The organism is Streptomyces sp. NPDC002520, assembly GCF_053595235.1.
Map to the genome: position 1 here is coordinate 1 of NZ_JBSFXG010000045.1, position 56,195 is coordinate 56,195.

Consider the following 56,195-nt stretch of genomic DNA (forward strand, 5'->3'; position numbering starts at 1 on the left):
CAACGAGCTTCGCTACTCGGAGAGTTGCGCGATGGCCGCCCCATGACCAGGGGCTATGCGTTGATCGCTGTTACACCACTCGGCGGGACACCATCGGAGTCCGCACGGGCGAGCGCGGTGTCGAGGATTGCCTGGGTGTCCGGCCGGGGCTGGGTTTCGGTGCCGAGGCTCTCCCACTTGGCGACCGTGCGCAGCGCGACACCGAGGTGCTCGGCGAAGGCGCGCGTGCTCATGCGCAGCGCTGCGCGCAGGGCGCTCGCTTCCCGGCCGGTCCATTGCTGCACGCTGACCACGAGTAACCTCCCTCCGTCACGTATGTAAGCACTCTCGGTGACGAGGTGGGGCGGGAAGTGCAACGTAAGTGCAACAGCAGGTCATTTCGAGGCCGTTCACGGAGGCCGACGCTGTGGGCATGGACGACGAACTCATCACCGAACGCCGCTCCGTGGCCTTCCCCCAGGTCTTCGGCTACCTGCGCCACGTCACCGGTGGCCTGACCCGCCACGCAGCGCTCATCGACTGCCTCACCGAGTACTGCCGGCAGCATGAGCTGACCCTGGGCGGCGTATTCACAGACCGCGACCCAGCGGTGGCCGTCCACTCCCCCGCCTTCGTCGGTCTCCTGGACGCGCTCGAACTGCCCGGCAGCTATGGCGCCGTGGTTCCCGCCCTCAGCCATCTGGGTCCGCAGCGCGTTGTGGCCGAGCGGAAGCGACAGATAACGGCAACGAGCGCCCGTCTGATCGTGGTGCGCACCGTCGGGCCGGCACAAGCCCCCGTTCCTTCTCCCGACGCTGGCTCCGACCACCAGTGCAAAGGAGTGCGTGATGTCCGTTCGTGAGGCGCTGCGAAGCGCACCCGTGGTCAACGACGCGCCCGGCCTGCGTCTGCTCCGGGTCGGCGAAGGCTGGGACCTTGTGCGAACCACCGCGGAGATCGGTCTCCTGGCCCTGGCCCACCTGCGCGTCACTGGTGCGGCGATCGGTCCAGTGTTGTACGACAGCCCCAACGGGCGTCTCTACTACGCCATCGAGACCGGCACCGCCGAAAGCTGGGACGACCTGCCGGTACGACACCTCTCCACCAACTCGTGGCTCGTCGCCCCCAGCCTGGAGCTGATCGACGACTGGTTCGGTGGCTGGTACGAGCTGCCCGACGACGACACCCTCACCGACGCCGGCACCCTGCACGCCGCCCTCCAGCACCCATACGTCAGTACCGCTCTGGAAGGGGCTGGCCGGTGAGCAGCCGAGCGGTCGTCTGCCACAAGGAATGGATGCTCCAGCCGGACAGGGAACCGGATGCCGAGCCCACCACCTATGCGATGCAGTGCGCAGTCTGTGGCGAGAGCTCGCCGACCAGCTCCGACTTCGCCGAACCGCAGGACTGGGTGTTCGAGCACGGCGGCCGCAACCCCACGCACCACACGTACCGAGAGATCATCTCCCGGCCGTGGCGCGCCTGGTGGAAGCAGTGATGGGCCGCGCAGTGAGCCGACTGGCCCGCTACACGGGGCCGCTTCTGATCATGCTGATCTCCGCCTCATGCGGATTCGTGATCGGCTTCGCAGTCGCCGCCGCCCCGAACGGCCCCTGAGCCCCCGTCCCTGCCGGAATCCCGCCACCCCGACAGCCGTAACACCAGGTCAGGCCCGGTGCTGAGAGATCAGCACCGGGCCTGATCTGCTGTATGCCTCCGCTTTGGGAGCAACCTCTTGCCCCCACCTGACTCGCCTGGGTGCCGAGTTCCACGAATTCTCCCCCACCAAGTGCCGCTTCACCGGCCCACAGCAGCTGGCCGGCGCAGGGGTGGAGGCCACCGACATCCGCACAGGGTCCGCCCTGCTCATCGCCGGCCTCACCGCCCGCGGCGTCAGCGGGAGTGTCCTGGCGCGCCCTCGGCGCAGCCGCTTCCGGTTGCGGCCGACGTACGGTTGAAGTACCGAGGGCATCACGCACTCCGGCCGCCACGCCGGGTCGTCCTCGGCGAGAGACGAGTCCGGGCCGCCCCAATCGTCGGCGCGGAGACGGGTCGGCATCATGTCCGCCGCGGTCGAAGCAACTCCGCGCGAGCTCATCATGGCTGGGGCCGCGCTGAGCACCCGCGCGGGTCCGCGCCCCCACCAAGGGGAGGCGTGATGACCCTTTCCCGGCTGGACATTCATAGGCGGAACCGAGGGGAGCGGACGTTCGTCACGCTTGCTGGTGACATCGGGCCGGCCACGACGCCGCTGCTGCGGGCCGCGTTGGAGCAGTGTCTGCTGGACGGTGTCACCGTGATCGACATCGACCTGACCACGGTCGGCTCCTGCGACGCGGGGGGCCTGGACGTCCTCCGGTCGGCATCACGGCGCGCCGGCCGGGTCCACGCCTGCCTGAGGCTGCAGCACCCGTGCGCGCAGATCACCCGGCTCCTCGATGTCACCGGATCCACTTCGCTGCTCCTTACCGGCCAGGTGAGTCCCGTGCCGCCCACCGCATCCGGCAACCTTCTGAGTACCGCGCCGCGGGCGCCCGGGGACCCCGCTCGTCGGCTGGATCAGCCGGTCCTCAAGGACGGGATCCGGCTTCGCCGGCTGACCCGCTGGCAGGCCGAAGACATGCGCGAGGACATCGCGGACCTGGCTGCGGAGTCCGTCGCGGGCACCCCCGGCGAGGCGTACCACGACCGTGGAGACTTCCTGCACCGCCTGGCGGTCACTGCCCACCGCCCCGGCTTCGCCCTGCTGGTCGCAGAGACGACGGTGCTGGTCGGTTGCGCCTTCGGTTTTCCGGTGGGTGCTGACGGTTCCGGCCGGCGGGGGTTCGACGGAACGCTCCAGGGGATCATCCATCGGCTCACCTCCCGCGCACGGTTCGTCGTCCTCACCCAGGTGGTGGCCCATCCGCACGCTCAGCACCGCGATATCGCCCGCCGCCTGCAGCAGCGTCTGCTCACAGACCTGCACTCCTGCCTCGGGGTCACCCTGCTGCATCCTGCCGACCAGGCAGGACAAGCCGCCTTCTCGTCCTGGGGTTGGCAGAACATGGGTGAGGTCGTCGGGCTGCCCGGCGCCGTCGCCCCCTGTGTGCTGACCCTGTCCGTCGAAGGGCTGGCCTTGGCACGCCGATGATTTGGCAGAGGGGCGATGAGCCGGCGGTCGTACCGGCCGGCTGTCTGCCTCTCCGCGATGGCTGCGCACCAGGCCGCCCGCCACGGCCGGGAGTAGCCTGACACGTACCGAGAGCTTTCGGGCGCACGACCACGGCGGCGCCGTTCCCGGCGAGTGGCAGACACGGGCGGCCGGAAGCCGCCCGGAACGGGATCGCACGATGAACGCCATCACAGAGCCCGCCGAAGGTACGGCACCAGATGAAGGCCGCTCCTACCGGATGCCCTTGCCCCGGCTGCGCCTCACGGCGGGCGTCAGCCATGGCCCGCTGGACGGCGCGTGGTGGCCGCGCTGCTACGCACTGGAACTGGAGCTGCCCGCGCTGGTCGGCTCCTTGGATCCGAGCGTCGGCACCGTCACCCGCGTCACCGTGGGGACCGCCACCTGGCCCGATGCCCCGCAGGAGGTGATGGCGCCCGGCCATGTGATCGAGGTGGTCCTGACCGATCTTGCCGCCGAGGTGCATGCCATCACCGTGGACTGCGGCACCGTGGGACGCTGGGAACTGCTGGTGATCCCCCCGGACGAGCCGGCCGGAGCCGCCACCCGGCTGCTGACCGCTGCCGCCGACCCCGGGAACCCACTGTCGGCTCCGCGCCTGCTGGCACTCGTCGAGAGCGGCCTCGACGGACAAGACACATGGGAGTCGGAAGGAGGGTCCGGACTCAGGTGAGAGGCCCGATCCATCCGGACGGACCCGGGTGACGGGGCCAGTCCCGGGGCATCTACGACCCGTCGATGGAGCGATGACACTGGCAGACCCTGCGTCGTCCCAGCCCGCCGCTCCGATCGGCTCGGATCATGGCGGGTGAGGGGATGACGGCCGGACAGCGTGCAGACCGCTACGAGAGCTTCGGGGAAGCTCTGCTGGGAGAGGTCCTCGACCGCGCGCATGAGCTGCCGCCCCATCTCATCGGGCCCTTGGTCGCTGACGTGGTGGAGCGGCTCGGGGGTCGCCGGCCGCAGGTGCTGCTGCAGGACTACGGCCAACTGCTGCTCGTCCCCCTGCCCGGCGACGGCCTCACGGACGGGGAACCGCAGGTGATCGACGACTCCGAGGCGGGCCGCTGCTTTCTCGACGCTCACCCCGTCGAGCTGCCCGAGGACGACGGCGTGCGAATCCTGCTGCCGCTGCTGGACGGCGGCGATCAGGTCGGAGTCATGGCAGTGACGTTGGACAGCGTCGATGAACACGACCGCCGCATGCTGCGCAGGCTCGCCGGCCTGGTGGCCGACCTACTGGTGACCAAGCACGGCTACTCCGACCTCTTCTTCGGTGTCCGACGCAGCGAACCGATGAGCGTCGCCGCCGAGATCCAGTGGGCCCTGCTGCCACCGCTGGCGATGATCATGCCTCGGGTCGCCGTGGCCGGGATCCTTGAACCCGCCTATGACGTGGCGGGTGACAGCTTCGACTACGCCCTCAACGGAGACGTCCTCCACGTGGCCATGATCGACGCGATGGGACACGGCCTGGACGCGGCCACGATGGCGACCGTGGCCATCGGCGCCTACCGCCACGCCCGCCGCGCCGGCACCGGACTGCCGGAGATCTACGCCTTCATGGACCGCGCAGTGGCGGACCAGTTCGGCCCCGAGCACTTCGTCACGGCGCAGATGCTGCAGCTGGACACCACGACGGGGCATCTTCTGTGGGTCAACGCCGGGCACCCGTCACCGATGCTCGTCCGTGATCACCGCGTCACACTCCGGCTGACCGGTCCGACGACCCTCCCTGTCGGCTTCGGGGGTCCGCAGCCGCAGACGAGCGAGATGAAGCTGGAGCCGGGGGACCGCCTCCTCTGCTTCACGGACGGACTGATCGAGGAGCACAAGACCGGGGAGGACGAGTTCGGGGAGGACCTGATGATCGACTGGGTGAACCAGTTGGAGAGAACCGGCCGCGGAATCCGGGCGGTGGCGCGGTCCCTGTCCCACACGCTCAAGCGGGCGCGGGGCGGACACACCACGGATGACGCGACGCTGCTCCTGGTGGAGTGGCGCGGCTGACCTCACTCCGGCGGCACCTGCGCGCTTCGGGTGTCGATGAGTATCTGATTCGCCTGGGTGACGTTGTCGGCCCGGACGGCCTGGGCCATCGCGGCGCGGGCGGCCTCGGGTGCTGTGTCCGGCGGAACCACCAGCAGCGAGAAGATGTCCTGGTCGCCTCGGGTGATCAGCACGGTGTCGTCGCCCAGCGGAAAGGAGTCGATGTGCACCACCTGGTCGTCGACGACGATCCGCGTCGGAAGCCCTTCCCAGGCCGTGGTGTCCAGCCCGACGCGCGTGAGGGGGCCGAGATGGCCGGTGAGGGCGCTGAGCAGCGCGGGCAGCTCGGCGGCGATGTCGCGCGACCGCGGCCACCACGCACCGTCGAGGACACCTTCGCGCGACTCCGTGGTCTCCAGCCGGAGCAACGCACACCCCGGCTGCACGGCCTCGTGAACACCGCTGGGCAGATGCCGGGAAACAGACCGTGCATCGGAGCCGGTCATGAGGATCACCCGTCTTCGGGAATCGGGGCGATCACAGGACTCGCCTCGCCTTTTACACGCTACTCCTCGTGCACGGGCGCCGAATTTCCGGATGTCGAGTTGGAGGAAGCCATCGTCGCCGACACCGAGGCGATGACAGGCGCGTGTCCGCCATGGCTACTTGACGACGAGGCTGCGGTGGAAGAGGCATTCCCTCGCGCTATCCGGAGCCCCGAGGATGTGGCGAGGGTCAAAGCCCAGCGCCGCGCGGAGGACGCGCGACGTAAGCGTCAGAAGCAAGCCAAGGCGTCTCGCCGACGAAACCGCTGAGTACAAGAGCCGGGGTCGACAACGTGCCCCCGTTCCGTCGTCATAACGGTCGGGGCAAGAACACCAGTCCCGCCCGGGCGCTATCCCTGGGAGCCATCTGGGAGCCGACCCGCTCTCTCGGCTCCTTCGAGACCACCCGAGACCACCGCACCCCAACGCCCTGACCAGGCAAAACAGCAAACCACCTGATGGCGATCCCGACCGAACCTCATTCGGGACGAAGAGGTCGTGGGTTCAAATCCCGCCACCCCGACAGCCAAGTAGCAGGCCAGAGGGCCCTTACCGATTCGGTGAGGGCCCTCTGGCTTTGCTGCCTGTCTATCTGCGTGACTATCGATTTCTGAGTGTCTACGAGCATCGCGGGTCGGCGCCGAAGATCCCGTCCATGCCCACCGCGCCGGTCTGGATCACGGGCCGGATCTGCTTCCGGTAGACCTCCTCGGTCACGGCCGTCCCGGAGTGCCCGACGAGCCGGGAGATTTCCTCCAGCGGCACGCCCCGGTCGGACAGCAGGGACACGAAGCTGTGCCGCAGCTCCCTCGGAGTCCACTCGTCGGCATTGATCCCGTCGATGCCCTTGAGTGCCTGGGTTCCACCGCCCGCGCTGATACCCTCCCGATCACTGCGCATGGCGCCCTCAGGGGGAAGGGCAGCTTCAGCCCAGAGGATGCAACCTGAAGCTACGACCGCCCGCATCACTGAGCAGGGAAGATCGTCATGGCCGGACTGGCAGGGGTGCGGCGCCGTTGGTATTTCCGTGAGGCGGGTAGTCCTCCGGATGTGTACGTGCATCGTTGACAAGGCGCCAGATCTCCCTCATCTCATGCGTCCAAACCACCCTGTCGGGATCGCTTTGCGGAATAGGCCCAGATCCTATCGGTCCAGGACGGAGAGGGCTGCCATTGCGAGTCTCCTTCCATCCGGTGAACAGGCATACCGCGACCAGGTTTACTGATTGACGGCTCAACCGCATCCCGGGATCACATCATCAGTGGTTGAATTTGAGAAGTGAAGCTTTGCGGCGCCTGCGATGCTCTGCGGTTTGGTAGTCGCCTGCACCTCTCCATACCCCGGTTGCTTCCAATACCTTTGCAAGTATCGGAAGGTTGCCACATAGTCGAGGCCCGATACCTCCGCGTCATCGCTCTTGGTTAGCTCGTAGCTGTCCTTCTCGCAGGGGGTCATAAGATCAACAGTTTCCGCGAAGACAGGATGGCCGAACGCATCCAGGAAGACGAACCGCACGTCGATCAACGTCGCGACCTCGTGGTTCTCTATGACGAGCCAGTCCGGCTCCCCCTCCTTTTCTCCCTGCGCCATGTAAGCAACGAACTTGGGAATTTGCTGCTGAATCGAAAGTTCCTGCTGCTTGAGTGCAATATCCTCTAGTGCGTGAAACGTCCACGCCGAGAGTATCAACGCGAGAAGCGCCATTAGAGTCGCTGCGACCTGTGAGTAGGTGCCGATAGCTGCAGCCCTGCTCTGTAGGGAGCGACGCTTCTCCGGATTAGGGGGAACGCCATTCATGTTGGGCTCGCGACACACAGTGTCCTAGTGCTCTGACTATTCCAGACTGCGACTGAAGGGCGCTATCCGCATCTGGAGACAGAAGTCCCCGTTCGTCCCGGGGCGGGGACTTCTACTGCTCCCGTCCACGCTGCTTCCTTGACGACCGCCTTCTCTTGCAGGATGGGGTCTGGCCCGCGTCCTCAGAGGCCCGGAGGACCTCGCCGACTCCGCCGTGAGGGTGGGCACGCTCATCGTCGCCGTGGCGGTGGTTGAGAGGGCGCGCCAGTGGCCGAATCGCCACCGATCCAAGTAAGCGCTCTATACAGCAACAACCACAGCGACCCGCACCAGGTCCCTGACATCCAAGCCTGCATCAACGACACCAGACGCGGGCGTACACGAGCGTCTCTATCCAGTCGCGAAGACGGCGAGTATCACCAAGCACACGGCTGCTGGATCGAACTCCTAAAGCGGTGTTCAGAACCGCGAGGCGCCACGCGTCAGTCTTCTCCGACTTGGAGCAGGGCCACGACAAACCCGTTGCCCGTGCCTGCGACCACTCCCGCCGATACGGCCCCGTCCGAGGCCTCCAGGACCACCACCACAGTTGGAAAGCGTGCACATCCAAGACATGCGCCGGATGTACTGACCGCGTGCGCGTGGGGCCCCGGGTGCCGCCTGCCATGCGCCCTCCCCTGCGTCTGCACAGTCACGCACGCTGGTTGTCGACAGGTGAGCTGGACTGCCGGGGGGTAGACGGTGGGCGAGTGGAAGCAAGGGAAGTGCGGTTGGCCAACGGCGGGCGGCGGTCGCTGCCAGAACAAGACAGTCAAGGGCACATCGCGCTGCTACCTCCACCAAGGTGACTGGACGAAGCGCGGCCAAGCCGAACTGAAGAAGAGGGCGAGCAAGCGCCGCAAGAAGTGAGCCGGAGCCGCGGTGAGTATCTAACTGCGTGACAACGCCGACGAACATCGGCGGACGAGCGCGAACGTCAGTGGACCATCGGCGCAGGTGAGGTGCGCAGCAGCCCAAGACAGCACCCCCGTCCCAGTTGCTTCGGGACGAAGAGGTCGTGGGTTCAAATCCCGCCACCCCGACATCAACCGGAGGGCCTTTACCGTGAGGTAAGGGCCCTCCGGCGTTTCTAGGTGTCCTCCGACTGCGCGGCTACCGCTCCGGATTCCGGCCGGCGCAGAGCGAGTGTCCGACGGGCGGCCTTCGGTCTCAGGCCGTGGCGCGTTCCGTCGAAAACGGACTGTGCCTGTGCTCGCTGCACCACAAGCTCTTCGACAAGGGCGTCCTCGGTATCGGATGGGAGTCCCCCCACTCGCGCGAAGCCGAGAGCGGGGGAGGCCACCGCATCCTGGTCTCGCAGTGCTTCGTCGGCCGCAGTCCGGCCGCCCGGGAGCACGTCATAGCGCTCGCCGGCCGCCCGCTCATCGGTCCCCAACCGGGTGCCCACCCCGTCGCGGCGATCCACCGCTCCTGGCACACCAGCCAGGTCTTCCACGGCAGCCCACGCCCCGCCACGGCCGCCTGATCGCCGAGCGTCGATCACGTGGCCGACTGGTAAGGAGTGCCATACCAAGAGTATGGTCTCTTGTATGGCGACAAAGAAGGTAACGGTGACGATTCCCGAGGAGCTCCTGGACGAGATCCGCGCGGACGCGGCCGAGCGGGGCCTGTCGGCATACGTCGCCGAGGCTCTGCGCTTCAAGCGTGACCGGGATCGGCTCCGGGAACTGGTCGACTGGCTGCAGGAAGAACACGGCCCCGTCACCGAGGACGAGCATGCGGCAGCGCTCGACGAGCTGGAGGACCTCGACGCCGAACACGAGCGGCGTCGAACCACCGGAAAGCACAACGCCGGAGAGGCTGCGTGAAGAAGCGAGCCGGTGAACACGGACAGCGGCCCCTCCGTGTCTTCGTACTGGACTGTGAAGCCCTGTCCCTTGCGGTACGCGGCGACCGGAAGATGGTCGCCTGGCTCGACCTCGCGGCGCGTGGGGAAGCCGAGGTGGTGACGTCCCCGATGACACTGGTCGAGGCGTACGACGGCAGAACCACCGAGCAGCGCTGGGACTGGGTACTGTCCCGGCTCCAGGTCGTTGACATCGGGAAGGACGAGGCCCGCCAGGCACGCCGACTCCTGGCCGACGCCGAATTGCACGGTCACAAGTACGCGATCGACGCCGTACTCGCCGTCATCGCGCGACAGCAGAAGGGGCAGGTCACCGTCTTCACCTCGGACGTCGACGACCTGGAGAAGCTGGTCCCGGACACGATCGTCGTCAAGAAGGTGTGACCCGACCCGCTCCGGTCTCAGTGGAACGCTGGAACCGCTCGGTCGATCTGGTCGCCAGCAGTTCGATCTGACTGAGATCGCGCTGTGGCTGTGGGGCAGCCATGCTGTCCTCCTGGGAGCCGTCCGGGAGCCAACCCGCTCCCCGAACGCCCGCGACACCACGCCGGACCGATCCAAGCAGAGCTACGACTCAGAAGGTCTCTGACATCCATTGCTGACATCAACGTCATCGGACGGTGGCGGATCCAACGGACCTCCAGCGGATCAAAGGGCCGCCGCCACTCATTGTTCCGGCAGCTCGCTGGGAACCGAGATCTTTCAGCGCGTGCCTGTCGTCGCGGTGCTGTAGGCGTACAGGGCGACGACGCCGACCACACAGGCGAGGATCGTCCAGGAGGCGAGGCTCATCCGTCTCCCTTTTCGCCCGGGCCGTTTCGGCTTCTCGGACTGCTTGGTCCGGCCGGGAGTCGCCGGAGCGGGCGGTGCGGCATCGGCGGCGGTCTCGGAGAGCAGGCGGCGGCAGGCCGTGGCGAGCTCGCCGGTGCCGGCACAGAGCGATACGACGGTCTCCGAACGCGCCGGAGCGGTGGTGCCGCCGTCGAGAATGCGGCCCGCACGGAGCAGGATTTCGTCCTTGCGACCCGAGGGGGCGAGACTGATCCAGCGCTGCACATGCTCTCCCCTGATGACCACACCCCCGGCCCGGTCCCGGTACACGGTGTGCCGACGCCAGAGCATGTCTGCTAACTGCGCTGCGGTTTCTCTCAGTTGGGCGCTCAAGGCCCGTCCTCCCGGACCCGTACGATCAATGGAACGGGAATCGTACAGCGGCGCCGGGGCCGCGTCGGACTGGCAGGGCCCCGGACGGGTGGCCGTGTCCGCGGCCGCAGGCGGTCAGGGCGAAAACCTCGTGCCCGAAGCCCAGGATGGCCGCCGCCGCCACGGCGACTTTCGGACAGCTGGCAGAAAATTCAAATTCCCGTACAACCACCCCCACCGGTGAGGGATCTGATCAGGTGAGTCAACCAGACTCCACAATCATTGGGCCCCGCGCCGAGACGAACCGCGAGGAACGACCGGCGCCGGACCCCTTTTCTCCATCTGGGAAACGCATGCGTATACGAGCCACCGTGGCCGCCGTCTCCGGAGCCCTGGCCCTCTCCGCCCTCGCCATGCCCGCCGCGCACGCCACCGCTCCCGGTGACAACGGCACGGTGAAGATCCACGACGCAAAGACCGGCGAGGAGCTGCGCCGCAACGAGCCGCACGTCTGCACGTTCTACCTCGACGCCTTCGGCTTCGACGCGGTCCAGCAGGTCGACTGGCACATCGAAGCCTGGGCGCCGACCGCCGCCACCAAGGGCGAGACCGTGAAGTCCGGAGACATCACCCTGGATGCCGAGGGCCACGGCCGTACAGAGGACCTGTCGCTGCCCGACGGGCACTACAAGCTGTTCTGGAACTTCGACGGCGAGAAGGGCGCCGCCAAGCACAAGGTGTTCTGGACCGACTGCGAGGACTCGCAGGGCGGTGGTGACGGTACGACGCTGTCCTCCTCCGCGTCTCCCTCGCCGTCGGCCTCGCCCTCGTCGTCGGCGTCTCCCTCGACTTCGGGCTCGGCCGGTGCGACGGCCTCGCCGAGTGCGTCGTCCGGCGAGGGCGGGGCGGCCCCGTCGGCCGCCGCGTCCTCGTCCGCGCAGGGCGGCAGCGGTGATCTGGCCGAGACCGGCAGCAGCGCCCCTGTGGGCCTGCTGTCGGGCGCCGCGGCGGCACTGGTGGCCGCAGGCGGTTACCTGGTGCTGCGGCGTCGCAGGGCCTCCCGGGGCTGACGTCTGCAGTGAGTGGCGTCCTGGCCGTCCTCTGGCCAGGACGCCACTCACAAGGCAGACGCATCGGGAAAAGCCGCAGCGCCAGAGGGGTGCCCTGGACACAGGGGCACCCCTCTGACATTCACCGCACCCTGTCCGGCGCAGCAGCGCGGTCGGCCTCGTCAGGCCTGCGCTCCCGGTGGAGGCGCAGGCCTGGAGGCTGTTGTTCCGGACCGTCAGTACAGCGCCTTGTAGACGCCCCAGCCGCTGCCGATCTTCACGCGTGCGCCGAAGCCGCCCTTGCCGTTGCCCGCCCAGCGGTACAGGTTGCCCGCGGTATCGCGGGTGAGGAGGTCGTTGCGCCCGTCCTGGGTCAGGTCGCCGACACCGACCAGGGCGTTGTACGCGTTGAAGCCCGAGGCGATCTTCACGCGCCCCCCGAAGCCGCCCTTGCCGTTGCCGTACCAGCGATAGAGGTACCCGGCCTTGTCCCGGCCGAGAAGGTCTCCGGTTCCGTCGCCATTGAGGTCGCCCACGCCCACCAGCGCCGTATAACCGGACAGCCCGGTGCCGATGCGCACCCGGGACTTGAACGTGCCCTTGCCGGTGCCGGCGTGGAACCACAGGGCTCCGGACCGGTCACGGGTCAGCAGGTCGGACCGGCCGTCACGGTTGAGGTCCCCGGACGATGTCAGCAGGTTGTACGTGTTCCAGCCCGTGCCGATGACAGTGGACTTGTTGGTTCCCCGGGCGAAGTACACCTGCCCGAAGCCCCAGTACGCACGCAGTTCGCCGGTGGAGTTGCGGACCAGCATGTCCGCGAACCCGTCGCCGTTGAGGTCGCCGGCCGGCACCAGGGTGGAGGAGGTCGGCCAGTCCGCGGTGTAGCTGCCGTTGTAGAAGTACCCCTTGGGATGCCCCTCCCATGAGTAGGTCCGGCCGTCCTTCCGGACCGCCACCATGTCCGGAAACCCGTCGCAGTCGTAGACGTGGGTCGGCAAGGCGCCGCACATCACGTCCAGGCCGCCGCTTCCCACCCGCACCGGCACGGTTCCACCGTTGAACCTCGCGGTCAGCTGCCAGGTGTAGAGACCGCTCGGGGCGGGAGCACCGTTCGACTCCCGGCCGTTCCACGAGGCCGAGATGCCGTCGAGACCGCGTTCGGCCCCACCGCGCACCACGGCCACCCGGCGCCCGGTCGTCTTCTGGAAGATGCCCAGTTCCCAGGAGTCCACCGGGCGGCTCAGCAGAAACGAGGCCGTCCAGGTCGAGTAGTACGACGAAGTGGTCCTCGGCGCGACGCTCCCGGAGGTGTACGCCTCCCCTATCACCGGAGCGGAGTCCGGTACCCCGTCCGCGCTCACATGCACGCGGCGATCGGCGTCCACGTAGGCGATATGGCCGCTGTACTTGTCCACGGTCCACGTGATCCTGCGGTCGTCCGCGAGCGTTCCGGCCGGGAGGGCGGCGAAGGAGCGCTCCGTAAGCGGGCTGCCGGTGTGGAAGTCCGTCAGCTTGAGCTCGCCCGCGTCCCGGTCGTGCCGGACCACGTAGCCGTCGCCGAGCATGGCGGGGCCCGACGGCACAGCGAAACCGCGGTTGTTCGTCAGGTCGTACACCCCGGCCTGCTTGTCGGCACCGCAGGACCAGTAGAGCCAACGCGCTGTCGCCTGGAGCTCGGTGGGCACGCAGGCGGCACCGGTCCGCACGGTGCGGACGGGCTTGCCGGGAGTGGCGGCGTCCTCGTTCAGCCGCTCCGCGGTCAGTGTGCCGGGGCTGCCGGGGGTCGCGCTCCACAGGGTGGAGTACCAGAGCGCCGCGGCCTGCACCGGGCGGCTGCGCACCACCTTGTTGTAGCCCGGGGCGATCAGGTACTGGGTTTTCGGGGACCCGCCGTCCACCACCACGTACGAGGAGGACGCGTCCCTGACCTCGCCGCCGCTGCCGGGCAACTGCACCTGCACGTGCGACGTGTAGGCGTCCACGCGGGTCTCCAGGTACGTCCGCCCGCCTGTCTCGGACAGGAAGGACAGCCCGTACCAGTTGCCCTCCACGATCCGCACGCAGTCCTCACCCGTCGCACAGCGCACGGTGGAAGAGGGCATGCCCGCGGGCAGGGGCTTGGCCGCTCCCGCGACGGGGACCGGCCCGGTGCCGACGTCCTGCTGGCGGAGGGAGAGCCTGCCCTCGGTGCTGTCCACCCGATTGAGGGTGCCCCGGTACAGGTTCAGTCCCAGGACCTTGGCAATCACCGGGGGCAGCGGCTGGACGACCTCGTGCGCCGGCGTCCCGTCGGGGCCTGTGGCGAAGCGGTGCACCGCCCAGTCGCCGGTGCCGGAGCCGCCGACGAGCAGGGCGCTCCCGTCCGCCGTCTGCGGTGGATAGTCCGACACGAGCGCGATGTGGTCGAGTGCGGTGCTCGGCTCCCCGCCGTCGAGCGGCCGGGCCGTCAGCCGCCGGCCGAGCGTGGTGCCCGAGGTGGGGTCCGGGCCCGAGGTCAGGAGGGTGCCGCCGAGGAGGGCCACGGGGGCCGCGTCGTCGGGGAGCGGGAACTCCTGCGTCCCGGAGGAGACGTCACCGCGGGGCAGCCAGCGCAGCCCGGTGAAGCCGTGACCCCACCAGGCGATGCGGTCGGCGCTCAGCAGGATGCGCAGGCCCTCGCCGCTCATCGCCTCGGGGAGAGGGGTGATCACGGCGGTCTCGGGGTCCAGCAGGCCGTAGCGGTACGCGCCGTCCTGCCGGAAGGAGATCACCGCGCCGCGGTCGTCCGTGGCGCCCTGCTGCAGGGAGAGGCTGCTCAGCTGGGCGCCCGCGGGCAGGCCGGTGACGCGCAGCGGTTGCGCGGGATCGGTGCCGGTGTCGAGGAGCACGCCGTCGGAGCTGGTGGTGCTGGTCGCGGACTCCAGGGCCAGCACCTTGCCCGCGACGGTCCCCCGGAACGTGTAGCCGGCCGGGAGCTGCGCCTCCCGGCGCTCACCGGTGTGCGGATCGAGCAGGGTGTACCAGGCGGTGCCCCGGGCCGGGCTCGGTGAGACGGCGAGCAGGTCTCCGTCGGCACCGACGGGGCGTACGAGCGCGTCGGCCGGGAGGGTCTGCAGGCCGGGCACCTGCGTCGAGGTGCCGCTCGCGAAGTCGGTCCAGGTGTAGCCGTTCCGGCCCTCCTGCTGGTGCAGGAAACCGGTGCTGCCCACCGCCAGCGGGGTGTCCACACGGGGTGTGGCCCGGTCGGCGGGCGGGATCACGACCTCCTTGGACGAGTCCGCCGCGGTCGCCACCTGGGCGGCCCATGCGGGCGGCGCGTCCACGGCGAGCGGGATGGCCGTTGCCGCGACCGCCAGAATCGTGGCAGCCGCACCGGCCGTGAGGCCCGCACCACCTCTGCGGCGGCGGCCTCCCTGCAGTGCTTCAGTCGACGTCCGGGTCAATGCCCCCACGTCTCCCCCCTCATTGACGCGATGATCTGCCGCCGCACGGCGCCCCGCCGTGGCCGGGCGCGCTGCCGCGTCCCCCGGGTGGCTGCGGTGGAGCTTGCCGGCCGCTTGTGCGATAGACGCTAGCCGATCAGCGAGGTCCCAGTCCGCCCTGACGGGATTACGATCAGACAACCCGACGACGCCCTGGCGGGGCGGCCAGGGAGCGACCATGCGGGGCCGGTGGAAACCGAAGGCGGTGCCGCCCGTCAACGCCAACGGACGCTGACCGGTACGCACATGTCGACCCCGGCGAATGCACTCGCCGGGGTCTTCGTATGTCGGCTCGGTCGCCAAGGGAACCAGACGGGGAGCCGTTTACTCCGGCACGCAACGGACGGTCGCGACCGGGGGGCGCAGGTCAACGACGGCGAGCCAGGATGCCAGTTCCCCGTCGTATTCGTCGCTCGACGCAAAGACTGCCAAATGTTCAGGTAGTTGTTGTTCGGTGGGTGGCTATTGAGTTCGTTGGTGCGGCGAGCCCAGTCCACCCCCTGCGAGGGTCGGCGGTGGCGAATCTCCCGCGCCCCGGGCCCCGAGGTTGCGGCGGGCGCCTATTACGAATGCTGTCCGGGCTGGCCGCCGAGCAGCTGCGACGGCTTGTTCTCTTCGGCCCATCGCCGCTCGTCCGGGGAGTCCGTGGGTGGCGGGAAGAACCCGTCGATGGTCCAGAATTCCCGCGGTGTCTCATCGATGTGGATCTCCCAGTGAAGCCCGCGGTGCCGCAGGAACGGGGCCAGTCGCTCGTTGATGACGTCCATCCACTTCCGGCGCCGCTCCGGGTCGGGGGTCAGGCGGGCGATGTGGTCGATCGTGATGCGCACGAACTGGGTCGCGGGCTCGGCGCCGACGAAGAAATCCTGCGGCGCGAATTCGTGAAATGCCACGGAGACGTAGAACTTGGGCAGCTTGATCAGTTCGGTGTACGCCACGGTGACCTGCGTGGCGAACTGCTGCTTGTCCTCGGCGCTGTAGAGGCTCTCCGGGTGATAAACGTGCCAGATCGGCATGACTGGCCCCTTTTGTGCGAATTAAATCGTTTGGTGACGGTTGCCTGCTATGAGGGCATCTTCGATCCTTGCATCTGCCGACCGGCGCGACCCGCATCGCCAGGCCGACGCCGCCGCCGTCCTCGGCCACGCATCAGGGGAAAGTCGGTTGCGCGGCGGTGGTGGTCAGGGGGCTGCGTCCGTGCCGGGATGGCGGGGTGCCGGCCGGGGAGGGACGGGGAGCTGGTCCGGCCAGGGGAAGGCGTAGCGGGGGTTGCCTCCGCGGGAAAGCCGTACGAAGCGGAGCAGTTCGCGGACGATGCCCGCGTTGCCCGAGGCCCAGCCGGTGGAGGGTTCGAGGGCGCTCGGGGTGGCTCGGTGCTCGACGTTGGACCAGCGGGCGCCGTCGCCGCCCCGGATCGCGCGGGCGGTGAGGTCCGCGACGAGGATGTGGGCGAAGTCGTGCGGGTCCTGTTGTTCGGCGATCCAGTCGCAGGCCAGGGCGAGGACGCCCGCGGTGCCGCAGCAGCGGCCGTTGTTGTCCCAGAAGCCGGGGCGAAGGCGCCGGGGCAGGCCGGAGTGGGTGACCGTGTGCCAGCAGCGGTCGGCGAGGGCGGACCAGGCGGGGTCGGCCGTGACGTCCCGCAGCAGCCGGAAGACCTGGGCGTCGCCCGCCGGGCCGTGACACCAGCCGTAGCTGACGGGGTCGATCACGTCGGGGCGGAACTGAGGGGTGGAGTGCAGCACCAGGAAGCCTTCCGGCCCCGCTTCGTCCCGGGCCACGACGTCCGCGGTACCGGCCAGCGCCAGTTCGACCAGGTCCGCACGGCCGGTGGCCGCGCCGACCCGGGCAAGCGCCAGGACGATGCCGAGCGTGCCGTGCGAGACGTGATGCAGGCGGGAATCGACACCCGGCCGATGGGCCCACTGGACGCCCGCCGGAGTCTGCTCCGCCGTCCGCGCATACGGCTCCAGGGCGAGGACGGCCAGTTCGGCGTCGCCGGCCAGGAGTGCCCCGAGGCCGATTCCCGCGTTGCCGCCCATCAGCTCGAACAGTTCGCCCCAACGGGTGCCGTCGAAGCGTGAGCGCACGAGTTGCAACGCGCGGTCGGCGGCGGCGCCGGCTGCCTTGTCGCCGAGTTCTTCCTGAACGGCCCGCAGGACGACGGCCATTCCGGTGCGGCCGAAGTAGAGGGAGTCGTCGTCGATGCCGTCGACAAAGTCCGCGAGGCCGCGGGCCGCGCGCAGGGCGGTGTCGGCGTAGGAGTCGTCGCCGAAGTGCCGCCATGCCTCGAGGAGTACGGGGATGTGGCCGGCCGTACCGCTGTAGAGCATGGGGGTGACCTCGTCGTCCGACGGCCTGGCCGCCCAGACGAGGCCTCCTCCGGAGGTTTCGCGTGCCGCCGCGGTCAGCCACCGCAGCCCGTCCACCGCGAGTTCCTCGACCTCGTCGACCGCCACGACCTTGGTTTCCGGTGCCGTCATGGGCCCACCCTCGCGTGATCTTCCGGGCCCGTCCAGAGGGCGGAGGGGCGGAGGGGCGGAGGGGCGGGGTGGGGCCGGGGGGCTCTCACTCGATCGGGGCTGCTCCGGATGCCGTAGCGCCTGAGGGGGCGTGCACTGGGATCGCGGCGCCGTTGTCGGTATGAGTGCGAGGCAGAACCCATGGTGCATGAGGATTCCGTTCCGTCCCGGCGTCCGTCCGGGTCCGGACGTTCGTCCGCTTCCGAGCGTTCGTCCGCTTCCGGGCGTTCGTCCACGTCCGGGCGTTCGCCTGTGTCCCGGCGTCCCTCTCCGTCGCGGCGTTCGCTGCTGCGGGGTACGGCGGCCGCCGGGCTGTTCGCCTCCGTGCCCGGGATGGCCCTGTCGGGCTGTTCCGCGCCGACGAGGACGGAGACCGCGGAAGCGAGGCCCAGGACGGACCGGTCGGCCTCGGGTGCTGGGCTCACGTCCAACGCGTACGGGCACACCGACGCCGACTTCGTCCGGGTCGGGCTGCGACGCGACAGCGTCGAGGCCTGGGAGGACGGGTTCCGCACCGCCGCCGAGAACGACGATCCGAACGTCTTCGAGTGGTGGTACGCCGACTTCACGGGGGGCGACGGCACGGTCGTCTCCTTCACCCTGAGCACCCGGGTGAACGACGGCTTCGTGCCGGCGCCGGGCGAGAAGGGGCGCAAGCCCTCGGCGTCGGTCACCGTGACCGACCCCGACGGCACCAGCCACGGAGGCGCCCACACCTACGGCTGGAGCGAGTTCACCGCCTCGATGGAACGCTGCGACGTGCGGGTGGGGCCCTTCACCATGGCCGGCGACCTGAAGACCTACCGGCTGCGGGGGCAGTCGGGCGGCGTGGGCGTCGATCTGACGCTGACCAGCCGGGTGCAGCCGTTCCGTCCGGGCACCGGTGTCCTCTACGTCGGTGACACGAACGCCTTCCTGGGCTGGCTGTGCGCGGTGCCGTCCGGGGCGGTCACCGGCACCGTCACCGTGAACGGCAAGCGGCGCTCGTTCTCCGGGCACGGCTACCACGACCACAACTGGGGCAACGAGCCGTTCCCCTCCTACGTCGAGCACTGGCGCTGGGGCCGCGGCAGCGTCGGCGCGTACGCGGTGATCGGCACCGACCTGCACCTGCGCGAGGAGTACGATTCCGCGATCGTCCCCGTCCTCCTCGTCGACGACACCCGCACCGGCACCCGCCTGGTCGGCGCCTACGACCCGCGCACGGTCACCGCCCGCGAGTCCGACCCCGTGCCGCACAGCGACCCGGCCTACCCCAGGGACTACTACAGCAAGGTCCGCTGGTCCTACCGGAGCGGCGGCGACAACGCTGACTGCACCTTCACGGACTCCGACCGGCTGATCGTCACCAAGCGGTACGCCGCCGCTCCCACCCCGAACCAGCGGGCCGCCCTCGACGAGCTCGACATAGACCAGATCCGGTACACCCGGTACGCCACCACGAACAGCCTCACCCTCGACGTCGGCGGCGCCCACGCCTCGGGCACCGGGACGGGCACCCTCGAAGCCGCCCAGTTCGGCCTCGGCACCGCCCCGCCGAAGACCACCCGCTGAGAACACCCGCCGCTGACGCCTCTGAAGCAGCGTGCGGCCCCGGGCGGCCGGTCGGTGGCGTGGGTGAGGGAGACCGGCCCGCCCGGGGGTCAGGGGGTGGGGTGGAGCGAGGTGCGAGGCAGGTGGCGACGCCGCCGGGTGGCGGGCGGGCGGCACCCGCCGCCGGCGGGTGGGGGGTGCGTGGCAGGTGCCGGCGCCTGGGGGTGGGGGTGCGTGGCAGGTGCCGGCGCCTGCGGGTGGGGGTGCGTGGCAGGTGCCGGCGCCTGCGGGTGGGGGTGCGTGGCAGGTGCCGGCGCCTGCGGGCGGATTACAGGCCCACGTCGCGGCTGCGGAAGTCGGCCAGGGACTCCCGGCGGACCAGCAGGCGGGCGAGGCCGTCGCGTACGGCGACCACCGGCGGGCGGCCGACCATGTTGTAGGTGGAGGCCATGGACAGGTGGTACGCGCCGGCGACGGGTACGGCGAGCAGGTCGCCGGGGCGGATGTCGGCGGGGAGTTCCACGTCGGCGGCCAGTACGTCGCCGGCCTCGCAGTGCCGGCCCACGACGGTCACCCGGGCCGGGGCCTCGGTGCTGTGCCGGCCGACCAGCCGGGGCTGGTACCGGACGCCGTACAAGGCCGGGCGCGGGTTGTCGCTCATGCCGCCGTCCACGGCCACGAACACGTTCTCGCCCGTGTGCTTCACGGACAGGACGTGGTACAGGGCGACGCCCGCGGGGCCCGCGATCGCCCGGCCCGGCTCGATGATCAGGCGTGGCACGGGCAGCCCGGCGGTGGCGCACGCGTCGGCGAGTTCGGCGCGGACCTTGCGGGCCAGTGCCGTCAGGTCCAGGGCCTCCTCGCCGGGGCGGTAGGCGATGCCGTGGCCGCCGCCGAGGTCGAGCTCGGGCAGGACCAGACCGTGCTGCTCGTACAGCCGGGTCATCAGGCCGACCATGCGGCGTACGGCGACCAGGTACGGCTTGACGCTGGTGATCTGGGAGCCCAAGTGGCAGTGCAGGCCCGTGAGTTCGAGCTGCGGCTGGTCGAGTATGCGGGCGATGGCGTGCTGGGCGTAGCCGTCGATGGGGGCACCTCCCGCTCGAGCGAAGCCGAGAGTGGCGGTACCCCGCTCGATACGGCGGTGCGCCTCGGACAGCATCGCGTAGGTCTTGCCGACGCCGGGTGCCGCGCCGAGGTAGATCCGGAGCTTGCCGCGTGCCATGTCATCCCTCGAAGCGGTAGCCCATGCCGGGCTCGGTGATCAGGTAGCGGGGGTGTGACGGGTCCGTCTCCAGCTTGCGGCGCAGCTGCGCCATGTACACCCGCAGGTAGTTGGTCTTGTTGCTCTGGGAGACGCCCCAGACCTCCTGGAGGAGGTGCTTCTGGGTGACCAGGCGGCCGGGGTTGGTCACCAGGATCTCCAGCAGATGCCATTCGGTCGGGGTCAGCCGGACGTCCCGGCCGGCGCGGACGGCCTTCTTGGCGAGCAGGTCGATGCTGAAGTCGTCCGTCTCGACCCGGGTCGTCTCGGGGACGAGCGGGGTGTCCTCGGTGCGGCGGACGGCGGCCCGCAGCCGGGCCAGCAGCTCGTCCATGCTGAACGGTTTGGTGATGTAGTCGTCGGCGCCCGCGTCGAGCGCGGCCACCTTCTCGTCGGACGCCTGCCGCGCGGAGAGGACCATGATCGGCACGCGGGTCCAGCCGCGCAGCGCGTTGATGACCTCGACGCCGTCCATGTCGGGCAGGCCGAGGTCCAGCAGCACCACGTCGGGCTGGCGCGCGGCGGCGATGCGCAGGGCCGTGGCCCCGTCGGGGGCGGCGTCGACACCGTAGTGACGTGCCTGCAAGTTGATGACGAGGGCCCGTACGAGTTGCGGGTCGTCCTCCACCACGAGCACCCGGGTCATGGGTGTGTGCCTCTCCTGTCATGCCTGCGGGAGCCGACGGCACCGGGATGCCCCGGGGCGCCGGCTCCCGTCGCGGATCGCGTCAGGCCGTCACTTCCCGGCCACGAGGTCCTTGAGCGCGATGTTGAGTTTCAGGACGTTCACCTGCGGCTCACCGATGAAGCCGAGGGCGCGGCCCTGGGTCTGGTCCTCTACGAGCTTCTCCACCTGCGCGACCGGCAGGCCGTTCTTCGCGGCGACCCGGTGGACCTGGAGTTCGGCGTACTGCGGGGAGATGGCCGGGTCGAGTCCGGAGCCGGAGGAGGTGACGGCGTCGGCGGGGACGTCGGACGCCTGGACCGTGTAGCCGGGGACCGAGTTGTCCTTGACGACGGCGGCCTTGGCGGAGAGCACCTGGGCGCAGAGCGTGCCGTCCTCGGGCTTGGCGGGGCACTTGCCGTCGACCGCGCCGCTGTCGGCGGCGAGGTTGGTGGCGCCCGAGAGGATCAGCTTGTACTGCGTGTTGACGCTGTTGCTGCCGAGGCCGTTGGCCGGGCGGCCCTGGAACCACTTCAGGTCCGGGTCCGGGGTCTCCTGACCCTTCTTCAGCGGCAGGTTGTACGACTGCCCGATCAGGGACGAGCCGACGACCTTGCCGTCCGCCTTGATCTCGGAGCCGTTCGCCTTGTCGTTGAACAGTGCCTGCGCGATGCCGGTGACGACCAGCGGGTAGATGACGCCCGTCACCAGGGTGAGCACGAGGAGGGCGCGCAGGCCCGCCCCGAGCAACCGGGCGGTGTTGGTAACCGAGTTGTTCATGGTGATCAGCACGCCTTTGGAGAGTTACAGCCCGGGGATGAGGGAGATGAGCAGGTCGATGATCTTGATGCCGATGAAGGGCGCGATCAGGCCGCCGATGCCGTAGATCCCGAGGTTGCGGCGGAGCATCCTGTCGGCGCTGAGCGGCCGGTACTGCACGCCCTTCAGGGACAGCGGCACCAGCGCGATGATGATCAGTGCGTTGAAGATGACGGCCGACAGGATCGCGGAGTTCGGCGAGGACAGCTGCATGACGTTCAGCTTGTCCAGGCCCGGGTAGACCGCCGCGAACAGCGCCGGGATGATCGCGAAGTACTTCGCGACGTCGTTGGCGATGGAGAACGTGGTCAGCGCACCGCGCGTGATCAGCAGCTGCTTGCCGATCTCGACGATCTCGATCAGCTTGGTCGGGTTGGAGTCGAGGTCGACCATGTTGCCGGCCTCCTTGGCGGCCGACGTGCCGGTGTTCATGGCCACGCCGACGTCCGCCTGAGCCAGCGCGGGCGCGTCGTTCGTGCCGTCACCGGTCATGGCGACCAGCTTGCCGCCGGCCTGCTCCCGCTTGATGAGGGCCATCTTGTCCTCGGGAGTGGCCTCGGCGAGGAAGTCGTCGACGCCCGCCTCCTCGGCGATCGCCTTGGCGGTCAGCGGGTTGTCACCCGTGATCATGACCGTCTTGATGCCCATGCGGCGCAGCTCCTCGAACCGCTCCCGCATGCCGTCCTTGACGACGTCCTTGAGGTGGATGACGCCCAGGACGCGGGCGCCCCGCTCGTCGTGGACGGCGACCAGCAGCGGGGTGCCGCCGGCCTCGGAGATGCCGTTCGCGATGACGTCGGCGTCCTCGGCGACCGTGCCGCCCTGCTCCTCGACCCAGGCGATGACCGAGGCGGTGGCGCCCTTGCGGATCTTCCGGCCGTCGACGTCCACACCCGACATACGGGTCTGGGCGGTGAACTCGATCCACTCGGCGTGCGCCAGCTCGCCCTGGTGGCGTTCGCGCAGCCCGTACTTCTCCTTCGCCAGGACGACGACGGAGCGGCCCTCGGGGGTCTCGTCGGCCAGCGAGGACAGCTGGGCCGCGTCGGCCACCTCGGCCTCGGTGGTGCCCTTGACCGGGACGAACTCGGCGGCCTGCCGGTTGCCGAGGGTGATGGTGCCGGTCTTGTCCAGCAGCAGCGTGGAGACGTCGCCGGCGGCCTCGACCGCGCGGCCGGACATGGCGAGCACGTTGCGCTGCACCAGGCGGTCCATGCCGGCGATGCCGATCGCGGAGAGCAGGGCGCCGATGGTGGTCGGGATGAGGCAGACCAGCAGGGCGACCAGGACGATCATGGTCAGGTGCTGGTGACTGCCGGCGTTGTTGAAGGCGAAATCGGCGAACGGCGGCAGGGTCGCCACCGCGAGCAGGAAGACGATCGTCAGCGACGCCAGCAGGATGTTCAGCGCGATCTCGTTCGGCGTCTTCTGCCGGGCCGCGCCCTCGACCAGGTTGATCATGCGGTCGATGAAGGTCTCGCCGGGCTTCGTCGTGATCTTGATGACGATGCGGTCGGAGAGGACCTTCGTGCCGCCCGTGACGGCCGAGCGGTCACCGCCGGACTCACGGATGACCGGGGCGGACTCGCCGGTGATCGCCGACTCGTCCACGGAGGCGACACCCTCGACGACGTCACCGTCGCCGGGGATCACGTCACCGGCCTCGCAGACCACCAGGTCGCCGATCTTCAGCTCCGTGCCGGGCACCTGCTCCTCGGACACACCGTCCGTGAGCAGCCGCCGGGCGATCGTGTCGGTCTTGGCCTTGCGCAGGGTGTCGGCCTGCGCCTTGCCGCGGCCCTCGGCGACCGCCTCCGCCAGGTTGGCGAAGACCACGGTCAGCCACAGCCAGGCGCTGATGGTCCAGCCGAACCAGTCGCCCGGGTGCTGGAAGGAGAAGACGGTGGTGAGGATCGAGCCGATCCACACCACGAACATCACGGGAGACTTGACCATCACCCGCGGGTCGAGCTTGCGGCACGCCTCCGGCAGGGACTTGACCAGCTGCTTGGGATCGAAGAGGCCCGCGCCGACACGGCCCTCGGCGGGCTTGTGCCCGGTGGGGACGTCGCTGTGCGGCGCCCGGGTGGGAGTGGCTGTGGACATCGAGTCCTCTGAGTTCTCTGTGCGGGTGGCCATCACGCCAGCCCCTCTGCCAGCGGGCCGAGGGCCAGGGCCGGGAAGTAGGTGAGACCGGTGATGATCAGGATCGCGCCGACCAGCAGGCCGGTGAACAGCGGCTTCTCGGTGCGCAGGGTGCCCGCGGTCACCGGGACCGGCTTCTGCTCGGCGAGCGAGCCGGCGAGCGCCAGGACGAACACCATCGGCAGGAAGCGGCCGAGGAGCATCGCGAGTCCCGTCATGGTGTTGAACCAGTCGGTGTTCGCGTTCAGGCCGGCGAAGGCCGAGCCGTTGTTGTTCGCGGCGGAGGTGAACGCGTACAGCACCTCGGAGAACCCGTGGGCGCCCGAGTTGAGCATCGAGTTCGGCGGGGTCGGCAGGGCCATGGAAGCGGCCGTGAAGACGAGGACCAGGGCGGGGGTGATGAGGATGTAGCAGGCGGCGAGCTTCATCTCGCGGCCGCCGATCTTCTTGCCCAGGTACTCGGGCGTACGGCCGACCATCAGACCGGCGATGAACACCGCGAGGACCGCCATGATCAGGATGCCGTAGAGGCCGGAGCCGGTACCGCCGGGCGTGATCTCGCCCAGCATCATGCTGAGCATCGTGATGCCGCCGCCGAGGCCGGTGAAGGAGGAGTGGAAGGAGTCCACCGCGCCGGTCGAGGTGAGCGTGGTCGCCACCGCGAAGATCGACGAGCCGCCGACGCCGAAGCGGACCTCCTTGCCCTCCATCGCCCCGCCCGCGGCCTGCAGGGCCGGGCCGTGGTGGGCGAACTCGGTCCACATCATCAGGGCGGTGAAGCCCAGCCAGATCGTGAACATCGTGGCGAGGATCGCGTAACCCTGCTTCACCGAGCCGACCATCACGCCGAAGGTGCGGGTCAGCGAGAACGGGATCACCAGGATCAGGAAGATCTCGAAGAGGTTGGTGAAGGGGGTGGGGTTCTCGAAGGGGTGGGCGGAGTTGGCGTTGAAGTAACCGCCACCGTTGGTGCCCAGCTCCTTGATCGCCTCCTGGGAGGCGACCGCGCCGCCGTTCCACTGCTGCGAGCCGCCCATGCTGTGCCCGTTAACGAATTGGCCGACCTCGTGGATGCCGGAGAAGTTCTGGATCGCGCCGCAGGCGACCAGGATCACTGCGGCGATCGCGGCACCCGGCAGCAGGATGCGCAGCACGCCGCGCACCAGGTCGGACCAGAAGTTGCCCAGCTCACCGGTGCGGGAGCGGACGAAGCCGCGCACGAGGGCGACGGCCACGGCCATGCCGACGGCGGCGGAGACGAAGTTCTGCACGGCCAGACCGGCGGTCTGCACGACGTGACCCATGGTCTGCTCGCCGTAGTACGACTGCCAGTTCGTGTTGGTCACGAAGGAGACGGCCGTGTTGAACGACTGCGCCGGGTTGACCGACGAGAAGTTCATCGAGCCGGGCAGCAGACCCTGGAGCCGCTGCAGCAGGTAGAGGAACAGGACGCTGACGGCCGAGAAGGCGAGGACACCGCGCAGGTACGCGGGCCAGGTCATCTCGGTGTCGGGGTTGGCACCGATGCCCTTGTAGACCCACTTCTCCACACGCAGATGCTTCCCGGAGGAGTAGACCCGGGCCATGTAGTTGCCGACGGGGATGTAGACGAGTGCCAGCGCGCCTATGAGGGCGAGCAGCTGGAGCACTGCGGCGAGTACGGGACCCACGTGTCTCAGAACCTCTCCGGGTAGATCAGGGCGAGGACGAGATAACCCAGCAGGGCGACGGCCACGACGAGGCCGACGATGTTCTCGGCGGTCACAGCTTCGTCACCCCCTTGGCGACGAGGGCCACCAGCGCGAAACCCGCGAGCACGGTGACGACGAAGGCCAGATCGGCCATCGCGAACTCCTGGAGTGAGGTTCGGTTGAAACGGACGTGTACGAGGAAACGCCTCTCTGACCGGATCCGGTCGGCCGTTGACGCCTCTCTTACGGCGGCACGCACGCCTTTGACGGCTCTCTTACGGCTCTTGAGCGGGTACCAGTGAGTAAGGCGTCGTGACGATCCGTGACCGGTGTCACGGCAGCCGGAAGCGAAGCCTGCAGATCACGGCGTCGGTCTCCCGCCGTACCGCGTGCGCGACGACCGCGCCCCGCTGGTTCTGCAGAAGCCTCCCCCACGCTCGGCTTCGCTCGCGCGGGGGCACCCCCAGCCACAGCCGCTCCGGCTCGGTCTCCGGGATCAACACGGTCACCCGGGTACCCGGTTCCGACGCGGCCACGTCACGGACGTACGCGGCGATGGGACGGCCCAGACTGCGCCGCTCGCAGGCCAGCCGCACCAGCTCCACGCCCGGGTCCCAGTCGGCCGATTGAGGCGATTGAGGCGATTGAGGCGATTAAGTCGATGGGATTGATGCGGTCGGTTCGGTGCCCGCGGACTGTCCGGTCCGATCGATCCGGTCGGGCCGGTCGGGCCGGTCGGGCCGGTCGGCGAACGGCAGTGACACGACCATTGTGAGGCCCCCGCCCGGCGTGTCCTCCGGGGTGAGGGTGCCGTTCATGGCCTCGGTCAGCCCCCGGGCGAGGGCGAGTCCGAGGCCGAGTCCGGTGGTGTTGTCGGTGTCGCCGAGCCGCTGGAACGGCTCGAAGATCCGCTCGCGGCCCTCGGCCGGCAGCCCGGGTCCCCGGTCCACGACCCGCAGCTCCACCCGCCCCGCCAGGGCGCTGGCGGTGACCAGCACCTTCTTCCCGGCCGGTGTGTGCCGGGCGGCGTTGCCGACCAGGTTGGCGATCACCCGTTCCAGCAACGGCGGGTCGGCCAGCACCGAGGGGATGTTCTCCAGGTCGGCGACCTGGACCTCCGGCACGTCGGCCAGCGCCATGGGGAGCACCTCCTCCAGGGTGGCGGCCCGCAGATTCAAGGTGAGGGCACCGGCCTCCAGGCGGCTGAGGTCGAGGAGGTTCTCCACCAGACGGTTGAGCTTGGCCATGGACTCGTCGGCGGTGGCGAGGAGTTCGTCGCGGTCCTCGTCGGTGAAGGCGACGTCGCGGCTGCGCAGGGAGGTGACGGCGGCCCAGCCGGCGGCCAGCGGCGTGCGCAGGTCGTGGCCGACGGCCCGCAGCAGGGCCGTGCGCAGCCGGTCGGCGGCCTTCACCGGCTCCACCTCGGCCGCCGCCTCGGCGAGCCGTGCACGCTCCACCGCGGAACCGACGTGCGCGGCGAACGCGGCCAGCACCCGCCGCTCGGAGGAGGAGAGCGTACGGCCGGTCAGGGCGAGACAGGCGCCGGGTCCGGCGGGCACGGCCGTGACCCCGGCCGCGTCGGGCGGTTCGTCCACGAGATCCGCCGACTCCATGCCGAAGGTCTCGCGGGTGCGCTCCAGCAGGGCCGGGATGGTGGCCTCGCCGCGCACGATGCTGCCGGCCAGCGACGACATGGTCTCCGCCTCGGCCGTCGCCCGCGCGGAGCGCCGCGACAGCCTGAGCGATCGGTCGACGACGGCGGCCACGACGGCCGCCACGACCGCGAACACCGCGAGGGCCAGCAGCGCGTTGGGGTCGCTCAGCGTGAACTGTCCGACGGGCGGGATGAACCAGTAGTTCAGCAGCAGCGACGCCGTCACCGACGCGATCACCGCCGACGCGACCCCGCCTATGCAGGCCACGCCCACCACGGCGAGCAGGAACAGCAGCGCCTCGCTGGTCAGGTTCAGGGTGCCGCGCAGCTGGGCGAGGACCGCCGTGAGCAGCAGAGGCAGCACCAGTCCGGCGACCGGGCCGGCGATCAGCCGGGCCGTCGACAGCGTCCGGCGCCGCGAGGGCAGGAGGGTGCCGAGCCCGGCCCGCTCGTGGGTGACCCGGTGCACGTCGATGTCCCCGGACAGCTCGGTGACGGTCTCCCCGGTGCCGGGCCCGGTCAGGAACCGCGCGAGCCGGCCCCGGCGGCTGGTGCCCAGCACCAGCTGGGTGGCGTTCTCGGCGCGCGCGAACTCCACCAGGGCGGTGGCCACGTCGTCGCCGACGACCGAGTGGTAGCTGCCCCCGAGGTCCTCCACCAGCCGGCGCTGGCGGGCCAGCGAGGCGTGCGAGACACCGGCCGCGAGACCGTCGCTGCGGGCCACGTGCACGGCGAGCAGGTCACCGCCCGCCGACCGGTCGGCGATACGGGCGGCCCGGCGTACGAGTGTGTCGCCCTCCGGGCCGCCGGTCAGGGCCACGACCACCCGCTCCCGGGTCTCCCACACCCGGCCGATGCCGTGCTGGGAGCGGTACTCCTGCAGCGCCTCGTCCACCCGGTCGGCCACCCACAGCAGTGCCAGCTGACGCAGCGCGGTGAGGTTGCCCGGCCGGAAGTAGTTCGCGAGGGCGGCGTCGATCTTCTCCGGGGCGTAGATGTTGCCGTGCGCCATGCGCCGGCGCAGCCCCTCGGGCGGCATGTCCACCAGCTCGATCTGCCAGGCGCGCCGTACGACCTCGTCGGGCACGGTCTCGTGCTGGGGCACCCCGGTGATCTTCTCGACCACGTCGTTGAGGGACTCCAGGTGCTGGATGTTCAGTGCGGTGATCACGTCGATGCCGGCGTCGAGCAGGGTCTCGATGTCCTGCCAGCGCTTGGGGTTGCGGCCGTCGCCCGGGACGTTGCTGTGGGCGAACTCGTCGACGATCGCGACCTGGGGGCGCCGGGCCAGCACGGCGGCCAGGTCCATCTCCTGGAACCGCCCGCCCCGGTAGGCGCAGGGCATCCGGGAGACGGTCTCCAGGCCGGCGAGCATCGCCTCCGTGTGCGGCCGCCCGTAGCACTCCGCGAACCCCACCACCACGTCCGCCCCGCGGGCGGCACGACGCCGCCCCTCGTCGAGCATCCGGTAGGTCTTGCCGACCCCCGGTGCAGCTCCGAGGTAGACCTTCAGTCGTCCGGGCCGTACGTCACTCATCGCCGCCGACGCGCTCCGCTCGCTGATCCAACTCCCCTTCACGGGAGGGCTTCCCCTCCAAGGAAGCCGCTTCGCGGGGCGGTCTGCCCCGTTGTTAGCGCTTCCTTTGCGTCCCTCCCGGCGACCTTGACACTGTCTTGACGTGACCTGGCCCGATAGGGTGAGGACAGGTGTGCCGGGAAGTCTGGTCGGCCGGGAGCCAGGGTGGCTTCCGCAGTCCCAGGGGGACGGCATACGCGGCGTCGGTACGGTTCTCGCCCTCGTGGTCCTCGCCACGGTGGTCGCCACCTTCGCGCGCCGGTGGCGCATCCCCGCGCCCTCCCTGCTGGTCGTCGCCGGCCTGGCCGTGGCCCTGCTGCCGGGCACCCCGGAGATCCGGATCAGCCCCCAGATCATCGGTGACGACGCGTGGACCGCGTCGTCCGACACCGTCCGGTGGGACGCCGTACGCCCCCCGTACAGTGGAGCGGTGATCGCCACGCAGCCCGCCGACGGCCCGGCCGGGGCCTCGCGCCGTCAGCCGGCGCGGCTCGCCGTGCTGGTCGCGGTGCTGCTCGGGCTGTTCCTCATGCACGGCGGCCCGGCCTCGGCCGAGGCCGGCTGCCACGGGGCGATGCCCGGCACGGCGGCGACGCATCACGAGACCGGCGATTCCCGTGAATCCAGCGACCCCGACGAACCCCGTGAAACCGGTAAAACCGGTGAAACCGGTGCGCGCACCGCGGCTGCCATGCCTGATGGGATGGGCACGCCCGTCGAGACGGGCGCCCACCACTCCGGCCGGGCGGCGCGGCCGGCGGTCCTCGGCCATGTGCAGGGGGTCGGCGACAAGGCCGTAGCGCAGCCGGACACCTCCGTGCGGGGCGCCTCCATGCGGGGCGCGCTGTGCGTGGCCACGACGCCCCGCTCCGAACTCCCACAGCCGCCGCTCTCCGCGGTCGGCCTCCTCCTCCCGGCGGCCGTCCTGCTGCCGGGAGCCTGGCGTACCTACGACGGCACGCGCCGCCGGGGTCCGCCCCCGGGCGGCCGTCAACTCCTGCTCCAGGTGTGCGTCGCGCGGACGTGACGAGACCACCGGGCCGCCGCCCAGCGCCGCGGTCCGGCACCGGCTCTCACGTCCATCGCGCCACTTCACGGCGCCCACCTGGAAAGACGTATTCATGACCCAGCGTTTCCGGACGTCCCGTCGTGCCCTGACGGCGGCCGTCGCCACCGCTGCACTCACCCTCACCCTGGCCGCCTGCGGCTCCGGCTCCGACTCCGGCTCCGGGGGGCACTCCGGCCACGGCTCGTCCAAGCCCGGCATGGACCACGGGACCACCGCCCCCTCCCCCTCGAAGACGGACGACGCCATGGCGGGCATGCCCGGCATGGGCGGCGCCGAGGCCGGCAACGGTCTGGCCGCCGCGAAGGCCGGCTACCGGATGGCCCCCGCCTCCGCCACCCCGACCGCCGGCGAGGCGACCGGCTACCGCTTCTCCGTCACCGGCCCGGACGGGAAGCCGGTCACGGACTTCGCCGTCGACCAGACCGAGCGGATGCACTTCTACGCCATCCGCTCGGACCTCACCGGCTTCCAGCACCTGCACCCCACCATGGCCGGCGACGGCACCTGGACCGCGCCGCTGGACGCGCTGCGGCCCGGTACCTGGCGGCTGTACACCTCCTTCACCCCGGACAGCGGGTCCGGCAAGGGCAAGGGCCTCGTCCTGAGCCGCACCGTCAAGGTGATCGGCACGGCGACGACCACCCCGCTGCCCAAGGCCTCCGCCACGGCCACGGTCGACGGCTACACGATCACGGTGAAGGGCGACCCGATGGCCGGCATGGCCCACCGGCTGACCGCCACCGTGACCAAGGACGGCAGGCCGGTCACCGACCTGGAGCCCTACCTCGACACGTACGCCCACCTCACCGCGTTCCACCAGGGCGACCTGGCCTTCGCCCACCTCCACCCGGAGACCGAGGTCGACGGCGACCACGGCGGGCCCGCCCTGACCTTCCACGCCGAGTTCCCCGAGTCGGGCGACTGGCGGCTGTTCCTCCAGTTCCGCACGGCGGGCCGGCTGCACACCGCGGCCCTGACCCTGAACGTCGGCTGACCGTCCCCTCCCCCGGTAGCGCCCGAGCAACCGAGCGCCCGGCCCGTCCACCGCATCGGTGGACGGGCCGGCGCCCTACCGCGACGGTGTCAGCGGCAGGTCGTCCGTGAAGGCGTTGACCGGCTGGGCGATGGGCCTGGTCGCGCGGACGTCGAGGGCGGGTTCCGCGGAGCGGGTGCCGAGGGTGCCCTTGGGGTGCCAGGTTCCGGTGACGGACAGCCAGGTGTCGGCCGGTGGGGTCTCGGTGCCGTACATGCGGATCTTGACGGACTGGGAGTCGGCCGCGCAGCAGGTGAAGATGATCCGGGTCAGGTACCAGCCGCCGTTCCCGGCGACGGGGGTGACGAAGCCGGTGAGCTGGACCGTACGGCCCTTGATCGCCAGGGCGCGGTCCTGCTGGACGCGGGTGGTGAAGCCCGTGAGGGTCATGGGCAGCGGGGAGGTCGCGGGCAGCGCGTCGAAGCGGCTCTGTCTGGTGACGGCCTTGTTCGCCGAGTGCGCCGCCGTGTAGGCGCCGAGGGCCGGTGGGGCGTAGAGGAGCAGGCTGATCGCGGGGAGGACCAGCAGCCAGGCGACGCGGGGGGCGATGGAGTGGTCGTGACCATGGGAGTGGTTGTGGGCGTCACCGTGTGAGTGGCCCTGTGGGTGGCCGTGGGAGTCGCCGTGTGGGTGGCCGTGGGAGTCGCCGTGTGGGTGGCCGTGGGCGTCACCGTGTGGGTGGCCGTGGGCGTCACCGTGGGCGTGGTCGCGCGCGGAGGGTTCGAGGAGACCGGTCCTCCGTGCGGTGCCGCGTCCGTCCAGGGCCGCGTTGGCCACGCCCAGGACCAGCAGGGTGAACCCCGACGCGATCAGCAGCGGGCGCAGGCCGTCCTTGACGTAGCGCAGGTAGAGGTCCGTGAAGAGGGTCGTGTGCAGCAGGCCGATGCCGGTGAGGGCCAGCAGGGCCGCCTGGGCGGGGCGTCTCACAGCAGTGCGCCTCCGATCAGGGCGCTCGCGGCGACCGCCACGACCGTGGTCGCGGTGGAGAAGCGCAGGGCGAACGCGCGGCCGAAGGTGCCCGCCTGAAGGGCGATCAGCTTCAGGTCGACCATGGGGCCGACGACCATGAACGCCAGCCGCGCGGTCGGCGAGAAGCCGGTGAGCGAGGCCGCGACGAAGGCGTCGGCCTCCGAGCAGACCGCCAGGAGCACGGCGAGGGCGGCCAGGAAGAGCACCGACAGCAGGGGCGATCCGGAGAACGTGTCGAGGACGGAGCGCGGGACGGTCACGTTGAAGGTGGCCGCGGCCATGGCGCCGAGCACGAGGAAGCCCCCGGCGTGCAGGAAGTCGTGCTGGAAGCCCTGGCGGAACTCGGTCCAGCGGCTGTGTCCGGGACGGTGACCGGTGTGCCGGACCGCCGGCCGCAGCCATTCCTCCTTGCCGAGCCAGAGCCACAGCCAGCCCATCAGCGCGGCGGTGGCGAGCGAGGCGAGCAGGCGGGCCGCGACCATCGCGGGGTTGCCGGGGAAGGCGACCGCCGTGGCGGTCAGCACGATCGGGTTGATCGCGGGTGCGGAGAGCAGGAAGGCGAAGGCCGCGGCCGGGGTCACGCCCCGGCGGATGAGGCTGTTCGCGACCGGTACCGAGGCGCACTCGCACCCGGGCAGCACCGCGCCCGCCACCCCGGCCACCGGCACGGCGAGGACGGCCCGTTTCGGCAGTATCCGGGTGAACAGGTCTGCCGGTACGAAGGCGTTGATGGCGCCGGACAGGGCGGTGCCCAGCAGGAGGAAGGGCAGCGCCTGGACGGTGATGGCCAGGCAGACGGTGCGCCAGGCCTGGACGGCGGGGTGGTCGAGCCACCCGGCACCGGCCAGCAGCGGCACCGCCACCCCGACGGCCGCCACCGCGGACGCGGCGACCAGCGGCCGTACGGGGGTGTGGCGGCGCACCGGCGGGCCGGTGGAGACGACCGCCTGCCCGTCGAGAACACCGACGCCCACCATTTCATCCGTTTTTCCCATTTTCACTCCGGATGTTGGCGTTTGGCTGACGATATGCGAGGGACGCAGTCGGAGCCGTGCGCACACGCCGTCGCGAATGGATGACGGAGATGGATGACGGGGATGGATGACGGGGCGGGACGTCGGCGCCGGGAGAGGCGATCGGCAGTGCCGTGCCGGCAGTGCCCTACGCGAACATGCCGGGCTCGTAGTGGCCGGCCGGCTGCCGGACCATGACGTTCACCCGGTTGTAGGCGTTGATGATGGCGATCAGGGCGACCAGGGCGCCGAGCTGCTCCTCGTCGTAGTGCTTGGCGGCGTTCGCCCAGACCTCGTCGCTGACACCGCCGGCCGCGTCCGCGATACGGGTGGCCTCCTCGGCCAGCTCCAGGGCGGCGCGCTCGGCGTCGGTGAACACCGTGGCCTCGCGCCAGGCCGCGACGAGGTTCAGGCGCAGCCAGGTCTCGCCGGCGGCGACGGCGTCCTTGCTGTGCATGTCGGTGCAGAAGCCGCAGCCGTTGATCTGGCTGGCACGGAGCAGCACCAGTTGCTGCGTCGCCTCCGGCAGCGACGAGTCGGCGACGACCTTGCCGGCCGCGTTGAAGTGCTTGAGGACCTTGCCGGCGAGCGGGCTGCCGAAGAGGTTCAGACGGGCTTCCATGTCGAGCTCCTTTGCGGTGTCGGGCCGTCGGCCCGCTGTTCTCGCGCTTGCACAGTCACGACGGAGCCGAGCGCGGGGATGTGACAGCCCCGTGTGTGACCCGCGCCACAGTCGTTCACTCATCCACCGAAAATGTGTGCAGGAGAGCCACACGGGCCGCACACGGTCTTCCGAAAGGATCGATAGCGTTGCAGGCTGTTCGATCTCGCGTACGAACGTGACCAGGCACGGTGCCGAGGCCGCAGGCGCCATCGACTCAGGAAGACCGAAATGGACTACTGCTCCTCGTGCCGTCGGCATCTGAACGGCGCCCTCGTCTGTCCCGGGTGCGGTGCCTACGCCCCGGACATAGCCCCGTCCACGGCCGCGACCGGCCGCTCGGCGGCGGCCGTGGGCCCGGCGGCGCAGCAGCTCCGCACCGGCGCCCCGTCGTACGGCGACGACCTCCACGGCCCGCACGGCGACCTCCAGGACCTCCAGGACCTCCAGGACCTCCAGGACCTCCAGGACTTCCGGAACTTCGGCGACCTCCACGCCCCGCACCACGCGGCGGCGTTCGAAGACGATCTTCACAACGAGGCCGCACCTGACGACGCGGACGGCACCACGCGGTTCCAGCCGTCCGGTGACGCGGGCCCCTCCTTCGACGCGCCGCGGGGCCGGGCCGCCCGGCGCCGGCAGCTGGCCCGCTGGAAGAAGAACAAGCGCCGGGCCGCCGTCGCCACCGCCGTCGCCCTCGTCGGCGGCGGGATCACGCTGGCCTCGATGAACGGCCAGTCCACCGACCGCACGCAGGCGGCCTCGGCACCGGACAACCGCAGCATGGGCGCGGCGGGCGACGAGACCACCGGCGAGGCCTCCCCGGAGCCGTCCGCGCCCGCCACCCACCACCCGGCGCACCCCGCGAGCCCCGCCCACCCCCAGCGGGCGACGGCCGGCACCCCGTACCAGCGGGCCGCGCACACCGCCGCCGCCGCGCCGCGTACCGCCGTGACGAACGCGCACACGGACGCCGCGGCCGCTCCCGTGCCCGCGCGAACACTGGCCGTACCGCACCGGATCTCCACCCCCGTCACCGGCGGCGGTACGACGGGCACCGGTCACACCAGCGCGGCGCCGACGCAGCAGCCGGCGTCCACCCCCAAGCCCGCGCAGACCGGCGGGACGGGCACCTCCGGCACGCCGCCCCAGACGAGCCCCTCCCCGGCGGCGACCTCGCCGAGCCAGCTGTGCCTGGTCGTGCTCTGCCTGGGCTGACGGCTCAGTTGTTCCAGGTCTCGTCGTAGGGATCGTGCGGAGTCGGCACCGGCTTCGCCGCGGTGACCCTCAGGTACGGGATCGGGCCGTCGTTCACGGGGTCGTGGGCCACCCCGGGCGCGTAGGTGCCCCTCACCTCCAGCCAGGCGTCCGGCTGGAGGACCGGGGGCAGCGTGCCGGTCAGGGCGATCTTGACCGGCTGGGCGTCCGCCGCACAGCAGTTGAGCGCCATCCGGACCAGGTACGGGGTGCCCCCGTGGTCCAGGGCGAGGAAGCCGGTGACGCGGACGGTACGGCCGTCGAGTGAGCGCCCGTGGCCGTAGGCGGCCCGGGAGGCGTAGTCGACCACGCTCAGCGGGACCGGGTCACCGGCGGGCAACCTGCCGTATCCGTACGGCTGTTGCAGCGCGGTCCCGGTCCGCACGGCGCTGTACGAGCCGAGGGCCGGCGGTGCGACGAGGATCAGGGCGAGCAGGGGAAGCACGAGGAGCCAGGAGACGCGGGGCTCGGGGTGCGTGTGTGCGGGTTGCGTATGCGCGGGTTGCGTATGCGCGGATCGCGCGTGGCCGGGGTGAGTGGGGTGCGCGTGGCTGCGGTCCGGCCGGGCGGCCTCGCCGGCGCCCGCCGCTTGCGCGCGTCGGCGCCCGTACCAGGCCGTCGCCGTCGCCGCCGCGATCAGGACGACCCCCGAGGCGAGCAGCAGGGGTTGCAGGCCCGCCTTCACATAGCGCAGGTACAGGTCGGTGGCGCCCGCGTGCAGCAGGGCCGCGCCGAGCAGGAACATGACCGCCGCCTGGGCCTGCCGGTTCACAGCAGCACCGCCCCGGTCAGCAGGCCGCCCGCGACGGCGAGGGCGAAGGTCGCGGGGGCGAAGCGGGACGCGAAACCGCGCCCGAAGGTGCCCGCCTGCATGGCGAAGAGCTTGAGGTCGATCATCGGTCCCACCACCAGGAACACCAGCCTGGCCGTCAGCGAGAACTGGGTCAGCGACGCCGCCACGAACGCGTCCGCCTCCGAACAGATGGACAGGACCACCGCCAGGACGGCGAGGGCGAGCACGGAGAACACGGGGCTGTCGGCCGCCGTGCGCAGCCACGCCGCCGGGGCCACCGCCTTCAGCGTGGCGGCGGCCATCGCGCCCAGCACCAGGAAACCGCCCGCGTGCATGGTGTCGTGACGGACCGAGTCCCAGAACGCCTCCCCCTTGGTCGCACCCTCGTGCGCCCCGTGGGCCGGCGGGCGCAGCCAGTCCGTGCGGCCCAGCCGCTGCCACAGCCACCCCATCGCGCAGGCCACGAGGAGGCTCGCGACGAAGCGGGCCAGGACCATCACGGGCTCTCGCGGGAACGCGACCGCCGTCGCCGTGAGCACGATCGGGTTGATCGCGGGGGCTGAGAGCAGGAAGGCCAGCGCCGCCGCCGGGGTCACGCCCCGGCGCACCAGCGCACCCGCCACCGGGACCGAGGCGCACTCGCAGCCCGGCAGCACCGCGCCCGCCAGCCCGGCCACCGGTACGGCGAGAGCGGGGCGGCGCGGGAGGGCGCGGGCGAAGAACGAGGGGGGCACGAAGACCGCGATCGCCGCCGAGAGGAGCACGCCCAGGACGAGGAAGGGCAGCGCCTGGACCGTCACGGCCACGAAGACCGTCATCCAGCTCTGCATCACCGGGGTGCCGAGGGCCCCGCGGATCGGGGACTGGGCGAGCACCGCCAGTACCAGGACCAGCGTCAGCAGGAGCGGGGAGCTGAGGCGCCGCGCGTCGGGGTCGGAAGTGGGGGTGGGAACGGAGCTGGGTGTGGTGACGGGGGTGCCCGGTGGGGCGTCCTCGGTGATGGCCACGGATGGGTACCTCCCGCTGTGTGCTGCTCAGCTCCCCCTCATACGCGGGGCCACGCGCACCCGTTCAGCTCATTGCTGGAACCACCCGTCTCCTTGGGGCAGTCTTTCCCCTCGTGGCGAGCGTTCCGTACCAAGGTGGATCCAGTGACCCGTCGGCGCACATGGTGGTGTGCGGCGACGACGGGCTCGCGCACCGGCTGACGGCCGAGTTGCGCGGTGTCTACGGCGAGCAGGTCGTCCTCGTCGTACCGCCGCACGAGGGCACCGTCCGGCCCCCGGTGGTCGGCCGGTCCCGGTCCGCCTCGACGTCGCTGTTCGACCGGATGGTCAACGCGACCGTCGGGCGGGGCGGCGGCAACGGGAACACCACCCCGGCCCCGAGCGGCGGACCCGGGAACGGAGGAAGCAGGAGCGGAGGAAGCGGGAGTTCCGGAGGCGGGAGCGGAGGAAGCGGCGGGAGTACGGGGACCGCGGGCAGCGGGCGACAACGGAGCGACGGCGGGCGGGTGTTGGAGGCCACCGAACCCAGCGAGGCCGTGCTCGCCGACGCCGGGGTGGAACGGGCCGCCGCGCTCGCGCTCGTGTACGACGACGACGAGACCAACATCCGCGCCGCACTCACCGCCCGCCGCCTCAACCCACGCCTCCGGCTCGTCCTGCGCCTCTACAACCGCCGGTTGGGCCAGCACATCGAGGAACTCCTCGACCAGGCCGCCACGTTGGCGGCCGGTGACGGCGAGGAGGGCTCCCTGGAGGCCTCCACGACCGTCCTGTCCGACGCCGACACCGCCGCGCCCGCGCTCGCGGCGACCGCGGTCGCCGGCACCAGCAAGGTCGTCCAGACCGAGGGGCTGCTGCTGCGGGCCGTGGAACGGACCCCGCCCCCGGGCGGCCTCGTCACGGATCCGGGGCTGTGCACCCTGGCCCTGCTCTCCGCGGTCGAGAACGGCAGGGAGCAGGGGCCCCAACTGCTCCCGGACGACGAGGAGGTACGCCAGGCACACGGGCGCCCCGCCGTCGTCCTGGAGCAGGTCTCCGACGCCGGCGCCGCGTCCTCGGCGACCGCCGCGCGCGGGGTGGGCGCCGTGCCGCCGCTCGCCTCACTGTTCTCGCGGCGGCTGCGCTGGTCGCTGGCCGGGCTCGTGGGATGCGTGGGCGCGCTCGCCGTCGCGCTGTGGGCGGTCACCGGCATTCATCCGCTGGGGGCCTTCTATCTGACGCTGCTGGACATGTTCGCGATCGACGACCCGGCGCTCGGGAAGTCGCTCGGGCGGCAGATCCTGCAACTGCTGTCCGGGCTGATGGGGTTGCTGCTGCTCCCGGTCCTGCTGGCCGCCGTGCTGGAGGCGCTCGGCACCTTCCGCACGGCCTCCGCGCTGCGTAAACCGCCGCGTGGGCTGGGCGGGCATGTGGTGCTGCTGGGGCTGGGGAAGATCGGCACGCGGGTGCTGACCCGGCTGCGGGAACTGCAGGTCCCCGTGGTGTGTGTGGAGTCCGACCCGGAGGCGCGGGGACTCGCGACCGCGCGGCGGCTGCGGGTGCCGGTGGTGCTCGGGGACGTCACACAGGAAGGGGTGCTGGAGGCCGCGAAGATCCACCGGGCCCACGCGCTGCTCGCGGTGACCAGCGCGGACACGACGAATCTGGAGGCCGTGCTGTACGCGCGGTCCGTACGGCCGGATCTGCGGGTGGTGCTACGGCTGTACGACGACGACTTCGCGACCGCGGTGTACCGCACCCTGCGTGCCGCGCATCCGCAGGCGTCGACCCGGAGCCGGAGCGTGTCCCACATGTCCACGCCCGCGTTCGCCGGGGCGATGCTGGGGCGGCGGATTCTGGGGGCGGTTCCCGTGGAGCGACGGGTGTTGCTCTTCGCCTCGGTCGAGGTGGCCGGCAACCCGGAGCTGGAGGGGCGGACCGTGCGGGAGGCTTTCCGGGCCGGGGCGTTCCGGGTGCTGGCCCTGGAGGGCCGTGCGGACGTCTCCGGCGGGCATGTGCTGAGCAAGGGCGACCGCGTCGTCGTTGCCGCCACCCGCCGGGGCCTGGCCGAACTGATCTGACCCGTGGTCCGGGGTGAGCGAGTTCGGCCACCCCGGGCCGCGCGCGAGTGCTCCCTACCGCTGGGGCAAGTGCTTCTCCGCGAACTGCATTTCGAGGCGGAGTTGCTTGATGCGTTCGTCCACGACCAGGGAGCCGTGGCCGGCGTCGTAGCGGTAGACCTCGTGGGGGGCGCCGCGGGATTCCAGGCGCTTGACGTAGTTGTCGATCTGGCGGATGGGGCAGCGGGGGTCGTTGACGCCCGCGGAGATGTAGACGGGGGCCTCGACCCGGTCGACGTAGGTCAGCGGGGAGGAGGCCTCGAAGCGTTCGGGGACCTCCTCGGGGGTGCCGCCCAGCAGGGTGCGGTCCATGGCCTTCAGGGACTCCATCTCGTCGTGGTACGCCGTGACGTAGTCCGCGACCGGCACGACGGCGATGCCCACCGTCCAGGCGTCGGGCTGGGTGCCGAGGCCGAGGAGGGTGAGGTAGCCGCCCCAGGAGCCGCCGGTGAGGACCAGGCGGGCGGGGTCGGCGAGGCCGGAGCTGACCGCCCACTCGCGGACGGCCGCCACGTCCTCCAGCTCGATCAGGCCGACCCGGTGCTTGAGGGCGTCCGTCCAGGCGCGGCCGTAGCCCGTGGAGCCGCGGTAGTTGACGCGGACCACCGCGTAGCCCTGGTCGACCCAGGCGGCCGGGCCCGCGGCGAACGAGTCGCTGTCGTGCCAGGTCGGGCCGCCGTGCAGGTCGAAGACCGTGGGGAGGGGGCCGGTGGCGCCCGCCGGCTTCTGGACGAGGGCGTGGATGCGGCCGCCGGGGCCCTCCACCCAGACGTCCTCCACGGACACGGAGGACGGGCACGTCATGCCCGGAGGGTCCAGGACCACACCGCCCGCCGTCGAACGGACCGTCGGCGGCTGGGCGCCCGACGACCACAGGTACTCCACGCTGCCGTCGGGGCGGGCGGTCGCCCCGGAGACCGTGCCGGGCGGGGTGGGGATGCGGGTCAGTTCGTGGCCGGCCAGGTCGTAGCGGAACAGCTCGCTGCGGGCCTCCTGGCTGTGGGCGACGAGCAGGGCGCTGCCGTCCGGGTACCACTCGGCGCCGACGTCACCGGGCAGGTCCAGGGACAGGGCCGTCTCCTCGCCGGTCGCCACGTCCCACACCAGCGGCTCCCAGCGGCCGCGGCGCTGGTGGCCGATGAGCAGGCGGGTGTCGCCGGCGACGGGGGCGAAGCCCAGGACCTCCAGGCCCAGTTCCTCGGTACCGCCCTTGGTGTCGTCCAGCTCGGCGACCGTCGTGCCGTCCGGGCGCAGCACGCGCAGGGCCGCGTGCATGGCGTCTCCGTGCTCGGTGTGCTCGACGGCGATCAGCGAGCCGTCGTGCGAGAGGTCGCCGACGCCGGCCGACTCACGGTGCCGGTAGATCTCCACCGGGTCCTCGCCCTCACGGGCGAGGTGGATGGTCGTACCGTCCTCGTCCGTGGAGCGGCCGACGACCGCCGCGCGACCGTCACGCGCCAGGGCCAGGCCGGCCGGGTAGGAGGGGTCGAGGCCGGGAACGGCCGGCTCGTCCGCGCCGCCGCCGAAGGGCTGGCGGCGCCAGATGCCGAACTCGTCGCCGTCCTTGTCGTCGAACCACCAGATCCACGCCCCGTCCGGGGAGAGCATGCCGTCCGTGGTGCCGTTGGGCCGGTCCGTCGCCTGCCGCTGCGCGCCGCTCGCCCGGTCCCACGCGTACAGCTCGTACGTGCCCGTCGCGTTCGACACGAACAGGGAGTGGTCCGGCGCGTCCTCCGCCCAGTCGGGCAGCGAGACCCGCGGCGCCCGGAAGCGCTTCTCCCAGTCCGGCATGCCCGATGTGTCCGGCGTGTCCGGCGTCCTGCTCTCACTCTTCTCCCCAGTCATGCCCCCATAGTGCCTGGCCGCGCCCACAATCCGCTGGCCGCTGTGCCCAGCCTGTGGATAACTTCGCGCCCCCGGGCACCGCGGCCACCCTCGCGGGACCGAGGACGCCGGGGGCTGACGCCCGTCCACAGGGCGGACCAAGGACGAACCCCGCGCCCCGGACTCCTGCGGCGGCGCCGTACCGTGGAGGGCGTGTACCGGTTTCTGCTGACATCGCGCTGGTGGGGCATCAACGTCTTCGTGCTGCTCGCCATCCCCTTCTGCATCTTCATGGGGTCCTGGCAGCTGAGCCGTTTCGAGGGGCGGGTGCAGGAACATCGCACCGCCACCGAGCAGGCCGCCTCCGACGACGGCGAGTCGGCCCGGCCGCTGGCGGACATGCTGCCGGTCGACAAGAGCACCTCGGGACGGCGGGTCACCGCGACCGGCCGGTACGGCAAGCAGCTCCTGGTACCCGGCCGGGAGTTGGACGGCAGGAACGGCTTCTACGTACTGACCCTGCTGCGCACCGCGTCGGGCACGTCCCTGCCCGTGGTGCGGGGCTGGATCCCCGGCGCGGCGGACGCGGCGAAGGCGCCCGCGCCACCGGCCGGCGAGGTCACCGCCACCGGCGCGCTGCAGGCGCCCGAGACGCCCGGGGACAACGGCGTCCCCGCCCAGGGCGGGCTGCCCGCCGGGCAGACGGGGGCGATCAGCTCGGCAACGCTCGTCAACCTGGTGCCTGACAAGCTGTACGACGCCTGGGTGACCCTCGACAAGGCCGACGCGGGCATGAAGGCCGTGCCCGCGACCGCGCCGACGGGCACCGGCCTGGACCTGAAGGCGTTCCAGAACCTCGGATACACCGGTGAGTGGTTCGTCTTCGCGGGCTTCACGGTCTTCATGTGGTTCCGGCTGCTGCGCCGCGAGGTGGAGTTCCAGCGGGACGCGGCGCTCGGTCTGGCGCCGGAAGAGGAACAGGACCAGGGTCAGGCGCAGGACCAGAGTCAGGCGCAGGACCAGAGGCAGGCACAGGACCACAGGCAGGACCAGGAGGGCACCTCCGCCCCGACCGCCGTCTGAGCGCCCCGCCCACCTGTCGGGCGACGCTCGCGGCACCCGGAGCCCGGCACCCGGGGCCCCGCGCGGGTCTACGACCCCGCGAGCACCCCGGTGTAGTACACGGTTCCCGCGCACGCGTTCGGCACCAGCGCCGTCGCCGACGGGGCGCCCGTCTCTCCGGTGTAGGTGACGACGACGCTGCCGTCGGCCGTCCCCTCCTCGGTGGCGAGTTGGGTAGTGGCACCCGACGAGGTGCCGGGGGCCGTGCTGCCGCCGCCCGTGCTCACGTTCTGCGAGGGCGAGGGGTCGGGCGAGGGGCCGCCGCCGCTCGAACCGCCGGTGCTGCTGCCGCCCGTGGTGGGACAGGTCTCCGACGGCACGAAGGCGAACTTCTCCTCGTAGGCCGCGCCCGGCTGGAGGACAAGGCTGGAGACCGCCAGGGCCGGGTCGGGCAGGCCCGTCGCCGCGTCCCCCGCCACATGCCCGGCGACGGCGAGCTTGGCCTGGTCCGCCGCGCCCTGTGCGGTGGCGCTGACCGAGACCCCGCCGGTGACCGTGCACGGGGTGCCGGAGACGTTGGTGACGCGGAAGGTGCCGTAAACCGCGCCCGCCGTGTCGGGGGCGGCGGCGGTGCCGGTGGCGCCCAGCTGGGCCGACGTGCAGGCCAGGATGCCCGCGGTCGCGGTGGCGGCCGGGCCGGCGCTGGTCGAACCGGTGCCGCTGCCATCGGGCTTGCCCGGGTTATCGGGCTTGCCGGTTTCCTGGCCGGGACCGGGAGTCTGGCTGTGGGAGCCGCCGATGCCGCTGCTGCCGCCGTCCGGGTGCTTGCTCTGGCCGTTGCCGCCCTCGCTCTGGGAGGACTGGCCGGCCATGGCGGTGTTGGGGTCGGAGCCGCCGGCGTTCGAGACGTGCACGAGGGCCGGGATCGCCGTGCCGACGAACAGGGCCGCCGCCGCCATCCCGACGGCCGCCTGGCGCTTGCGGGCCCGGCGTGCGGGCACCGCCCGGCGCAGATGGTCCAGCGTGCCGGTGCGCGGCTCGATGTCGTCGACCGCCGTGTGCAGCAGCCGGCGCAGCGCCTGCTCGTCCGGTGCGAGCCCGTCGGGGCCCTGGCCGAGTTCCTCGGAACCCTTGTCGCCGAGCCCCTCGGGGCTCTTCTCGTCGGGGCCGTGGTTCACAGTTCCGTTCCCAGCGTGCGATGGCGTGTGCTCTTGCTCGTGCTGCTTCGTCGGTTCGCGCCAGGCGTAGGGCTCATGGCGTTCGTGGGAGAGGCGTTCATGTGGATCGCCCCCTTCGGAGTCGTCGCTCATGCGCGCGCCTCCATGACCACCCGCAGCGCGGCGATGCCCCGCGAACCGTACGCCTTCACCGAGCCCAGCGAGATGCCGAGCGTCTCGGCGACCTGGGCCTCCGTCATGTCCGCGAAGTAGCGCAGGACGAGGACCTCGCGCTGGCGGCGCTGCAGGCCCTTCATCGCCTTGATGAGGTCGCGCCGCTCCAGCGAGTCGTAGGCACCCTCCTCCGCGCTCGCCATGTCCGGCATCGGCTTGGAGAGGAGCTTCAGGCCGAGGATGCGCCGGCGCAGGGCGGAGCGGGAGAGGTTGACGACCGTCTGTCTGAGGTAGGCGAGGGTCTTCTCGGGGTCGCGGACGCGCTTGCGGGCCGAGTGGACCCGGATGAACGCCTCCTGGACGACGTCCTCGCAGGAGGCGGTGTCGTCGAGCAGCAGGGCGGCGAGACCGAGGAGCGAGCGGTAGTGCGCGCGGTAGGTCTCGGTGAGATGGTCGACCGTGGTCCCGGCGGCCGCGCTGGACGTGGTGTCCTCGGCGCCGTCACGCTGGCTGGGTATGCGGGTGGGTCTCGTCGCGGGCATGGGCGCGATCACCGGCATGCCGCCGGCCGGACCGGCCAGGCGCGGACGGTGTGCCGCGCGGGGCGGCCGGAGAGCCGCGGTGCCGCGGGCCGCTGGGGATACCCCCTGCTCGAAGAGCCTGGGGGTGAGTTCGAGTACCTCTGCCACGCCAGTTGGACACGTTTACCCCCGCAAGGGTTGTACGTGCCGGACGTCACAAGTGCGACAACCGACGGTGCCTCAAGTGCCGTCATGCGCCCCGCTCTTCCCCTATATGCCATTTGAACGGGCGTCCCCACGCCCCGACCGCGGCGTCCCCACGCCAGGATCCTCACGCCCCCCGGGCCCACCGTGGGTGGGTTCAGAGCCCACCGAGGGTGACCGCAAAGACGCTCCCCGCCCTCCGCGCGGTTGCGGAGGGCGGGGAGGAAAATCCTCTGTTGCCGTGGTTGCCGGTTCAAGTGGTTTGGACCATGCTTCCGGCCACAGTTCTTAAAAGGATCCTACAAACGTCTTACTCTCGGTCAGGGCCGTCGCCTGTGATCTCCGTCGCCACCAGCTCCGCGATCTGCGCGGTGTTGAGCGCCGCGCCCTTACGCAGGTTGTCGCCGCACACGAAGAGTTCGAGCGCGGTCGGGTCGTCCAGGGCCCGCCGCACCCGGCCGACCCAGGTCGGGTCGGTGCCCACGACGTCGGCGGGGGTGGGGAACTCACCGGCGGCCGGGTCGTCGTACAGGACGACGCCGGGGGCGGTGGCGAGGATCTCGCGGGCGCCGTCGACGCTCACCTCGCCCTGGAAGCGGGCGTGGACGGTCAGCGAGTGCGTGGTGATCACAGGCACCCGCACACAGGTCACGGCGACCGGCAGCTGGGGCAGTCCGAGGATCTTGCGGGACTCGTCCCGCACCTTCATCTCCTCCGACGACCAGCCGTCCGCACGGAGCGATCCGGCCCACGGGACGACGTTGAGCACGACCGGCTCCGGGAACGGCCCGGTGTCCTCCCCCACGGCCCGCCGCACGTCACCGGGTGCGGTCCCCAGCTCCGTACCGGCCACCAGGGACAGCTGGGCCCGCAGCGTCTCCACCCCGGCCCGCCCGGCCCCGCTCACCGCCTGGTACGACGACACCACCAGCTCGCGCAGCCCGAACTCGGCGTGCAGCGCGCCCAGGGCGACGATCATCGACAGGGTCGTGCAGTTGGGGTTGGCGACGATGCCGCGCGGCCGGGTGCGCACCGCGTGCGCGTTGACCTCGGGGACGACGAGCGGCACGTCGGGGTCCATGCGGAAGGCGGCCGAGTTGTCGACGACGACCGCACCGCGCGCGGCGGCGATCGGCGCCCACTCGGCGGAGACCTCGTCGGGCACGTCGAACATCGCGACGTCGACCCCGTCGAAGGCCTCCTCGCTCAGCGCGACGACCTCGGTCTCCTCGCTGCGCACGGTCAGCTTGCGGCCGGCCGAGCGCGGCGAGGCGATCAGACGGATCTCGCCCCAGACGTCCGCGCGCTGGGACAGGATCTGGAGCATGACCGCGCCGACGGCTCCGGTCGCTCCCACGACCGCGAGTGTCGGCTTGCCGGTCGGCGCCATCAGCGGCCGGTTCCTCCGTAGACGACGGCCTCGTCGGTGTCGGAGTCGAGCCCGAAGGCGCTGTGCACGGCGCGCACGGCCTCGGGAACGTCGTCGGCACGGGTGACGACCGAGATACGGATCTCGGAGGTCGAGATCAGCTCGATGTTGACCCCGGCGTTGCTGAGCGCCTCGAAGAAGGTCGCGGTGACGCCCGGGTTCGTCTTCATACCGGCGCCGACCAGGGAGATCTTGCCGATCTGGTCGTCGTAGCGCAGCGAGTCGAAGCCGATGCCGCCCTTGTTCCGCTCCAGTTCGTCGATGGCCTTGCGACCCTCGGTCTTGGGCAGCGTGAAGGAGATGTCGGTCAGGCCCGTGGACGCGGCCGACACGTTCTGCACGACCATGTCGATGTTGATCTGCGCGTCGGCGATGGTGCGGAAGATCGCGGCGGCCTCGCCCGGCTTGTCCGGCACACCGACGACCGTGATCTTGGCCTCGGAGGTGTCGTGCGCGACACCGGAGATGATGGCCTGCTCCACCTTCTTGTCCCCTTGCTGAATCGACTCGCTGCTGACCCACGTGCCCTGCAGTCCACTGAAGGACGAGCGGACGTGGATCGGGATGTTGTAACGGCGGGCGTACTCCACACAACGGTGGAGCAGCACCTTGGAGCCGGAGGCGGCGAGCTCCAGCATGTCCTCGAAGGCGATCCAGTCGATCTTCTTCGCCTTCTTCACCACGCGCGGGTCGGCGGTGAACACGCCGTCGACGTCGGTGTAGATCTCGCAGACCTCGGCGTCGAGCGCGGCGGCCAGCGCCACGGCCGTGGTGTCGGACCCGCCGCGCCCCAGCGTGGTGATGTCCTTCTTGTCGGCGCTGACGCCCTGGAAACCGGCGACGATGGCGATGTTGCCCTCGTCGAGCGCGGTGCGGATACGGCCCGGCGTGACGTCGATGATCCGGGCTTTGTTGTGGACCGAGTCGGTGATGACGCCTGCCTGGCTGCCGGTGAACGACTGGGCCTCGTGGCCCAGGTTTTTGATCGCCATGGCCAGCAGGGCCATGGAGATACGCTCTCCGGCGGTCAGCAGCATGTCGAACTCCCGGCCTGCAGGCATGGGTGAAACCTGCTCGGCGAGATCGATCAGCTCGTCCGTCGTGTCGCCCATCGCGGAGACCACGACAACCACCTGGTTGCCGTTCTTCTTGGCTTCCACGATCCGCTTGGCGACGCGCTTGATGCCCTCGGCATCGGCTACGGAGGAGCCTCCGTACTTCTGCACGACAAGGCCCACGTGCGCTCCTCGCTCGGTTCGTTTGTGTCGGCTCAGTCTATCGAGCGCCCGAAATCCGCCGTCCTGCTCCCGCATGGTGAGACATTCGGTCGCTCGGTCCCGAACCTGCCCAGCGCGCCGCCCGCCACTCGGAACGTGCGCCGGGTCACATGTGCCGGCCCTACGTGGCCGGACGCATCCCCAGCCGTGCGCCGATCTCCTCGGCCATCACCCGGCCCGCCTCGATCTCCAGGGTGTCGTCGCCCACGCCCTGGTCGGTGTCGAGACCGTCCAGCTCCTCCAGGGGCTGGTTGAGGCGGACGTGGATGAGCACGGACTGGAGGGCGCGCAGAACGGCCGAGGCGGTCGGGCCCCAGTTGGAGAAGTAGGAGAACTGCCACCACCACAGGGCCTCCGTGGTGCGGCCCGAGCGGTAGTGGGCCATGCCGTGGCGCAGGTCGGTGATGATGCCGGCCACGTCGTCGGAGATCCGGGCGGGAACGGGGGCCTTGCGGGGCTCGTACGGGTCGAAGACCTCGGAGTAGACGTCCACCGGTTCCAGCAGCCGGGCCAGGTTCTCGCGCAGCTCGTCGACGTCCGGCTCCGGGCCCAGGTCGGGCTCGTAGCGCTCGTCGGGGAGGATGTCCTCGTGCGCGCCGAGGCGGCCGCCGGCCAGCAGCAGCTGGGAGACCTCCAGGAGCAGGAAGGGCACCGTCGAGCCGGGCTCGTCGCCCCTCGCCACCTCGGAGACGGCCACCAGGAAGCTCTCGATCTGGTCCGCGACCTGGACCGCGAAGTCGTCCGGGTTCCGCGACGTGGCGTGCAGCGTGGCGTCAGACATCTAGGAGTCGTCTCCCCTCGAAGGCGCGGCCGAGAGTGACCTCGTCCGCGTATTCCAGGTCGCCACCCACCGGGAGGCCGCTGGCCAGGCGGGTGACCTTCAGGCCCATGGGCTTGATCATGCGAGCGAGGTACGTCGCCGTCGCCTCGCCCTCGAGATTGGGGTCCGTGGCGAGGATCAGCTCGGTGACCGTGCCGTCGGCCAGCCGGGCCAGGAGCTCCCTTATCCGCAGGTCGTCCGGGCCGACACCCTCGATCGGGCTGATCGCGCCGCCCAGCACGTGGTAGCGGCCCCGGAACTCGCGGGTGCGCTCGACCGCCACGACGTCCTTGGGCTCCTCGACCACACAGATGACCGACGGGTCACGGCGCGGGTCGCGGCAGATGTTGCACAGCTCTTCCTGTGCCACGTTGCCGCAGGTCGCGCAGAAGCGGACCTTCGCCTTCACCTCCAGGAGGGCCTGCGCGAGCCGCTTCACGTCCGTCGGCTCCGCCTGGAGGATGTGGAAGGCGATCCGCTGCGCGCTCTTCGGACCGACGCCGGGCAGCCGCCCCAGCTCGTCGATGAGGTCCTGGACCACGCCTTCGTACAACGGACTGCCCTCCTGGAGACCTTTCGGTACGTACCGTAGTTGGCTGCCGCCTGTCCTAGGAAGGCGGCGGGGGTGTCGCGCAGGTGGCGAACACCAGAACGGTCAGCGGATCAGAACGGCAGACCGGGGATACCGCCGCCGCCCAGGCCCTGCGCCAGCGGGCCGAGCTTCTGCTGCTGGAGGCTCTGCGCGTTCTCGTTGGCCGCGTGGACGGCCGCCACGATCAGGTCGGCGAGGGTCTCGGTGTCCTCCGGGTCCACCGCCTTCGGGTCGATCTTCAGCGCGCGCAGCTCGCCGGAACCGGTCACGGTTGCCTGCACCAGGCCGCCACCCGCCTGCCCCTCGACCTCCGTGTTCGCCAGTTCCTCCTGCGCCCGCTGCAGTTCCTGCTGCATCTTCTGGGCCTGCTGGAGCAACTGCTGCATGTTGGGCTGGCCACCACCGGGGATCACGATCAGCTCCTGGTTCCTCGTGCGCTCTCGGCTGCTTCTCCGTTGTGCACGAGCCTACGTGGTCTACGCGGCCATCGCCCCGCCACTCTTTCGAGTGAGAACGTCACCGGGTCTATACCTGATCAAGGCCCCCTTCCGAGCGGAAAATGCGCGAAAGCGGTCTCTCCGCCACCCATTGGGCGGTAGGAAGGGGGCCGCACGTCGGCATCCAATGTCACGCAGCGTGAGCGATCGTGTCCAAGTCGCGTTTCCGCGCCATGTTCTGTGCCGTGTGTGCCGTGTTCTGTCCCGTGTATCGGGTGTCGAGTTCGGTGTCGTGTCATTAGGGAGTGCCGGGTGGGTCAGCCGGAGATGCAGCCCGAGGGTCCGCCTCAGGACGGGTGGGGCGAGGGTGCGGCCGGGCTGCGGCCGGGCGATCTGACCGGGCGGGCCCTTCCGCTCGGCGACTGGGGCGAGCCGGCCGAGCGGCTGGACGAGCTGTACCGGTGGGTGGAGCGCGGGGCTCTGCAGACCGCGGCCTGGTACCTCGAGGACCGGGTGTGGAAGCGGCGCGCCGCACGGGCGCTGCGGGCCGGGACGGCGGCGGGGGCGGTCGTCGGGGCCGCGCTGCCGCTGCTGGACCTCACCCGGGTGCTCGGCGGGGTCGCGCCCTGGGGCTACCTGGCTCTGCTCGTCGCCGTGGCCTGCGTCGCCGTCGACCGGTCCTTCGGCGTGACCTCCGGCTGGATAAGGGACGTGGCCACCGCGCAGGCCGTGCACCGGCGGCTGCAGGCGCTGCAGTTCGACTGGGCGTCCGAGTGCGTACGAGAGGTTCTCGGCCCGGCCGAGGGGACGGCCAGCGAGGCAGCCGAGCGCTGTCTCGGGGTGCTGCGGAAGTTCTCCGAGGACGTCACCGACCTCGTCCGCCTGGAGACGGCGGACTGGATGGTCGAGTTCCGTACCGGCTCGGCGCCTCTGGGCATCCAGGCGGCGGTGACGTCCGGCGCCCGGCCGGAGTCGGGCGGGTCCACGGGCAGGTTCCCCCTCTCCTCGGCCAACGGCACCCGGCCGAACATGCCGAGGCAGCGCCCGCCGGAGCCGCGGTAGCGCTCCGCTGGGTTCGGCGGCCGACAACGGGGCGGTTGGTTCGGGTCACTGTCTGCCGTAGGTCAGGCTCTCTCCGCCGCTCCTCTTCGCCCGCTTCAGCTTTCCCTCCGGCAGCAGTGTGACCTCGGTGGCCTCGCCCGGGGAGCAGGAGGAGGCGGGCTCCCCGGAGCTGACGGTGGACGGGCCGATCTCCAACGGGCCGTCCCCGCCGGGGCGTTCGGCCAGTGTCGCCTCGAACACGCAGTGGTAGGAGCCGCCGCCCTCGGTGGGGCCGTCGGCGACGAGGGTGAGGACCGTGTCGCCGACGTGGCCCTGCGTGATGGTCAGCCGGCGGGTGCTGGTGCCGTCGGTGCCGTCGATCGTGGTGCTCCAGGTGCCCAGGTAGGACTCGGGGATCACGCCGTTCTTGGGGGCGGGGGTCGTGGCGCGGGGTGAGGTGGAGCTGGTCGGGCCGCCGGCTCCGTGGTCGTCGCCGTGCTGCATCAGGGCGTAGACGGAGCCGCCGGCGCCCAGGGCGACGACGAGGGCGACGACGATCAGGAGGACGGTGGAGCGGGCGTTTCCGCGCTCGCGGGGTTGTGCGTGTGGAAGGCCGTACTGGTGGTACGGGGGTGGGGGGTAGGCGGCGACGTACGGGGGCGGGGTGCGATAGACGGGTGCGGGTGCGGGTGTGTGGGTGGGCACCCGGCCTCCGACCGGGTTCGGGTTCACACCCGCACCACCTGTGCGGGCTTCGTCGGCGAGTGCGGGTGGCCCCTGTGGGGCGAACCCACCGTCGGCGGGCGAGGGAGCGGATGGGCGCGGCGGGATCGACCCGGGGGGCGCGGGCCGGTGCGGTGGGGTCCCAGGGGTTCCCTGTACGGACCGGTGCGGCGGGATGGAGCCGGGGGCGACGGCTGTGGGGGTCGGTGGCGTGGGGTCGGCCGGGGTGGAGGTGGGGGTTTCGGTGTCGAGGAGTCGGACGGCGTGGCGGCCCAGTTGGGCGACCAGGGCGCTGGGGAGCCAGGGGTCGTGGGAGCGGCCGTCGGAGACGGTGTCCTCGGCGCCCGTGTGTTCGAGGATGTGGTCCAGGGTGGGGCGGGCGGCGGGAGATTTCCGCAGGCACTGGCGCACCAGGTCGGCGATGCCTTCCGGTACTCCCTCCAGGTCGGGCTCCTCCTGCGCGATCCGGAACATCACGGCGTGCACGCCGCTGTCCGAGCCCCCGAAGGGCAGCACGCCGGTGGCGGCGTAGGCCAGGACGGACCCCAGGCAGAACACGTCGCAGGCCGCGGTGACCCGGTCCCCGCGCACCTGCTCGGGCGCCATGAAGCCGGGCGACCCGACCAGCGAACCGGTTCGGGTGAGCCCGTCCCCCGAGGCCGTCTCCAGCGCCCGCGCGATCCCGAAGTCGATCACTCGCGGCCCGTCGATGGTCACGAGGACGTTGGAGGGCTTCAGATCCCGGTGCACGATCCCGGCCGCGTGGATGTCCTTCAGCGCGTGCGCGAGCCCGGCGGCGAGGATCCGTACCGACCGCTCGGGCAGTGCCCCGTGATCGTGTCCGACGACCTGCTGCAGGCTCGGCCCGGCCACGTAGCCGGTCGCCACCCACGGCACCGGGGCCTCGGTGTCCGCGTCCAGCACGGGGGCGGTCCAGTGACCGCCGACTTTGCGCGCGGCCTCCACCTCCTGCCGGAACCGCGCCCGGAACTCCTCCTGCGCGGCCAGCTCCGGCCGGACCAGCTTCACGGCGACGGTACGACCCCGCTCCGAGCGGGCCAGATACACGTGCCCCATGCCGCCCGCACCCAACCGCGCCAGCGGCCGGTACGCGCCGATGCGCAGCGGATCCCCCGGTCCCAGCTTCTCCACGCCCGCCCCGCCTTCCCCCGAGCGCGCACCCCGTACGCGATCCCCTACGCGTGCACCGGACCGAGAATAGTGCGACCGCACTGAGGAGTCGTCCGCAGCCGTGTCCGCGGTTCCGGGACGGACGCGATCACACCCCGGTCACTCCCTGGTCACTCCCCGATCTCGTCCGGCCCGCGTCCGGTCCGCGTTGCGGCGGCACCTCGTCGGCCACCTGTCGACAACCTGTCGCGGAAACCGCCCGCCCACGGAACAGGACGCCGATGTCGCGTCCGCATGCCGGACATTTACGCTCGCCCGCATGACCCCTCAGCCCAATCCAGAAGCCGGCGCCGCAGTGAAGGCCGCGGACCGTGCGCACGTGTTCCACTCCTGGTCCGCCCAGGACCTCATCGACCCGCTCGCCGTCGCCGGCGCCGAGGGGTCGTACTTCTGGGACTACGACGGCAAGCGGTACCTGGACTTCACCAGCGGGCTCGTCTACACCAACATCGGTTACCAGCACCCCAGGGTCGTCGCCGCGATCCAGGAGCAGGCCGCGAAGATGACCACCTTCGCGCCCGCCTTCGCGATCGAGGCCCGCTCGGAGGCCGCCCGGCTGATCGCCGAGCGCACCCCCGGCGACCTGGACAAGATCTTCTTCACCAACGGCGGCGCCGACGCCGTCGAGCACGCGGTGCGCATGGCCCGGCTGCACACGGGCCGCCCGAAGGTGCTGTCGGCGTACCGGTCGTACCACGGTGGTACGCAGCAGGCCGTGAACATCACCGGTGACCCGCGCCGCTGGGCCTCCGACAGCGCGACCGCCGGTGTCGTGCGCTTCTGGGCGCCCTTCCTCTACCGCTCCCGCTTCTACGCGGAGACGGAGGAGCAGGAGTGCGCGCGGGCGCTGGAGCACCTGGAGACGACGATCGCCTTCGAGGGGCCCGCCACGATCGCCGCGATCATCCTGGAGAGCGTTCCGGGTACCGCCGGGATCATGATGCCGCCGCCCGGTTACCTCGCCGGGGTGCGGGAGCTGTGCGACAAGTACGGGATCGTCTTCGTCCTGGACGAGGTCATGGCCGGGTTCGGGCGCACCGGTGAGTGGTTCGCGGCCGATCTCTTCGGCGTCGTCCCGGACCTGATGACCTTCGCCAAGGGCGTGAACTCGGGATACGTGCCGCTCGGCGGTGTCGCCATCTCGGGGAAGATCGCGGAGACGTTCGGCAAGCGGCCCTACCCGGGCGGTCTGACCTACTCCGGGCACCCGCTGGCCTGCGCCGCCGCCGTCGCCACGATCAACGTGATGGCGGAGGAAGGCGTCGTCGAGAACGCCGAGCGGCTCGGCGAGAGCGTCGTCGGCCCCGGTCTCGCCGAGCTGGCCGAGCGGCACCCGAGCGTCGGCGAGGTCCGCGGCACCGGCATGTTCTGGGCGCTGGAACTGGTGAAGAACCGGGAGACCCGCGAGCCGCTGGTGCCGTACAACGCGGCCGGCGAGGCGAACGCCCCCATGGCCGCCTTCACGGCCGCCGCGAAGAAGCACGGCCTGTGGCCCTTCGTGAACATGAACCGCACCCATGTGGTGCCGCCGTGCAACGTGACGGAGGCCGAGCTGAAGGAGGGTCTCGCGGCCCTGGACGCGGCCCTGAGCGTCGCCGACGAGCACACTGTGTGACGGGACGACGGCTGCCGCCGGGCTGACTCGAACGCGTAAGGTGACGTGCTCGTAAGAACTCGCAAGAACTCGCAAGAACTCGTAAGGAGCGGGCGAGATCGTGCGAGTACGTCACCCCTTCGCATGAGGAGAGTCCCGGACCATGCCCGGCAACGGCACCGTGACGCGCGACACCCTGCGCCGGCAGATCGCGGACGCGCTGCGTGACGAGGTGCTGGCGGGGCGCCTGACGCCGGGCCGGGCGCTCACCGTCAAGGAGATCGCCGACCAGTACGGCGTCTCGGCGACCCCGGTGCGCGAGGCGCTGGTCGACCTGTCCGCGCAGGGCATCCTGGAGGCCGACCAGCACCGCGGCTTCCGCGTCCCCGAGTACTCGGTGGCCGACTACCGGAGCATGATCGAGGCCCGGAGCATGGTCACCGACGGCATGTTCCAGAGCCTCACGACCGGCCACCCCGCCTTCGCCGAGTCCGCCGGCCCCCGTACGGCCGCCGCGCTGGCCGCGGTGCGCCGGCGCGGCGAGGAGGCCCAGCGGGCCGCGGCGGCCGGTGACTTCGGCGTGCTCATCGGCTACGACCTGCGCTTCTGGCGCGAGCTGAGCGGTCTGTTCGGCAACCCCTACCTCGCCGACTTCCTGCACCGGCTGCGCGTGCAGTCCTGGGTGTGCGCGGTGCAGCACCTGCGCCGGGTGCCCGATGTGCGCGGCCGGCTGTGGGCCGGGCACACGGAGCTGGTCGACGCGCTGTCCCGGCGCGAGCCCGAGGCGGCGCAGGCGATCGTCGCCGCCGCCAACGCGCACTCCCTGGAGCTGGTGGAACGCCTGACCAACGGGTAAGGGACCGTTACCCTTCCCAGACCACCTGCTGTGCGCGTGTACGCGTGCGTGCCGATGATGCGAGGAGCTCTCTTTGGCCTGTGACCTGTGGCTGGTACCGCTCGTCGACGTGTTGTGCCACACCCCGGACAACCCCTTCGCCGAGGAACTCGCGCACTACAACAACGCGCTGGCCGCGGCCGGTCTCCCGCCGGTGCCGGTGTACCAGTACATGCCGGGCCTGTCCGGCGAGGTCGCCCCGGTGGCCGGCTTCGACTACGACGCGCTGCACTTCCTGCGCCGGGCCTATCTGCTCCAGGTCTGCCAGCTGCCGGTGACTCCGGTGGACGAACTCGGCGGCGACTACGAGCAGTTGCTGGAGATGTTCGAGTCCACCGCGCAGCAGTCCCATCTGGTCTGGCACTACGACCACGCCGGCGCCTACGTCCCCGTCGACTTCCCGCAGCCCCTGTCCTCCGACGAACTCCTCGAGGGCGGCGGCCCGTTGGGCTCCTCGCACGCGCTTCTGCGGGAGCTGGAGTACATCGCCCCGGCGATCGGCATCGACCCGGCCAACCCGCCGGCCTCCCCGGCCCCGCCGGCCTCCCCCACGGAGCTGGAGGAACCGGCCGTCCCGGCGCCGTACGACCCGAGCCCGTTCGCCCGTGAGCGGCACGTGTGGCTGGGCCTGCACGCGGCGGCGACCCGGAGCCTGGCCCAGGGCTCGATGATCGTGTTCAGCTGACTCGGCCGACTCGGCTCGTTCGACTGGTGCAGCCCACACGGCCGGTTCGGTCGGCGTGCGCAAAGCTGCTGCGCCTGAAGGAAGTTGAGCAACAGGCCGTATGTCCGCCCGCTTCCCGGCCGGGAAGCGGGCGGCCGGGCGCTCAGAACACCGGCGTGCCGTTCTGCGTCAGCTTCCAGTTGGTGACCGCGAAGTCGGCCGGGTCCAGCGCCTTCTTGGCCGTCACGTAGTCGATCATCAGCTGGCGGATCTCGTTGGTGGAGCTGTACGCGATGTCGGCCGTCGCGATGTGCGGGTAGCCCGAACCGCCGTTCGCCCGGTAGTTGTTGACGGCCACCACGAAGACCTGGCTGTCAAAGACCGGGGCGCCGTCGTAGCTGAGATTCCTGATCCGCGACCCCTCCGGCCCGGCGATGTCGATCTCGTAGTCGACGCCCGCCGCCGTGTCGTACATGTAGTCCCAGAACTTGTTGGCGTTGGTGAGGGTCGCGGTGTCGACCTTCGTACCGGCCGGGACCTGGTAGTAGTACTTCGCCGCGAACTCCAGGTAGTCCTTGAGCTGCGCGCCGGTGAGCTTCTTGCCGTAGAGGGTGTTGTCGTAGATGTAGAGGCCGGCGACGTCCTTGATGGTGACGTTGCCCTGCGGGATGTCGGCGGTGCGGCTGAAGGGCGCGGCGACGGAGATGAGCGGGAGCGCCGCGTCGGCCGTCGACAGGCCCGACTTCACGGTCTCCATCTGCACCTTGTGGATGAAGTCCATGATCGGCACGTCCTTCCAGCAGGACTCCGCCGCCGAGAGGTCCTGCGTGCAGGTGCCGACCGCCGTGTTGACGTACTTCACCACCAGTTCGTGGTCGGCCTCCAGGAGCGTCCTGATCTCCGCGTCCTCGTCCACCGTGTTGGGGTTGAGGGTCTGGGCCGTCTTGCCCGTCACCTTCCACCGGCCGTGGTGGAGTTCCAGCTCGAAGTCGAAGACGCTGAGGCGGTAGCCCCAGCAGTACGGCTCGGAGAGCAGCACCTCCTCGCCGGTCTCGGCGTTCTTCACGGTGTACGACGGCACCTCGACGTGGGTGTGGCCGACGAGGATCGCGTCGATGCCGGGGACCTGCTCGGCGACCAGGTTGGAGGCGTTCTCGACGTAGGGGAGCGAGTCGCCCCAGGACGAGGAGCCGTCGAGGCCGGAGTGGTCGGTGAGGAAGACGATGTCACAGCCGAGGGCGCGCAGCCGGGGCACGTACTTCTTCGCCTGCTCCACCAGCCCCGGGAACACCATCTTCCCGCTGACGTTGTCCTTGTCCCACAGGGCGATGCCGGGGTTGGTGAGGCCGAGGACGCCGACCTTGATGTCGGGCGCGCCGGGCACGCGGATCCGCTTCACGGTGTACGGCCGGAAGGCGGGCCGCAGGGTCTTCGCGTCGAGCGCGTTGGCGCCGAGGAGCGGGAAGCGGCACTGGCTCTCGAACTTCCGCAGGACGTCGATGCCGTAGTTGAACTCGTGGTTTCCGAGGGCGGCGGCGTCGTAGCGCATGTGGTTCATGGCGACGGCCATCGGGTGCCGGGGGCCGTCCGTGCCGTCGGTGCCGGTGATCGGGTCGACGCGGGCGAAGTAGTAGGCCAGGGAGGTGCCCTGGATGATGTCACCGGCGTCGACCAGCAGGACCCGGTCCTCGCCCTTGGCCTCCCGCTGCTGCTTGACGAGCGTGGCGACCCGGGCGACACCGCAGGAGTTGCCGGCCTTGTCGGTGTAGGCGGCGTCCTT

The 56,195-nt window shown here is 70.9% G+C and carries 48 protein-coding genes and 6 pseudogenes (1 of these 54 running past the window's edge); 21 read left to right on the forward strand and 33 right to left on the reverse strand.

From position 1 onward, the window contains the following. Window positions 1-95: 95 nt before the first annotated feature. Window positions 96-293, reverse strand: a pseudogene (locus ACWD5D_RS38545) (helix-turn-helix domain-containing protein); the annotation flags it as partial. Window positions 294-412: 119 nt separating this feature from the next. On the opposite strand from ACWD5D_RS38545, the gene ACWD5D_RS38550 reads away from it, so the two are divergent. The 7 genes and pseudogenes from ACWD5D_RS38550 (at window position 413) to ACWD5D_RS38580 (ending at window position 5,161) form a co-directional block, all read left to right on the forward strand. Next, a complete protein-coding gene (locus ACWD5D_RS38550) occupies window positions 413-841 on the forward strand; it encodes a hypothetical protein (protein WP_351925826.1) in 429 nt (142 codons plus the stop codon). Further along, on the forward strand, window positions 828-1,244 hold the full coding sequence (locus tag ACWD5D_RS38555) for a hypothetical protein (RefSeq protein ID WP_451377473.1): 417 nt from the start codon (window positions 828-830) through the stop codon (window positions 1,242-1,244). The genes ACWD5D_RS38550 and ACWD5D_RS38555 overlap by 14 nt, the downstream gene beginning before the upstream one ends. Then, entirely contained in the window at window positions 1,241-1,477 is a 237-nt protein-coding gene (locus tag ACWD5D_RS38560) for a DUF7848 domain-containing protein (protein WP_451377474.1), read from the forward strand. Before ACWD5D_RS38555 ends, ACWD5D_RS38560 begins: the two co-directional genes overlap by 4 nt. Window positions 1,478-1,718: 241 nt before the next feature. After that, window positions 1,719-1,877 (forward strand): annotated as a pseudogene (locus ACWD5D_RS38565) (UDP-N-acetylglucosamine 1-carboxyvinyltransferase); the annotation flags it as partial. 260 nt (window positions 1,878-2,137) lie between these two features. Then, window positions 2,138-3,112 (forward strand): STAS domain-containing protein, encoded by a 975-nt coding sequence (locus ACWD5D_RS38570; protein ID WP_351925828.1) that lies wholly within the window; start codon window positions 2,138-2,140, stop codon window positions 3,110-3,112. Window positions 3,113-3,311: 199 nt separating this feature from the next. Next, the gene (locus ACWD5D_RS38575; protein WP_351925830.1) at window positions 3,312-3,824 is read left to right on the forward strand and encodes a DUF5994 family protein; all 513 of its coding nucleotides are present in this window, start codon (window positions 3,312-3,314) and stop codon (window positions 3,822-3,824) included. A gap of 143 nt (window positions 3,825-3,967) precedes the next feature. After that, the gene (locus ACWD5D_RS38580; protein WP_451377522.1) at window positions 3,968-5,161 is read left to right on the forward strand and encodes a PP2C family protein-serine/threonine phosphatase; all 1,194 of its coding nucleotides are present in this window, start codon (window positions 3,968-3,970) and stop codon (window positions 5,159-5,161) included. A gap of 2 nt (window positions 5,162-5,163) precedes the next feature. Here ACWD5D_RS38580 and ACWD5D_RS38585 read toward each other — a convergent pair whose 3' ends face one another. From ACWD5D_RS38585 to ACWD5D_RS38595, 3 genes and pseudogenes are all read right to left on the reverse strand, one after another. Then, complete coding sequence (locus tag ACWD5D_RS38585) at window positions 5,164-5,646, reverse strand: DUF5994 family protein (RefSeq protein ID WP_351925832.1); 483 nt, start codon at window positions 5,644-5,646, stop codon at window positions 5,164-5,166. Between the two features lie 657 nt (window positions 5,647-6,303). After that, window positions 6,304-6,543, reverse strand: a pseudogene (locus ACWD5D_RS38590) (tyrosine-type recombinase/integrase); the annotation flags it as partial. A 375-nt stretch (window positions 6,544-6,918) separates the two neighbouring features. Continuing rightward, entirely contained in the window at window positions 6,919-7,482 is a 564-nt protein-coding gene (locus ACWD5D_RS38595) for a hypothetical protein (RefSeq protein ID WP_451377475.1), read from the reverse strand. 1,228 nt (window positions 7,483-8,710) lie between these two features. On the opposite strand from ACWD5D_RS38595, the pseudogene ACWD5D_RS38600 reads away from it, so the two are divergent. The 3 genes and pseudogenes from ACWD5D_RS38600 to ACWD5D_RS38610 form a co-directional block, all read left to right on the forward strand. Continuing rightward, window positions 8,711-9,007: pseudogene (locus ACWD5D_RS38600) on the forward strand (HNH endonuclease); the annotation flags it as partial. A gap of 64 nt (window positions 9,008-9,071) precedes the next feature. Next, entirely contained in the window at window positions 9,072-9,350 is a 279-nt protein-coding gene (locus tag ACWD5D_RS38605; RefSeq protein ID WP_451377476.1) for a CopG family transcriptional regulator, read from the forward strand. Next, window positions 9,347-9,772, forward strand: a complete 426-nt coding sequence (locus tag ACWD5D_RS38610) for a PIN domain-containing protein (RefSeq protein WP_451377477.1) — start codon at window positions 9,347-9,349, stop codon at window positions 9,770-9,772. Before ACWD5D_RS38605 ends, ACWD5D_RS38610 begins: the two co-directional genes overlap by 4 nt. Window positions 9,773-10,090: 318 nt before the next feature. Here the strand turns inward: ACWD5D_RS38610 and ACWD5D_RS38615 are convergent, their stop codons facing one another. Then, a complete protein-coding gene (locus ACWD5D_RS38615; RefSeq protein ID WP_451377523.1) occupies window positions 10,091-10,510 on the reverse strand; it encodes a hypothetical protein in 420 nt (139 codons plus the stop codon). A gap of 374 nt (window positions 10,511-10,884) precedes the next feature. On the opposite strand from ACWD5D_RS38615, the gene ACWD5D_RS38620 reads away from it, so the two are divergent. Next, a complete protein-coding gene (locus ACWD5D_RS38620) occupies window positions 10,885-11,601 on the forward strand; it encodes an LPXTG cell wall anchor domain-containing protein (RefSeq protein ID WP_451377478.1) in 717 nt (238 codons plus the stop codon). Between the two features lie 215 nt (window positions 11,602-11,816). Here ACWD5D_RS38620 and ACWD5D_RS38625 read toward each other — a convergent pair whose 3' ends face one another. From ACWD5D_RS38625 to ACWD5D_RS38635, 3 genes are all read right to left on the reverse strand, one after another. Next, window positions 11,817-15,014 (reverse strand): FG-GAP repeat domain-containing protein, encoded by a 3,198-nt coding sequence (locus ACWD5D_RS38625; RefSeq protein WP_451377479.1) that lies wholly within the window; start codon window positions 15,012-15,014, stop codon window positions 11,817-11,819. Window positions 15,015-15,607: 593 nt separating this feature from the next. Then, window positions 15,608-16,060: a tautomerase family protein gene (locus ACWD5D_RS38630; RefSeq protein WP_451377480.1), complete on the reverse strand. Its 453-nt coding sequence runs from the start codon at window positions 16,058-16,060 to the stop codon at window positions 15,608-15,610. A 165-nt stretch (window positions 16,061-16,225) separates the two neighbouring features. Next, a complete protein-coding gene (locus tag ACWD5D_RS38635; protein ID WP_451377481.1) occupies window positions 16,226-17,524 on the reverse strand; it encodes a lanthionine synthetase LanC family protein in 1,299 nt (432 codons plus the stop codon). A 291-nt stretch (window positions 17,525-17,815) separates the two neighbouring features. On the opposite strand from ACWD5D_RS38635, the gene ACWD5D_RS38640 reads away from it, so the two are divergent. After that, on the forward strand, window positions 17,816-19,117 hold the full coding sequence (locus ACWD5D_RS38640; protein ID WP_451377482.1) for a lipocalin-like domain-containing protein: 1,302 nt from the start codon (window positions 17,816-17,818) through the stop codon (window positions 19,115-19,117). A gap of 307 nt (window positions 19,118-19,424) precedes the next feature. On the opposite strand, the gene ACWD5D_RS38645 is transcribed toward ACWD5D_RS38640, so the two are convergent. From ACWD5D_RS38645 to ACWD5D_RS38690, 10 genes and pseudogenes are all read right to left on the reverse strand, one after another. After that, on the reverse strand, window positions 19,425-20,234 hold the full coding sequence (locus ACWD5D_RS38645; protein ID WP_451377524.1) for a diaminopimelate decarboxylase family protein: 810 nt from the start codon (window positions 20,232-20,234) through the stop codon (window positions 19,425-19,427). Further along, a pseudogene (locus ACWD5D_RS38650) lies at window positions 20,216-20,315 on the reverse strand (hypothetical protein); the annotation flags it as partial. The gene ACWD5D_RS38645 and the pseudogene ACWD5D_RS38650, both read right to left, overlap by 19 nt. Window positions 20,316-20,322: 7 nt before the next feature. Then, entirely contained in the window at window positions 20,323-21,006 is a 684-nt protein-coding gene (locus ACWD5D_RS38655; RefSeq protein WP_451377483.1) for a response regulator, read from the reverse strand. A 90-nt stretch (window positions 21,007-21,096) separates the two neighbouring features. Next, window positions 21,097-21,804 carry a potassium-transporting ATPase subunit C gene (locus ACWD5D_RS38660; RefSeq protein WP_451377484.1) on the reverse strand — a complete coding sequence of 236 codons (708 nt, stop codon included), beginning with the start codon at window positions 21,802-21,804 and terminating at the stop codon, window positions 21,097-21,099. A 24-nt stretch (window positions 21,805-21,828) separates the two neighbouring features. Then, complete coding sequence (gene kdpB / locus ACWD5D_RS38665; RefSeq protein WP_451377485.1) at window positions 21,829-23,949, reverse strand: potassium-transporting ATPase subunit KdpB; 2,121 nt, start codon at window positions 23,947-23,949, stop codon at window positions 21,829-21,831. A 32-nt stretch (window positions 23,950-23,981) separates the two neighbouring features. Next, a complete protein-coding gene (kdpA, locus tag ACWD5D_RS38670) occupies window positions 23,982-25,658 on the reverse strand; it encodes a potassium-transporting ATPase subunit KdpA (protein ID WP_451377486.1) in 1,677 nt (558 codons plus the stop codon). Window positions 25,659-25,663: 5 nt separating this feature from the next. Further along, window positions 25,664-25,753 carry a K(+)-transporting ATPase subunit F gene (kdpF, locus tag ACWD5D_RS38675; protein ID WP_018533641.1) on the reverse strand — a complete coding sequence of 30 codons (90 nt, stop codon included), beginning with the start codon at window positions 25,751-25,753 and terminating at the stop codon, window positions 25,664-25,666. Further along, window positions 25,750-25,938, reverse strand: coding sequence for a hypothetical protein (locus ACWD5D_RS38680; RefSeq protein ID WP_451377487.1), 189 nt, complete (start codon window positions 25,936-25,938; stop codon window positions 25,750-25,752). The genes kdpF and ACWD5D_RS38680 overlap by 4 nt, the downstream gene beginning before the upstream one ends. A gap of 73 nt (window positions 25,939-26,011) precedes the next feature. Beyond that, window positions 26,012-26,302, reverse strand: a pseudogene (locus tag ACWD5D_RS38685) (hypothetical protein); the annotation flags it as partial. A 30-nt stretch (window positions 26,303-26,332) separates the two neighbouring features. Continuing rightward, on the reverse strand, window positions 26,333-28,870 hold the full coding sequence (locus tag ACWD5D_RS38690) for an ATP-binding protein (protein WP_451377525.1): 2,538 nt from the start codon (window positions 28,868-28,870) through the stop codon (window positions 26,333-26,335). Window positions 28,871-29,042: 172 nt separating this feature from the next. On the opposite strand from ACWD5D_RS38690, the gene ACWD5D_RS38695 reads away from it, so the two are divergent. Together ACWD5D_RS38695 and ACWD5D_RS38700 are read left to right on the forward strand one after the other, a co-directional pair. Next, complete coding sequence (locus ACWD5D_RS38695) at window positions 29,043-29,936, forward strand: hypothetical protein (RefSeq protein WP_451377488.1); 894 nt, start codon at window positions 29,043-29,045, stop codon at window positions 29,934-29,936. 94 nt (window positions 29,937-30,030) lie between these two features. Continuing rightward, window positions 30,031-30,972 carry a hypothetical protein gene (locus ACWD5D_RS38700; protein WP_451377489.1) on the forward strand — a complete coding sequence of 314 codons (942 nt, stop codon included), beginning with the start codon at window positions 30,031-30,033 and terminating at the stop codon, window positions 30,970-30,972. A 75-nt stretch (window positions 30,973-31,047) separates the two neighbouring features. Here ACWD5D_RS38700 and ACWD5D_RS38705 read toward each other — a convergent pair whose 3' ends face one another. The 3 genes from ACWD5D_RS38705 to ACWD5D_RS38715 form a co-directional block, all read right to left on the reverse strand. Continuing rightward, complete coding sequence (locus tag ACWD5D_RS38705; protein ID WP_451377490.1) at window positions 31,048-31,938, reverse strand: TIGR03943 family putative permease subunit; 891 nt, start codon at window positions 31,936-31,938, stop codon at window positions 31,048-31,050. Further along, entirely contained in the window at window positions 31,935-32,975 is a 1,041-nt protein-coding gene (locus tag ACWD5D_RS38710) for a permease (protein ID WP_451377491.1), read from the reverse strand. The genes ACWD5D_RS38705 and ACWD5D_RS38710 overlap by 4 nt, the downstream gene beginning before the upstream one ends. A gap of 166 nt (window positions 32,976-33,141) precedes the next feature. After that, window positions 33,142-33,615, reverse strand: a complete 474-nt coding sequence (locus ACWD5D_RS38715; protein WP_451377492.1) for a carboxymuconolactone decarboxylase family protein — start codon at window positions 33,613-33,615, stop codon at window positions 33,142-33,144. A 270-nt stretch (window positions 33,616-33,885) separates the two neighbouring features. Here ACWD5D_RS38715 and ACWD5D_RS38720 point away from each other — a divergent pair, with 270 nt between their 5' ends. Continuing rightward, complete coding sequence (locus ACWD5D_RS38720; RefSeq protein ID WP_451377493.1) at window positions 33,886-34,872, forward strand: SCO2400 family protein; 987 nt, start codon at window positions 33,886-33,888, stop codon at window positions 34,870-34,872. A gap of 4 nt (window positions 34,873-34,876) precedes the next feature. Here ACWD5D_RS38720 and ACWD5D_RS38725 read toward each other — a convergent pair whose 3' ends face one another. Continuing rightward, on the reverse strand, window positions 34,877-35,683 hold the full coding sequence (locus ACWD5D_RS38725; protein WP_451377494.1) for a TIGR03943 family putative permease subunit: 807 nt from the start codon (window positions 35,681-35,683) through the stop codon (window positions 34,877-34,879). After that, the gene (locus ACWD5D_RS38730) at window positions 35,680-36,711 is read right to left on the reverse strand and encodes a permease (RefSeq protein ID WP_451377495.1); all 1,032 of its coding nucleotides are present in this window, start codon (window positions 36,709-36,711) and stop codon (window positions 35,680-35,682) included. The genes ACWD5D_RS38725 and ACWD5D_RS38730 overlap by 4 nt, the downstream gene beginning before the upstream one ends. A gap of 161 nt (window positions 36,712-36,872) precedes the next feature. Here ACWD5D_RS38730 and ACWD5D_RS38735 point away from each other — a divergent pair, with 161 nt between their 5' ends. Further along, window positions 36,873-38,771, forward strand: a complete 1,899-nt coding sequence (locus tag ACWD5D_RS38735; protein ID WP_451377526.1) for an NAD-binding protein — start codon at window positions 36,873-36,875, stop codon at window positions 38,769-38,771. A gap of 54 nt (window positions 38,772-38,825) precedes the next feature. On the opposite strand, the gene ACWD5D_RS38740 is transcribed toward ACWD5D_RS38735, so the two are convergent. After that, window positions 38,826-40,655: a S9 family peptidase gene (locus tag ACWD5D_RS38740; RefSeq protein WP_451377496.1), complete on the reverse strand. Its 1,830-nt coding sequence runs from the start codon at window positions 40,653-40,655 to the stop codon at window positions 38,826-38,828. A 192-nt stretch (window positions 40,656-40,847) separates the two neighbouring features. Here ACWD5D_RS38740 and ACWD5D_RS38745 point away from each other — a divergent pair, with 192 nt between their 5' ends. Beyond that, entirely contained in the window at window positions 40,848-41,717 is an 870-nt protein-coding gene (locus ACWD5D_RS38745; protein ID WP_451377497.1) for an SURF1 family protein, read from the forward strand. Between the two features lie 68 nt (window positions 41,718-41,785). On the opposite strand, the gene ACWD5D_RS38750 is transcribed toward ACWD5D_RS38745, so the two are convergent. The 7 genes from ACWD5D_RS38750 to ACWD5D_RS38780 all read right to left on the reverse strand — a co-directional run bounded on the left by ACWD5D_RS38750 (window position 41,786) and on the right by ACWD5D_RS38780 (window position 48,283). Continuing rightward, entirely contained in the window at window positions 41,786-43,006 is a 1,221-nt protein-coding gene (locus tag ACWD5D_RS38750; RefSeq protein ID WP_451377498.1) for a hypothetical protein, read from the reverse strand. Then, window positions 43,003-43,716: a SigE family RNA polymerase sigma factor gene (locus ACWD5D_RS38755; RefSeq protein WP_451377499.1), complete on the reverse strand. Its 714-nt coding sequence runs from the start codon at window positions 43,714-43,716 to the stop codon at window positions 43,003-43,005. The genes ACWD5D_RS38750 and ACWD5D_RS38755 overlap by 4 nt, the downstream gene beginning before the upstream one ends. 346 nt (window positions 43,717-44,062) lie before the next feature. Next, the gene (locus tag ACWD5D_RS38760) at window positions 44,063-45,142 is read right to left on the reverse strand and encodes an aspartate-semialdehyde dehydrogenase (RefSeq protein ID WP_451377500.1); all 1,080 of its coding nucleotides are present in this window, start codon (window positions 45,140-45,142) and stop codon (window positions 44,063-44,065) included. Then, window positions 45,142-46,419, reverse strand: a complete 1,278-nt coding sequence (locus ACWD5D_RS38765; protein WP_451377501.1) for an aspartate kinase — start codon at window positions 46,417-46,419, stop codon at window positions 45,142-45,144. The genes ACWD5D_RS38760 and ACWD5D_RS38765 overlap by 1 nt, the downstream gene beginning before the upstream one ends. A gap of 160 nt (window positions 46,420-46,579) precedes the next feature. After that, window positions 46,580-47,239: a DUF5063 domain-containing protein gene (locus ACWD5D_RS38770; RefSeq protein WP_451377502.1), complete on the reverse strand. Its 660-nt coding sequence runs from the start codon at window positions 47,237-47,239 to the stop codon at window positions 46,580-46,582. Continuing rightward, a complete protein-coding gene (gene recR / locus ACWD5D_RS38775) occupies window positions 47,232-47,831 on the reverse strand; it encodes a recombination mediator RecR (protein WP_067004569.1) in 600 nt (199 codons plus the stop codon). The genes ACWD5D_RS38770 and recR overlap by 8 nt, the downstream gene beginning before the upstream one ends. 110 nt (window positions 47,832-47,941) lie before the next feature. Further along, a complete protein-coding gene (locus ACWD5D_RS38780; RefSeq protein WP_451377503.1) occupies window positions 47,942-48,283 on the reverse strand; it encodes a YbaB/EbfC family nucleoid-associated protein in 342 nt (113 codons plus the stop codon). 336 nt (window positions 48,284-48,619) lie between these two features. On the opposite strand from ACWD5D_RS38780, the gene ACWD5D_RS38785 reads away from it, so the two are divergent. Next, window positions 48,620-49,369: an SLATT domain-containing protein gene (locus ACWD5D_RS38785; RefSeq protein WP_451377504.1), complete on the forward strand. Its 750-nt coding sequence runs from the start codon at window positions 48,620-48,622 to the stop codon at window positions 49,367-49,369. A 45-nt stretch (window positions 49,370-49,414) separates the two neighbouring features. On the opposite strand, the gene ACWD5D_RS38790 is transcribed toward ACWD5D_RS38785, so the two are convergent. Next, on the reverse strand, window positions 49,415-51,223 hold the full coding sequence (locus ACWD5D_RS38790) for a serine/threonine-protein kinase (protein WP_451377505.1): 1,809 nt from the start codon (window positions 51,221-51,223) through the stop codon (window positions 49,415-49,417). 298 nt (window positions 51,224-51,521) lie between these two features. Between ACWD5D_RS38790 and ACWD5D_RS38795 the strand changes: the two genes are divergently transcribed. From ACWD5D_RS38795 to ACWD5D_RS38805, 3 genes are all read left to right on the forward strand, one after another. Next, window positions 51,522-52,877 (forward strand): aminotransferase class III-fold pyridoxal phosphate-dependent enzyme, encoded by a 1,356-nt coding sequence (locus ACWD5D_RS38795; protein ID WP_451377506.1) that lies wholly within the window; start codon window positions 51,522-51,524, stop codon window positions 52,875-52,877. A 142-nt stretch (window positions 52,878-53,019) separates the two neighbouring features. After that, window positions 53,020-53,712: a GntR family transcriptional regulator gene (locus ACWD5D_RS38800; protein ID WP_451377507.1), complete on the forward strand. Its 693-nt coding sequence runs from the start codon at window positions 53,020-53,022 to the stop codon at window positions 53,710-53,712. A gap of 73 nt (window positions 53,713-53,785) precedes the next feature. Next, window positions 53,786-54,436 (forward strand): hypothetical protein, encoded by a 651-nt coding sequence (locus ACWD5D_RS38805; RefSeq protein WP_451377508.1) that lies wholly within the window; start codon window positions 53,786-53,788, stop codon window positions 54,434-54,436. A 142-nt stretch (window positions 54,437-54,578) separates the two neighbouring features. Here ACWD5D_RS38805 and ACWD5D_RS38810 read toward each other — a convergent pair whose 3' ends face one another. After that, window positions 54,579-56,195: the 3' portion of a bifunctional metallophosphatase/5'-nucleotidase gene (locus ACWD5D_RS38810; protein WP_451377509.1), read on the reverse strand. The gene runs 201 nt beyond the window's last position; the window shows 1,617 of its 1,818 coding nt (coding positions 202-1,818); its start codon lies off the right edge, out of view — the gene reads right to left on this strand; the stop codon is at window positions 54,579-54,581.

Excerpts from the sequence above, each read along its gene's own strand:
- ACWD5D_RS38550 (WP_351925826.1), top strand. The coding sequence starts at position 413 with ATGGACGACGAACTCATCACCGAACGCCGCTCCGTGGCCTTCCCCCAG.
- ACWD5D_RS38555 (WP_451377473.1), top strand. The coding sequence starts at position 828 with ATGTCCGTTCGTGAGGCGCTGCGAAGCGCACCCGTGGTCAACGACGCG.
- ACWD5D_RS38570 (WP_351925828.1), top strand. The coding sequence starts at position 2,138 with ATGACCCTTTCCCGGCTGGACATTCATAGGCGGAACCGAGGGGAGCGG.
- ACWD5D_RS38575 (WP_351925830.1), top strand. The coding sequence starts at position 3,312 with ATGAACGCCATCACAGAGCCCGCCGAAGGTACGGCACCAGATGAAGGC.
- ACWD5D_RS38580 (WP_451377522.1), top strand. The coding sequence starts at position 3,968 with ATGACGGCCGGACAGCGTGCAGACCGCTACGAGAGCTTCGGGGAAGCT.
- ACWD5D_RS38585 (WP_351925832.1), bottom strand. The coding sequence starts at position 5,646 with ATGACCGGCTCCGATGCACGGTCTGTTTCCCGGCATCTGCCCAGCGGT.
- ACWD5D_RS38595 (WP_451377475.1), bottom strand. The coding sequence starts at position 7,482 with ATGAATGGCGTTCCCCCTAATCCGGAGAAGCGTCGCTCCCTACAGAGC.
- ACWD5D_RS38605 (WP_451377476.1), top strand. The coding sequence starts at position 9,072 with ATGGCGACAAAGAAGGTAACGGTGACGATTCCCGAGGAGCTCCTGGAC.
- ACWD5D_RS38615 (WP_451377523.1), bottom strand. The coding sequence starts at position 10,510 with ATGCTCTGGCGTCGGCACACCGTGTACCGGGACCGGGCCGGGGGTGTG.
- ACWD5D_RS38620 (WP_451377478.1), top strand. The coding sequence starts at position 10,885 with ATGCGTATACGAGCCACCGTGGCCGCCGTCTCCGGAGCCCTGGCCCTC.
- ACWD5D_RS38630 (WP_451377480.1), bottom strand. The coding sequence starts at position 16,060 with ATGCCGATCTGGCACGTTTATCACCCGGAGAGCCTCTACAGCGCCGAG.
- ACWD5D_RS38635 (WP_451377481.1), bottom strand. The coding sequence starts at position 17,524 with ATGACGGCACCGGAAACCAAGGTCGTGGCGGTCGACGAGGTCGAGGAA.
- ACWD5D_RS38655 (WP_451377483.1), bottom strand. The coding sequence starts at position 21,006 with ATGACCCGGGTGCTCGTGGTGGAGGACGACCCGCAACTCGTACGGGCC.
- ACWD5D_RS38660 (WP_451377484.1), bottom strand. The coding sequence starts at position 21,804 with ATGAACAACTCGGTTACCAACACCGCCCGGTTGCTCGGGGCGGGCCTG.
- kdpB (WP_451377485.1), bottom strand. The coding sequence starts at position 23,949 with ATGTCCACAGCCACTCCCACCCGGGCGCCGCACAGCGACGTCCCCACC.
- ACWD5D_RS38690 (WP_451377525.1), bottom strand. The coding sequence starts at position 28,870 with ATGAGTGACGTACGGCCCGGACGACTGAAGGTCTACCTCGGAGCTGCA.
- ACWD5D_RS38700 (WP_451377489.1), top strand. The coding sequence starts at position 30,031 with ATGACCCAGCGTTTCCGGACGTCCCGTCGTGCCCTGACGGCGGCCGTC.
- ACWD5D_RS38710 (WP_451377491.1), bottom strand. The coding sequence starts at position 32,975 with ATGGGAAAAACGGATGAAATGGTGGGCGTCGGTGTTCTCGACGGGCAG.
- ACWD5D_RS38715 (WP_451377492.1), bottom strand. The coding sequence starts at position 33,615 with ATGGAAGCCCGTCTGAACCTCTTCGGCAGCCCGCTCGCCGGCAAGGTC.
- ACWD5D_RS38720 (WP_451377493.1), top strand. The coding sequence starts at position 33,886 with ATGGACTACTGCTCCTCGTGCCGTCGGCATCTGAACGGCGCCCTCGTC.
- ACWD5D_RS38735 (WP_451377526.1), top strand. The coding sequence starts at position 36,873 with ATGGTGGTGTGCGGCGACGACGGGCTCGCGCACCGGCTGACGGCCGAG.
- ACWD5D_RS38740 (WP_451377496.1), bottom strand. The coding sequence starts at position 40,655 with ATGACTGGGGAGAAGAGTGAGAGCAGGACGCCGGACACGCCGGACACA.
- ACWD5D_RS38750 (WP_451377498.1), bottom strand. The coding sequence starts at position 43,006 with ATGAGCGACGACTCCGAAGGGGGCGATCCACATGAACGCCTCTCCCAC.
- ACWD5D_RS38760 (WP_451377500.1), bottom strand. The coding sequence starts at position 45,142 with ATGGCGCCGACCGGCAAGCCGACACTCGCGGTCGTGGGAGCGACCGGA.
- ACWD5D_RS38770 (WP_451377502.1), bottom strand. The coding sequence starts at position 47,239 with ATGTCTGACGCCACGCTGCACGCCACGTCGCGGAACCCGGACGACTTC.
- ACWD5D_RS38795 (WP_451377506.1), top strand. The coding sequence starts at position 51,522 with ATGACCCCTCAGCCCAATCCAGAAGCCGGCGCCGCAGTGAAGGCCGCG.
- ACWD5D_RS38800 (WP_451377507.1), top strand. The coding sequence starts at position 53,020 with ATGCCCGGCAACGGCACCGTGACGCGCGACACCCTGCGCCGGCAGATC.